Source organism: Streptomyces sp. NPDC002676 (assembly GCF_053592455.1).
This window is the reverse complement of sequence record NZ_JBSFVT010000013.1, coordinates 171662-228954: the sequence shown is the minus strand read 5'-3', so window position 1 is coordinate 228954 and position 57293 is coordinate 171662. Positions and strand designations below refer to the sequence as shown.

Annotated in this window: 43 protein-coding genes and 2 pseudogenes; 17 read left to right on the top strand and 28 right to left on the bottom strand. The window is 72.0% G+C overall.

Going from position 1 to position 57293, the window contains the following annotated elements:
* A pseudogene (locus ACWD3E_RS30150) lies at window positions 1-1817 on the bottom strand (RHS repeat-associated core domain-containing protein); the annotation flags it as partial.
* Window positions 1818-2194: 377 nt separating this feature from the next.
* Between ACWD3E_RS30150 and ACWD3E_RS30145 the strand changes: the two are divergent.
* On the top strand, window positions 2195-8359 hold the full coding sequence (locus ACWD3E_RS30145) for a LamG-like jellyroll fold domain-containing protein (RefSeq protein WP_451390726.1): 6165 nt from the start codon (window positions 2195-2197) through the stop codon (window positions 8357-8359).
* 77 nt (window positions 8360-8436) lie between these two features.
* Here the strand turns inward: ACWD3E_RS30145 and ACWD3E_RS30140 are convergent, their stop codons facing one another.
* Window positions 8437-9402 carry a D-2-hydroxyacid dehydrogenase family protein gene (locus ACWD3E_RS30140; RefSeq protein ID WP_451390725.1) on the bottom strand — a complete coding sequence of 322 codons (966 nt, stop codon included), beginning with the start codon at window positions 9400-9402 and terminating at the stop codon, window positions 8437-8439.
* Between the two features lie 398 nt (window positions 9403-9800).
* Between ACWD3E_RS30140 and ACWD3E_RS30135 the strand changes: the two genes are divergently transcribed.
* On the top strand, window positions 9801-10298 hold the full coding sequence (locus ACWD3E_RS30135) for a transglycosylase SLT domain-containing protein (protein WP_451390724.1): 498 nt from the start codon (window positions 9801-9803) through the stop codon (window positions 10296-10298).
* Between the two features lie 35 nt (window positions 10299-10333).
* On the opposite strand, the gene ACWD3E_RS30130 is transcribed toward ACWD3E_RS30135, so the two are convergent.
* The 5 genes from ACWD3E_RS30130 to ACWD3E_RS30110 are packed head-to-tail and all read right to left on the bottom strand — an operon-like array spanning window position 10334 to window position 15606.
* Entirely contained in the window at window positions 10334-11140 is an 807-nt protein-coding gene (locus ACWD3E_RS30130; protein ID WP_451390723.1) for an ABC transporter ATP-binding protein, read from the bottom strand.
* On the bottom strand, window positions 11137-12123 hold the full coding sequence (locus ACWD3E_RS30125; RefSeq protein WP_451390722.1) for an ABC transporter ATP-binding protein: 987 nt from the start codon (window positions 12121-12123) through the stop codon (window positions 11137-11139). Before ACWD3E_RS30125 ends, ACWD3E_RS30130 begins: the two co-directional genes overlap by 4 nt.
* A 5-nt stretch (window positions 12124-12128) precedes the next feature.
* Window positions 12129-13028, bottom strand: coding sequence for an ABC transporter permease (locus ACWD3E_RS30120; protein ID WP_451390721.1), 900 nt, complete (start codon window positions 13026-13028; stop codon window positions 12129-12131).
* Window positions 13025-13978 carry an ABC transporter permease gene (locus tag ACWD3E_RS30115; RefSeq protein ID WP_451390720.1) on the bottom strand — a complete coding sequence of 318 codons (954 nt, stop codon included), beginning with the start codon at window positions 13976-13978 and terminating at the stop codon, window positions 13025-13027. The genes ACWD3E_RS30120 and ACWD3E_RS30115 overlap by 4 nt, the downstream gene beginning before the upstream one ends.
* The gene (locus ACWD3E_RS30110) at window positions 13975-15606 is read right to left on the bottom strand and encodes an ABC transporter substrate-binding protein (RefSeq protein ID WP_451390719.1); all 1632 of its coding nucleotides are present in this window, start codon (window positions 15604-15606) and stop codon (window positions 13975-13977) included. The genes ACWD3E_RS30115 and ACWD3E_RS30110 overlap by 4 nt, the downstream gene beginning before the upstream one ends.
* 130 nt (window positions 15607-15736) lie before the next feature.
* Between ACWD3E_RS30110 and ACWD3E_RS30105 the strand changes: the two genes are divergently transcribed.
* A complete protein-coding gene (locus ACWD3E_RS30105; protein WP_451390718.1) occupies window positions 15737-16861 on the top strand; it encodes a LacI family DNA-binding transcriptional regulator in 1125 nt (374 codons plus the stop codon).
* Here the strand turns inward: ACWD3E_RS30105 and ACWD3E_RS30100 are convergent.
* On the bottom strand, window positions 16828-18462 hold the full coding sequence (locus ACWD3E_RS30100; protein ID WP_451390717.1) for an amidohydrolase: 1635 nt from the start codon (window positions 18460-18462) through the stop codon (window positions 16828-16830). The genes ACWD3E_RS30105 and ACWD3E_RS30100 overlap by 34 nt on opposite strands.
* A gap of 94 nt (window positions 18463-18556) precedes the next feature.
* On the opposite strand from ACWD3E_RS30100, the gene ACWD3E_RS30095 reads away from it, so the two are divergent.
* Window positions 18557-19267, top strand: a complete 711-nt coding sequence (locus ACWD3E_RS30095) for a TetR/AcrR family transcriptional regulator (RefSeq protein ID WP_451390716.1) — start codon at window positions 18557-18559, stop codon at window positions 19265-19267.
* A 30-nt stretch (window positions 19268-19297) separates the two neighbouring features.
* Here ACWD3E_RS30095 and ACWD3E_RS30090 read toward each other — a convergent pair whose 3' ends face one another.
* Window positions 19298-20986 (bottom strand): IclR family transcriptional regulator domain-containing protein, encoded by a 1689-nt coding sequence (locus ACWD3E_RS30090; RefSeq protein ID WP_451390731.1) that lies wholly within the window; start codon window positions 20984-20986, stop codon window positions 19298-19300.
* A 160-nt stretch (window positions 20987-21146) separates the two neighbouring features.
* Here ACWD3E_RS30090 and ACWD3E_RS30085 point away from each other — a divergent pair, with 160 nt between their 5' ends.
* The 7 genes from ACWD3E_RS30085 to ACWD3E_RS30055 all read left to right on the top strand — a co-directional run bounded on the left by ACWD3E_RS30085 (window position 21147) and on the right by ACWD3E_RS30055 (window position 27752).
* The gene (locus ACWD3E_RS30085) at window positions 21147-21905 is read left to right on the top strand and encodes a CoA transferase subunit A (protein WP_451390715.1); all 759 of its coding nucleotides are present in this window, start codon (window positions 21147-21149) and stop codon (window positions 21903-21905) included.
* Window positions 21902-22543: a CoA transferase subunit B gene (locus ACWD3E_RS30080; RefSeq protein ID WP_451390714.1), complete on the top strand. Its 642-nt coding sequence runs from the start codon at window positions 21902-21904 to the stop codon at window positions 22541-22543. The genes ACWD3E_RS30085 and ACWD3E_RS30080 overlap by 4 nt, the downstream gene beginning before the upstream one ends.
* Window positions 22540-23292, top strand: coding sequence for a protocatechuate 3,4-dioxygenase subunit beta (gene pcaH / locus ACWD3E_RS30075; protein WP_451390713.1), 753 nt, complete (start codon window positions 22540-22542; stop codon window positions 23290-23292). The genes ACWD3E_RS30080 and pcaH overlap by 4 nt, the downstream gene beginning before the upstream one ends.
* On the top strand, window positions 23289-23906 hold the full coding sequence (gene pcaG / locus ACWD3E_RS30070; RefSeq protein WP_451390712.1) for a protocatechuate 3,4-dioxygenase subunit alpha: 618 nt from the start codon (window positions 23289-23291) through the stop codon (window positions 23904-23906). The genes pcaH and pcaG overlap by 4 nt, the downstream gene beginning before the upstream one ends.
* Window positions 23893-25287, top strand: a complete 1395-nt coding sequence (pcaB, locus tag ACWD3E_RS30065) for a 3-carboxy-cis,cis-muconate cycloisomerase (protein WP_451390711.1) — start codon at window positions 23893-23895, stop codon at window positions 25285-25287. The genes pcaG and pcaB overlap by 14 nt, the downstream gene beginning before the upstream one ends.
* 75 nt (window positions 25288-25362) lie before the next feature.
* Window positions 25363-26538, top strand: coding sequence for a bifunctional 3-oxoadipate enol-lactonase/4-carboxymuconolactone decarboxylase PcaDC (gene pcaDC / locus ACWD3E_RS30060; RefSeq protein ID WP_451390710.1), 1176 nt, complete (start codon window positions 25363-25365; stop codon window positions 26536-26538).
* 35 nt (window positions 26539-26573) lie between these two features.
* On the top strand, window positions 26574-27752 hold the full coding sequence (locus tag ACWD3E_RS30055; protein ID WP_451390709.1) for a 4-hydroxybenzoate 3-monooxygenase: 1179 nt from the start codon (window positions 26574-26576) through the stop codon (window positions 27750-27752).
* 75 nt (window positions 27753-27827) lie between these two features.
* On the opposite strand, the gene ACWD3E_RS30050 is transcribed toward ACWD3E_RS30055, so the two are convergent.
* The 4 genes from ACWD3E_RS30050 to ACWD3E_RS30035 are packed head-to-tail and all read right to left on the bottom strand — an operon-like array spanning window position 27828 to window position 31671.
* The gene (locus tag ACWD3E_RS30050) at window positions 27828-28283 is read right to left on the bottom strand and encodes a MaoC family dehydratase (protein ID WP_451390708.1); all 456 of its coding nucleotides are present in this window, start codon (window positions 28281-28283) and stop codon (window positions 27828-27830) included.
* Window positions 28284-28320: 37 nt separating this feature from the next.
* Window positions 28321-29865, bottom strand: coding sequence for an acyl-CoA synthetase (locus ACWD3E_RS30045; RefSeq protein ID WP_451390707.1), 1545 nt, complete (start codon window positions 29863-29865; stop codon window positions 28321-28323).
* Between the two features lie 10 nt (window positions 29866-29875).
* On the bottom strand, window positions 29876-30763 hold the full coding sequence (locus ACWD3E_RS30040; RefSeq protein ID WP_451390706.1) for an amidohydrolase family protein: 888 nt from the start codon (window positions 30761-30763) through the stop codon (window positions 29876-29878).
* Entirely contained in the window at window positions 30760-31671 is a 912-nt protein-coding gene (locus ACWD3E_RS30035) for an SDR family NAD(P)-dependent oxidoreductase (RefSeq protein ID WP_451390705.1), read from the bottom strand. The genes ACWD3E_RS30040 and ACWD3E_RS30035 overlap by 4 nt, the downstream gene beginning before the upstream one ends.
* Window positions 31672-31826: 155 nt before the next feature.
* Between ACWD3E_RS30035 and ACWD3E_RS30030 the strand changes: the two genes are divergently transcribed.
* Window positions 31827-32684: a PaaX family transcriptional regulator gene (locus ACWD3E_RS30030; RefSeq protein ID WP_451390704.1), complete on the top strand. Its 858-nt coding sequence runs from the start codon at window positions 31827-31829 to the stop codon at window positions 32682-32684.
* 196 nt (window positions 32685-32880) lie between these two features.
* Here the strand turns inward: ACWD3E_RS30030 and ACWD3E_RS30025 are convergent, their stop codons facing one another.
* Window positions 32881-33567: a formylglycine-generating enzyme family protein gene (locus ACWD3E_RS30025; RefSeq protein WP_451390703.1), complete on the bottom strand. Its 687-nt coding sequence runs from the start codon at window positions 33565-33567 to the stop codon at window positions 32881-32883.
* Window positions 33568-34301: 734 nt separating this feature from the next.
* Between ACWD3E_RS30025 and ACWD3E_RS30020 the strand changes: the two genes are divergently transcribed.
* Together ACWD3E_RS30020 and ACWD3E_RS30015 are read left to right on the top strand one after the other, a co-directional pair.
* Entirely contained in the window at window positions 34302-35696 is a 1395-nt protein-coding gene (locus ACWD3E_RS30020; RefSeq protein ID WP_451390702.1) for an NAD(P)/FAD-dependent oxidoreductase, read from the top strand.
* A 107-nt stretch (window positions 35697-35803) separates the two neighbouring features.
* Window positions 35804-36391, top strand: coding sequence for a fibronectin type III-like domain-contianing protein (locus tag ACWD3E_RS30015; protein ID WP_451390701.1), 588 nt, complete (start codon window positions 35804-35806; stop codon window positions 36389-36391).
* 47 nt (window positions 36392-36438) lie between these two features.
* Here the strand turns inward: ACWD3E_RS30015 and ACWD3E_RS30010 are convergent, their stop codons facing one another.
* The 4 genes from ACWD3E_RS30010 to ACWD3E_RS29995 form a co-directional block, all read right to left on the bottom strand.
* Window positions 36439-37644 carry a COG4705 family protein gene (locus ACWD3E_RS30010; protein ID WP_451390700.1) on the bottom strand — a complete coding sequence of 402 codons (1206 nt, stop codon included), beginning with the start codon at window positions 37642-37644 and terminating at the stop codon, window positions 36439-36441.
* A gap of 1160 nt (window positions 37645-38804) precedes the next feature.
* A complete protein-coding gene (locus ACWD3E_RS30005; protein WP_451390699.1) occupies window positions 38805-39377 on the bottom strand; it encodes a hypothetical protein in 573 nt (190 codons plus the stop codon).
* Window positions 39378-39429: 52 nt separating this feature from the next.
* Window positions 39430-40134 (bottom strand): hypothetical protein, encoded by a 705-nt coding sequence (locus ACWD3E_RS30000; protein WP_451390698.1) that lies wholly within the window; start codon window positions 40132-40134, stop codon window positions 39430-39432.
* The gene (locus ACWD3E_RS29995) at window positions 40131-40652 is read right to left on the bottom strand and encodes a sigma-70 family RNA polymerase sigma factor (protein ID WP_451390697.1); all 522 of its coding nucleotides are present in this window, start codon (window positions 40650-40652) and stop codon (window positions 40131-40133) included. Before ACWD3E_RS29995 ends, ACWD3E_RS30000 begins: the two co-directional genes overlap by 4 nt.
* 451 nt (window positions 40653-41103) lie before the next feature.
* On the opposite strand from ACWD3E_RS29995, the pseudogene ACWD3E_RS29990 reads away from it, so the two are divergent.
* Together ACWD3E_RS29990 and ACWD3E_RS29985 are read left to right on the top strand one after the other, a co-directional pair.
* Window positions 41104-41356, top strand: a pseudogene (locus ACWD3E_RS29990) (nucleotidyl transferase AbiEii/AbiGii toxin family protein); the annotation flags it as partial.
* A gap of 116 nt (window positions 41357-41472) precedes the next feature.
* A complete protein-coding gene (locus ACWD3E_RS29985; RefSeq protein ID WP_451390696.1) occupies window positions 41473-41889 on the top strand; it encodes a hypothetical protein in 417 nt (138 codons plus the stop codon).
* 275 nt (window positions 41890-42164) lie between these two features.
* Here the strand turns inward: ACWD3E_RS29985 and ACWD3E_RS29980 are convergent, their stop codons facing one another.
* The 10 genes from ACWD3E_RS29980 to ACWD3E_RS29935 all read right to left on the bottom strand — a co-directional run bounded on the left by ACWD3E_RS29980 (window position 42165) and on the right by ACWD3E_RS29935 (window position 56840).
* Complete coding sequence (locus ACWD3E_RS29980; RefSeq protein WP_451390695.1) at window positions 42165-47246, bottom strand: hypothetical protein; 5082 nt, start codon at window positions 47244-47246, stop codon at window positions 42165-42167.
* Between the two features lie 134 nt (window positions 47247-47380).
* The gene (locus tag ACWD3E_RS29975) at window positions 47381-47995 is read right to left on the bottom strand and encodes an NADase-type glycan-binding domain-containing protein (RefSeq protein WP_451390694.1); all 615 of its coding nucleotides are present in this window, start codon (window positions 47993-47995) and stop codon (window positions 47381-47383) included.
* 1164 nt (window positions 47996-49159) lie between these two features.
* On the bottom strand, window positions 49160-49732 hold the full coding sequence (locus tag ACWD3E_RS29970) for a phage tail protein (protein ID WP_225830397.1): 573 nt from the start codon (window positions 49730-49732) through the stop codon (window positions 49160-49162).
* On the bottom strand, window positions 49729-51690 hold the full coding sequence (locus ACWD3E_RS29965; protein WP_451390693.1) for a putative baseplate assembly protein: 1962 nt from the start codon (window positions 51688-51690) through the stop codon (window positions 49729-49731). The genes ACWD3E_RS29970 and ACWD3E_RS29965 overlap by 4 nt, the downstream gene beginning before the upstream one ends.
* Window positions 51690-52112, bottom strand: coding sequence for a GPW/gp25 family protein (locus ACWD3E_RS29960; protein ID WP_041127460.1), 423 nt, complete (start codon window positions 52110-52112; stop codon window positions 51690-51692). Before ACWD3E_RS29960 ends, ACWD3E_RS29965 begins: the two co-directional genes overlap by 1 nt.
* Entirely contained in the window at window positions 52112-52429 is a 318-nt protein-coding gene (locus ACWD3E_RS29955) for a PAAR domain-containing protein (RefSeq protein ID WP_451349161.1), read from the bottom strand. The genes ACWD3E_RS29960 and ACWD3E_RS29955 overlap by 1 nt, the downstream gene beginning before the upstream one ends.
* A gap of 23 nt (window positions 52430-52452) precedes the next feature.
* Entirely contained in the window at window positions 52453-54276 is a 1824-nt protein-coding gene (locus ACWD3E_RS29950) for a VgrG-related protein (RefSeq protein ID WP_451390692.1), read from the bottom strand.
* Window positions 54273-54995: a CIS tube protein gene (locus ACWD3E_RS29945; protein WP_451349163.1), complete on the bottom strand. Its 723-nt coding sequence runs from the start codon at window positions 54993-54995 to the stop codon at window positions 54273-54275. Before ACWD3E_RS29945 ends, ACWD3E_RS29950 begins: the two co-directional genes overlap by 4 nt.
* Before the next feature lie 52 nt (window positions 54996-55047).
* Entirely contained in the window at window positions 55048-55473 is a 426-nt protein-coding gene (locus ACWD3E_RS29940) for a phage tail protein (RefSeq protein WP_451390691.1), read from the bottom strand.
* Window positions 55474-55502: 29 nt separating this feature from the next.
* On the bottom strand, window positions 55503-56840 hold the full coding sequence (locus ACWD3E_RS29935; protein WP_451390690.1) for a hypothetical protein: 1338 nt from the start codon (window positions 56838-56840) through the stop codon (window positions 55503-55505).
* Between the two features lie 229 nt (window positions 56841-57069).
* Between ACWD3E_RS29935 and ACWD3E_RS29930 the strand changes: the two genes are divergently transcribed.
* Window positions 57070-57293: hypothetical protein (locus tag ACWD3E_RS29930; RefSeq protein WP_451390689.1), on the top strand; the 224-nt coding region annotated here is incomplete at its 3' end.

The following is a 57293-nucleotide window of genomic DNA, read 5'->3' as shown; positions in this document are numbered from 1 at the left end:
AAGGACTGGGTGAAGCTGTACTTGTCGACCTGCTTCGTCGCCCCACCGCTCTGGATCTGCGTGGTGATCGACGTCAGGCGCTTACGCGACCAGAAGCTCGGCCCGTGGGTGGTGCAGTTCGTTGAGCCGGACGTGCAGTTCAGGTCGATCGGCACGTCCGGCCAGTACGCCGCGTTGGCGACCGTGAACTGGCTGTCCGCGCAGGTGTTGCCCGCGGGAGTGCCCGCGATGCAGCGCTCGGCCGTGCCGAAGAGGATCTGCGCCGGCGCGGTACCCGAGTAGATCGTCGAGGACGTCATGCCGTAGTCGATACGCGCCAAAGTGCCGCCGCGGGTGTAGGAGACCGCGGTGTCCTTCATGTCCGCGCCGTAGTAGCCGGTCTCCGGCGTGTAGTACCAGGCGGTGGCGTTGCCATGCAGGTCGACGGCGTAGTCCAGGTTGAACCGGTAGCCCAGCGTGCAGGAGGTGGCGGCGAAGTCCGTGCTGTCCGGACACGCCGAGAACCCGTCGTGCGCGTGGTAGACCGGCATGGTCCAGACGGACTGCGTCTCGTCCTTGCCGCTGGACCAGCCCGGCAGCCGGTTGTAACCGAAGAAGTACTGCACGCCACCCTGGGTGACCTTGAAGTACTCCTTGTTGTCGGTGCCGTTCGTGGCCGACCCGGTCAGGTCCTCGATCTTCGTGGTGCCGTCGTCCTGGGCCGGGTGGAAGGTCTTGGTGGTGTCGTCGTAGACGATCTGCGTGGACTTGCCGTTCAGCGACAGGGTCAGGATCTGCCCCGCCCAGCACTGGTCCCCGTCGTTCTTGGGCGCACCCGAGGACGAATCGTCGCTGCACGCCTTGTAGGTGCGCTCGACGAAGCTCTCCGTCGTGGACCAGCCGTCACCCAGCCACGAGGACTGGTTGTTCGTGCCCTCCGTGCGCGCGTCCTGGCCCGAGGAGTCGTACGACAGGTCCACCTTCGGGGGCGAGCCGCCGATCGCCGCCGGAACCGTGATCGGGTAACTGTAGGTGAATGCACCGGTGTTGCCGGAGGTCGACCACGTACCCGACGGCGACAGGCTCGTCGCGGAGTAGTCACCGGACGAACCCGAGGTCCCGGCTGTTGCAGCCATGACAAGCATCGAGGAGGCGGCGGTCTTCGCCGGCACGGAGACCTGGGCGGACAGCGCCGCACCGGCGGCGGTGCGCACCGGCGTCTGCTTCTGACACTTCGCCGACTTCGGGGTGTGCAGGGCGCATTGGGGCAGCTGGACCAGGTGCAGACGCGCGCCGAAGTCACCACCGAAGGCGTAGCGGAACGACGAGTCGTCCACCCGCACGGCAACCTTGCCGCCTCCCGGGCTGGTGCGTTGCAGCGTGAAGAGCACACCGTGGACACCGAGGGCCCGCGCGGTCTTCTGGTCCAGCACCGTCACCCGCACGCGCTGTGACCCGGTGACGGCACTCGCCTGGGGCCGTGCGGCAGCGGCGGCGCCGAGCAGGACAGGGGTGCTGCCGGCCCGCACCTGCGTCGCCTTGGCGGACAGACGCGTGGAGGCGGCGGCGACGGGCAGGGTGACCTCGACACTGCCCGGCGCGGGCAGCTTCACGCGCACGGTGGGGTCGTAATGCTTGAACCCCTTGTGCGCGGCGCCCTTGTGAGGCGTGGCGCGGGTGAACGGGATGTGCTTGTCATGCGGAACGGCCGGAGCCGACACATGGCGCTTCGGCGCAGAGGCCGCAGCTGATGCCAGCTGGGCGGGAAGCAGTCCCGTGAGCACCAGGGCACCGGCCGCCGCGAGCGCCGTACGGCGACGTAGATATCGGGAGCGCAAAACCCCCGGTCTGCGTCTCCACCCCGTTCTTCGCACCATGCGTGCGACCCCCTTCGCTATCAAAGAAGCACCCAAAGCCCCCTGGACTGGGCAGCTTTGAGTGCACGTCAAAAGGAGCGAGGCACAAGTCGATCTAGCCCCCCGCTTGGTCAAGGTAGGACCTCGGTTCGACAGCCTCGGCAAAGTCTTTCCAGAGGAATCACAAAGAACTCACCTTCTTCACAGGGCAAGTTGGCGCGCAACGATCAAAAACGGTCTTGTGTCGGCCAGTTGGTGATCACGAGGCGATGGACCTGATCCTTACGGCCCCTCAGAATGCACAGCGCTGCGGGCCCACGGGGGGACCGCCATAGACCCGCGAAGGAATCCCACTCTCGATGTCCGCATTTCGCACACCCCTGCGTGCGTCCAGACGTCCCTCGTCCAGACCCATCGCCGTCGCCGTGGTCGCGGCCCTGGCCGCCGGGTCACTGACCGCGACGGTGTCGGCCCACGCGGCGCCGGCTACTCCCGCCGACTCGCCCAAGTCGAAGTCGCACCACTCGCGCTCCCAGTCCGCCGCCAGGCGTCTCAATCCGACGGAGTCGGCCTCCGCCCGCGCAAAGGCGACCGGCAAGCCGGTGACCATCGATCAGCTCACCGACACGGGAACGGTGGTGGTGGCCAACCCGGACGGTACCTTCACCCGCACCGACTCCTCGATGCCGCAGCGCACCCGGCAGCACGGCAAGTGGGTGCCGATCGACACCACGCTGTCGCAGCGGGCGGACGGGACCTGGGCACCCAAGGCCGCCGTCACGGACGTGGCCTTCTCCGACGGTGGCTCCGGCGCGCTGGTCACGATGCGCAACGGCAAGCACCGACTGGGCTTCTCCTGGCCGGGCAAACTACCGAAGCCCATCGTATCCGGTGACACCGCCACGTACCCGGAGGTACTGCCCCAGGTCGACCTCCAGCTGACCGCGGACGCCTCCGGCTACTCCTCGATCCTGGTGGTCAAGTCGCCCAAGGCGGCGGCCGATCCCCGCCTGCAGCGCCTCGCGTTCAACACCACGTCGGCCGACCTCAGGCTGAGCCCCACCCGCAACGGCGGCGCGCAGGCCACGGACAAGGGCACGGGCCAGACGGTGTTCCACAGCGACACCGCGCTGATGTGGGACAGCGCCGGCCACCAGGCCGCCGACACGGCCCCGGGCCGCACGGCGACCGTCTCGGCCGCACGCGCCGAGCACAAGTCCGCGGTCAAGACCGGCAAGCACCGCGCCCAGGTCCGGGTGACCCTCAAGGGCGGCAAGCAACTGCTCGGCCTGGACAAGAAGCTGCTCACTTCCAAGAGCACTTCCTACCCGGTCTACGTGGACCCGGAGTGGAGCGGCAGGCCGTCCCAGCTGGACTGGGCGCGGATCTCCGACAACGGCTGGAACGTCTACAACTCGACGTCCACCACGGGTGAGACCAACGCCCGCGAGGGCTGGGACAACAACACCCCCGGCAACGGCGAGCGCGCCCGCACCTACTACCAGATCAACACCGGCGGCATCAAGGGTGCCGTGGTCAGCCATGCCTCGCTCTTCGTGAAGGAGCTCTCCGCCGCCTCCTGCGACGACACCCCCGCCGCCGTCTACGGCACCGAGCGGCCCGCGGGATGGGGCTCCTCCTCGCTGTACTGGGGCCACGAGCCCGGGGGCCGTACCGGCTCGCTCGGCACCAACCCCAAGAGCCATGAGGCCGGCACCTGCCCCGTCACCGACGGCGCCCACTCCTGGGTCAGCCCGCCCTCCCTGGAGTTCGACGTGACCTCCCGGGCGCAGAGCGCGGCGGCCGGCGGCTGGAAGAGCATGACGCTCATGGTCCAGTCGCCCGACATGAACGACCCGCACCAGTGGAAGCAGCTCGCGTTCGGCGGCGGCGCCACCATGTCGGTCACCTACAGCTACCGGCCCAAGCTCAAGAACGGCACCGGCACCCCCGCCATCAAGCCGTCCTCGGTGAGCATGGGCAAGACGATGACCACCACCCACACCCCGACGCTGTCCGCGCGCGCGGTCGACCCCGACCTGGCCGGCGGCAGCGAACTGGTGCGTATCCAGTACAACGTCTACAACTCCTTGGGCACCCTGGTCGGTCAGGGCTTCGGCCCGGGCCTCGACTCCAAGAAGCGTGCCCGGTACAACACCAACGGCAGTGACTGGACCACCCCGTACCTGGCGGACGGCGCCTACACCTGGAAGGCCACGGCGCAGAACGCGGCCGGCTACTGGGTGGGCCCCGGCTCCGGCATCTGGACCAAGACCCAGTCCTTCACGGTGGACACCACTGCGCCACCCGCGCCCACGGTGACGTCCAGCCAGTTCCCGGCGAAGCAGATCGGTGCCGCGTACGGCGACAAGGGCACCTTCACGATCAGCAACAACCACACCAACAACATCACCGGGTACCTGTTCTCGCTGGACGGCACGCTAGGCAACACGGTGTACAGCAGCACCGTCACCAAATGGACGACGACCACGACGATCGTCCCGGGCAAGCCGTACTACGTCAGCTCGGACAACGGCCCCGGCACCGGCACCGCGGTCATCAACGGCAGCGCCTCCCCCGCCTTCGCACCGGCCAAGGCAGGACCGCACACCCTGTACGCCAAGGCCGTGGACCAGGCCGGCTCGACATCCATCGCGCAGACGTCCTACGCCTTCTACGCCGGCACCAGCACGCCGACGTACGCCTACGGCGACAAGATGATCAGCGGCTGGACGGCGACCAACGCGGACAACACGACCACCGTGGTGCCCAAGGCGACCACGACCAGCACCGGTGGTCAGCTGATCAGCCAGGCCGCCGGCAGCGGTTACGAGTTCGCCGACGGCTACCAGGCCATGCTCGCCAACAAGAGCACCACCTCGAAGGTCGGCGGCAGTGACAGCGCGACGTTCAGCTTCGACATCCCCAAGGACGGCCCCTGGAGCTTCGGGGCCAACCTGACCCAGGCCAAGGACTACGGCATCTACCGGCTGGTCCTGGACGCGGGCAAGCCCACCCAGTCCACGCTGCTCAGCAGCTTCGACGCCTACAACTCCTACGTCACCACCCGGTTCGTGAACCTGGGCATGCCCAAGGACGCGAACGGCTCGCTGCTCACCCTCAAGCAGGGCGTGCACACCCTGACCCTCACCCTGACCGGCAAGAACCCCGGTTCCACCGGCTACCAGGCGGGCATCGACGTGCTGCGGCTCGCGCCGGCGCTGAGCTGCGCGATCAACAACACCGGCAGCTGCCTGAACAACACCGCCACCAGCACCTTCACCACCACGACCGGCCCGGCCGACGCCGACGGCTACGGCAACAGCATCAACTCCGCCGACCTGACGACCGCGTCGGGCTGGCAGAGCGGCAAGACGGTGACCGTCGACGGCGCCGCCATCACGCTGCCGAAGTTCGGCACCGGCACCTACGACAACATGCTGGCCTCCGGGCAGACCGTCACCGTGCCGGGCAGCGGCGTGGTGAACACCGGTGACGCCGTGGTCTTCGTCGGCTTCGCCACCAACGGCACGGCCAAGGGCGCCACCGGCACGATCACCTACGCCAAGAACAACTGCCTGGACCCGAACGGCGCCCCCGCCGACCAGTCCTACCAGCTGGACACCGTGCCTGACTGGATCAGCGGCTCGGCCTCCACGGCCTCGGTGACCCTGGTGCACGAGAACCACAGCAACAACACCCAGACCAGCCCCAGCAGCGGCCCGAAGCTCTTCGCCTTCAGCGTCCCGCTGGTCTGTCCCGGCTCGGCCGTCAGCAGCATCTCTCTGCCGCTGTTCACCAACGGCGTCCAAGCCGGTCAGCCCGCCCTGCACATCGTCGGGATGGGCGTGCGCCCGCTGACCCTCACCGGCAGCGGATCGAGCGCCCAGCACTGGGTCGGCACCTGGTCCTCCGTCCAGGACACCGCCAAGGTGACGCTGACCAGCGGCAGCACGGCCACCGTCAACGGGCAGACGCTGCGCATCCCGGCGCACGTCAGCATCGGCACCGACGACGGCAACGGGGTCCGCATCCACCTGTCCAACGCGATGGGCACCGCGCCCGTGACCTTCGACGCGGCCTCGGCCGCCGTCCAGGACGCCACCGCGGGCGGCGCGACAGCAGCCGCGGCGCCGAAGGCGCTCACCTTCGGCGGCGCCACCTCCGTCACCATCCCGGCCGGTGGCGACGTCACCAGCGACCCGGTGACGCTGGCCGTCGCGCAGCAGGCGACCGTGCTGGTCAGCCTGCAGGTGCACGGTTCGGTGTCCGCGATGCCCGGCCATGCCTCGGCACAGAACCCCGTGTGGGTGAGCGACGCGGCCAACCGCACCGGTGACACCTCGGCCACCGCGTTCACACAGACGACGTACACCGGTCTGCCGTACCTCTCCGGCATCGACGTCACCACGCCCACCTCGGCCCCCACCGGCTCGCTGGTCCTCTACGGCGACCAGAACGTCAACGCGGACAACGCGAGCGGCGACGGCAAGCACCACCTCAGCGACGCCATCACCGGTGCCATCGTCGACGACCCCAACGGGGACGGGACCGTGGACTACGGCGTGCTCAACGCCGGCACCAACGGCTGGAGCCTGAGCAACAACCGCCTGCCGCAGATCACCAACAGCGACAACCCGAACAACGCGCTCAACCCGCTGGACCGTAATGTGCTGGCCCAGGGCAACGTGCGCACCGTGCTCATCTCCAACGGCGGCACCGACCTGCTCAACTGCACCAGCGACGCCAACACCTGTGCCACCAACGTGGAGAAGGGGCTGGCCTCGCTCAACAGCCAGCTGACCTCGTACTACACCGATGACGGTCTGGCGTACGACGCCTCCGGCCGCCCGCTCACCGAGAACGCCAACATCACCGTCTACCTCACCACCATCCCGCCGTTCACCGCCGCCCACCCGGGCACGGCGACGCAGGAGGCCGCACGCGAGCAGGTGAACAACGACCTGCTCCTCAACTACCCGACCCAGATCATCGACTTCGCCTCGGCGGTCTCCACCGACGGCACGGCCACCGGTTCGACCGTGAAGACGGCCGACCTCTACAACGGCAACCCGTCCGACGCGTACTACGCCGACCTGGCCGGCCGGTACCTGAACGACACCAACACCCAGGTCGTCAGCATGGCGCCGAACCTGATCGTGCCGCTCGCCACCGGCGGCGACACTCCCGACAACGAGTGGGACCTGGCCACCGACGGCACCGACGCGCGCGGGGACAACCCGTTCACCGCGGTCGGCGGGGCAACCTTCAACGCGGCCGGACCGGACGCGCTCAACGCCCCCGCCGGCGCCACGTCCTTCGACGGCAGCACCGGATTCCTGGAGAGCGACCACACCGCGGTCAACACCCTCGGCGACTACACCGTCTCCGCCTGGGTGAAGCTCGACTCGGCGGTCGCCGGCGCCACCGCCATCTGCCAGGGGACCAGCGAGCACCAGGCCTTCTACATCGGCTACGACAGCAGTAACAAGGGCTGGATGTTCCAGACCACCACGACCAACGACGACAACGCCCAGTGGCCCACCGCCGAGGGCGACTACGGCACCGGCGTGCTCGGCACCTGGACGCACCTGCTGGTCACCTACACCGCACCGGTCGACGGCGACCCCGGCACCGGCAAGATGTCGATCTACCAGAACGGCACCCTGATGGGCACGGCGAGCAACGTCACCCCGCAGTACGACTCCTCGCTGCCCCTGACCGTCGGCGGCTGCGTCCACACCCCCGACGCGACCACGCCGTACAACCAGTTCCCCGGCTCCGTCTCGGACGTGCAGGTCTTCCCGTACGCGATGGAGGCCAGCGAGGCGGACGCGAACAGCGTGATCGTCCCGGCCGGCTGGACCAACGGCATGCCCGAGGACGAGTGGAAGCTCGGCTCGGACGGCACCGACTCCGCCTCCCTCAACCCGCTCACCCCGGCCGGCGGCGCCACCTTCGGTCCGGACGCACCGAGCGGACTGTCCGGGAGCGTCGCCTTCGACGGAAGCACCGGTTTCCTGAAGAGCAAGCAGAGCGCGGTCAACACTCTCGGCGACTACTCGGTCTCCGCCTGGGTGAAGATCAACTCGGCGCTGGGCACCACGGCCATCTGTCAGGGAACGACAACGCACCAGGCGTTCTACATCTCCTACGACAGTGGCAACAAGGGCTGGATGTTCCAGACCACGACCGCCAACGGCGACAATTCCGACTTCCCCACCGCGGAAGGGGGCTATGGCACCGGCGTAGTCGGCACCTGGACCCACCTGGTCGCCACCTACCGGGCCCCGGTCGCCGGTGACTCCAGCACGGGCACGATGTCCCTCTACCAGGACGGCGTCCAGATGGGCGTGGCCACCAACCTCAGCCCGCAGTACGACTCCTCCCTGCCCCTGACCATCGGCGGCTGCGTGAACAGCGCGTCGGCCACGACCCCGTACATGGCGTTCCCCGGTTCCGTGGCCGACGTCCACGTCTACCCGCGCACGCTCTCGGCAACGGAGGTGAGCGCCCTCCACTGACCCACACCGACGCGGTCGGGCCCCCGCCACTCCTTCCGGGAGCGGCGGGGGCCCGCCCGTTTCCTCCAGGCCGGAGATCAGCCGCCCGTCAGCAGTCGTACGGGGGTACCGGCGAGGAAGGAGGCAATGTCCTCGACCGCTTCCGTGTAGTAGGTGCGGTAGTTGTGCTCGGTGACGTACCCGAGGTGCGGGGTGGCCAGCACGTTCGGCAGGGAGCGCAGGGGGTCGTCGGCGGGGAGTGGCTCGGTCGCGAAGACGTCGAGACCGGCGCCGGCGATCCATCCCTCCCGCAGGGCGCGCAGGAGTGCGCTCTCGTCGACGATGGCGGCGCGGGAGGTGTTCACCAGGTACGCGTGCGGGCGCATCGCGCGCAGTTCCGGCTCGCCGAGCAGGCCGCGGGTGCGGTCGGACAGGACGAGGTGGATGGACACGAAGTCGCTTCGGCTGAGCAAGTCCGTCTTGCTGACGGCAAGTCGGGCGCCGGCGTCGGCCGCTCGCTCGGCGGTGAGGTTCTCGCTCCAGGCAAGGACCTCCATGCCGAAGGCACCGGCGACGCGGGCGACCCGGGTGCCGATCTTGCCGAGCCCGAGCAGGCCCAGGGTCCGGCCGTGCAGGTCCTGGCCGACGGTGGACTGCCAGGGCCCGCCCTCGCGCAGGGCCCGGTTCTCGGCGGTGACATGCCGGGCCAGGCCGAGAAGGAGGGCCCAGGTCAGTTCGACGGGCGGGGTGGAGCTGCTCGCCGTACCGCACACGGTCACGCCCTGAGCCGCCGCCGCGGCGAGGTCGATGGAGGCGTTGCGCATCCCACTGGTCACCAGCAGCCGCAGCCGGGGCAGGCGGCGCAGCAGATCCGCGTCGAAGGGGGTGCGCTCCCTCATGGCCACGACGATCTCGCAGTCCGCGAGTACGGCGGCGAGCTTCTCCCGGTCGCCGATGTGTTCACGGAGCGTGCGCACCTCGACGTCGTCGGCGAGAGGGCTCCAGTCCGCAAGGGCGAGAGCGGCGCCCTGGTAGTCGTCCAGCACAGCGCATCGGAGGGTCATGCGGGCATTCTGCCGTTCATCCGTCGCCACGCCGGGTGTGGGTGCCCCCCTCCCGACCGCCGGATATCGGGCCCGAGAGGCCCCGGAGGCGTGAGGCGGCGCACAGGACGCAGATCACATCCGGCCCAGGATCGTAGAACCGCACCCCCCGCGAACAGCGAAGAAACCTTCCAAAACACCCAATAGCGGACATTTATCCGAAGTCGGATAGTACGTCACACCATTGCATCAAACGCCATGAGCCGCTCAGGATGGCTATCGCCGCCAGGAGCCACCAGACGGACAGGGCCAAAACCACCAGCCCCATCCGCTCCGGCCTCCAGCGCGGGCCACCGCCCCCACGCCGCGCCCCTCGCGGGCCGGCGCCGACGACGACCCCACTGGAGAGTTCCTTCCTCATGGCCACCATCACCCGCACCCGCATCGCCCGCCTCCGCAACATCACCCTCACCGGCATCGCCACCACCGGCGCCGCAGCCGCCGCCCTCACCCTGATGCCCACCGCCGCCCAGGCTGCCGAGGCCCCCCAGGTCAAGACCTCCGCCACGGCCACCATCGCCACCAACGACGGCCACGGCAACAACCTCGACGGCTGGATCAAGCAGTCCCTGCGGATCATGAAGGCCAAGGGCATTCCGGGCAGCTACGAAGGCCTCAAGCGCAACATCATGCGCGAGTCCAGCGGCAACCCCACCGCCCAGAACAACTGGGACGTCAACGCCCAGAAGGGCATCCCCTCCAAGGGTCTCCTTCAGGTCATCGACCCCACCTTCAACGCCTACCACGTCGCCGGCACGGCCAACAAGATCACCGACCCCGTGGCCAACATCACCGCCGCCGCCAACTACGCGGCCCACCGCTACGGCTCGATCGACAACGTCAACTCCGCGTACTGAGCCTTCGTCAGAACCTCCCGGCCTCGGCTCGCCGTCTACGTGGCCTCCGTCAAAGCCCTGCGCCCCGGGTCCCAGCCGCGGCGCGGCACGGAGGCGAGGAGCAGCCGGGTGTACGGGTGCTCCGGGGCGTCCAGGACGCGGGCGGTGGGGCCGGTCTCGACCACCCGCCCCGTCTTGAGCACCAGCACCGCATCGGCGATGTGCCGGACCACCGCCAGGTCATGGGTGACGAACAGGTAGCCGATACCCGCCTCGCGGCGGATCGTCGCAAGCAGGTCGAGGATCTGCGCCTGGATGGACACATCGAGTGCCGCGACCGCCTCGTCCAGGACGAGGACCCTCGGCTCCACCGCCAACGCCCGTGCGATGGCAACGCGTTGGCGCTGGCCGCCGGAGAGCCGACGTGGCAGGGCCGTGGCCTCACGGGCGCCGAGGCCGACTTGGTCGAGTAGTTCGGCGACCCGGGCCCGGCGGGCGGCGGCGTCGAGTGCCGTGTGCAGCCGGAGTACCTCGTCGAGGCAGCCGGACACCGTCACCCGCGGATCGAGCGAGAGGTACGGGTCCTGGAAGACCATCTGGATCTCCCGGGCACGGGCCAGCCGTTCGGCCCGGTTCCGGGGCCTCGCCGACCGGTCCCGGCCGTCCAGGCGGACCGTGCCGCCGTCCGGCCGCTCCAGTCCGACCAGCATGCGCACCGTCGTGGTCTTGCCGCTGCCGGACTCCCCGACGATCGCGAGTGAGGCGCCGGGCGCCAGTGTGAACGACACGTCGTCGACGGCCGTGTGGTCCCCGTACCGCTTGCGCAGTCCCTCGACGACCAGTCCCTTCGATGGCTCGGTCACAGCGTGATCCCTTCGTCGGCGCGGTGGCAGGCGGCGAGACCCTCGCCGTACGGAGCCAGTGCGGGCGTCTGTTCGCGGCAGCGCGGCAGCGCGTGGGCGCAGCGCGCGGCGAAGGCGCACCCGGGCGGCGCCTCGGCCAGCGAGACCGGGCGGCCCGGGATCGGCCGGGGGGCCGGTGCGCCCGCCTCGATGCGAGGCGTGCAGGCGAACAGGCCCGCCGTGTACGGATGGCGCGGCCGGTCGAACAGCGCGTCCGTGCCCTGTGTCTCGACGATCCGGCCCGCGTACATCACGTACACCCGGTCGCAGACGGCCGCGGCCAGTTCCAGGTCGTGGGTGACGAAGAGCAGGCCGGTGCCGCGCTCCACCCGCAGCCTGGTCAGGATCGCGATGATCTCCGCCTGGGTGGTGACGTCGAGGGCCGTGGTCGGTTCGTCGGCGACGAGCAGCGCCGGTTCGGCGGCGAGCGCCGCGGCGATGACGACCCGCTGGAGCATGCCGCCGGAGAACTCGTGCGGATGCCGGCGCAGCGCGCCGCGCGGGTCGCGGATGCCGACCGCGGCGAGGAGTTCCTCGGCCCGGGCGGTCGCCGCGGCGGCAGGGGTCCCGGCCGCGCGCAGACCCTCGGTGAGGAAGTCGCCGATCCGGCGCAGCGGGTTCACGGAGGCCCGCGGGTCCTGGAAGACCATCGCGACCTGCCGGGCCCGCAGGGCGGTCAGCTGTGTGCGGTCCATGCTCAGCACGTCGTGTCCGCCGACCCTGACCTGCCCGCTGACGCGCGCGCCGTCGGGCAGCAGCCCGAGGACGCTGCGGCAGGCCACCGACTTGCCGGAGCCGGACTCGCCGACCAGGCCGACGGTCTCCCCGGGCCGTACGTGCAGGCTGACGCCGTCCAGGATGGGCCGGGCCGCGTGGCCGGCCGCGAGGCGGACCCCGAGCCCGTCGATCTCCAGGACGGGTGCCGGTTCCGTGCGCTGCGTCATACCGTTCACCGCTCCCGCCGGGAGATCCGGTCGGCGAGCCCCTCGCCGACGATGCCGAACGCCACCACGGCGAGCACGATGCACGCGGACGGCGCGAGGGCGGGCAGCATCGCCCCCTGCTGGATGGCCGACTGGCCTTCGTTGATCATGGCGCCCCAGTCGGCGGTCGGCGGCTGCACGCCGAAGCCCAGGAAGGAGAGCGCCGCCAGGTCCATCAACGCGTAGCCGAAGTTCATCGCGGACTGCGCAAAGATCGTCGGGGCGATGTTGGGCAGCAGATGGCGCACGCAGACCGTCCAGCCGGACCAGCCCTGCACCCGGTACGCCTCGATGTACGGGCGCGCCTTCTCCTGCCGGGCGATTGTGCGCACCAGCCGCCCCGCGTACGGGGTGTAGGCCACGGCCATGGCGATCACCGGCGCGGTCATGCCCGAGCCGACGACCGCCACCAGCAGGATCGCGAGGAGCAGACCGGGGATCGCAAAGGCCATGTCCATGGCGCGGGACAGCAGCGCGTCCGCCCAGCCGCCGCGCCAGGCCGCGACCAGGCCGAGCAGCGTGCCGAGGAGCGTGGACACCCCGACGACCAGCAGCGGCCCGAGCAGTCCGGTGCGGGCCCCGTGGATCAGCCGGGAGAGGATGTCCCGGCCGGACTGGTCGGTGCCGAGCAGGTGCCCGCCGCTGGTTCCGGTCAGGCTCGCCGAGAGATCGACGGTATCGGGGTCGTACGGGGCGAGGACGGGGGCGAGCAGTGCGACCAGGACGAGCACGGCGAGCACCACGACCGAGGCGGTGAACAGCGGGCCCTGGCCGAGCATGCGAAGTCTGCCGAGGCCCGGTCGGCGGCGCAGCGCGTCGGCCGCGTCGTCGGCCGTCGGGGCGGCGGAGGGTGTGGTGGTGGTCATGAGGAGCCCTCCCCGTGGAGCGAGAGGCGGGGGTCGACGAGTGGAGCGAGCAGGTCGACGGCGAAGTTGACGAGGACGAAGGCCGCCACACTGAGCAGGGTGATCGCCTGCACCACGGCGAAGTCCTTCGCGGTCACCGACTGCACGAGCAGGGAGCCGAGGCCTGGCACGTCGAAGGCGGTCTCCACGATCGAGGTGCTGATCAAGAGGCCGGCGAGCATCGTGCCGCCGACGGTGACGACCGGGCCGAGCGCATTGCGCAGCACGTGCCGGCGCACCACGGACCGCTCCGCGACACCGCGGGCGCGCGCCACCTCCACGTGCTCGCGGCCCAGTTCGTCGAGCATCGCCGAGCGGGTCACGCGGGCGAGCAGGCCCGCGAAGGTCAGCGCCAGCGCGAAGGCGGGCAGCGTCAGGTGGTAGAGACGGTCCCCGAGGCCGGACGTGGTGCCGCCCGGTCCCGGGAACCAGCCCAGCTGGACGGAGAAGAGCGACACCAGCGCGATGGCGGTGACGAACGACGGGGTCGCCGTGGCCACGCCGGTGCCGATGAGCACCGCCCGGTCCAGCGGGCCCGGCCGCAGCGCGGCCAGGATCCCGCCCGCCACGCCGAGTACGACGACCAGCACGGCCGCGTAGCCGACAAGCAGGGCGGTGCCCGGCAGCCGGGAGCCGATGAGGCCTGCGACGTCCTGGTGGAACTGGGCGGAGCGGCCGAAGTCGCCGTGCAGGACGCCGCCGAGCCACTTGACGTACTGCACGGGCAGCGGGTCGTCGAGGTGGTACTGGGCGCGCAGGGAGGCCACGGCCTCAGGGGTGGCAGGGCGGCCGTGGAGCAGGAACGACACCGGGTCGCCGGGGGCCAGGTACAGGGCGCCGAAGACCACGACGGAGGTCACGAGCAGCACGGTCACCAGGCCGAGGAGGCGTCCGACGAGGTAGCGGGTCATCGCTTCGCGGCCCCGATCGTCGCGGCCCACGGGTAGTACAGCTGGGCGATGCCGGTGGGCGCGCCGGTGATCCGCTCGCCGAGGAAGACCGAGTAGGGCGCCTCGTACACCGGGATGATCGGCAGCTCGCGCAGCGCGATCTTCTGCAGTTGAGCGGTGAGGTCGGTGCGGGCCGCGGCGTCCGGCTCGGCGTTCGCGCGGTCGAAGGCGGCGTCGAACTCGGCGTTCGACCAGTTGCCGTAGTTCCCGAAGTCGCCGGTGCGCAGGTACTGGTAGAACTCCAGCGGGTCCGGGGTGTTGTCATAGCCGTTGGTGACGACCAGGTCGAGGCCGGCTCGGGCCTTCGGGTCGACGAAGATGCTGCTGTACGCCTCGGGGGCGACCGGCTTCAGCTCGACCTTCAGGCCGATCTCCTTCGCGGCGGCCTGCACCGCGATGGCGACGACGCTGATCTCGGGGGCCAGCGAGCTGGTGACCATGACGATCTTGCGGCCCTTCGCGCCGGCCTCCTCGACGAGCCCCCGGGCCGCCTTCACGTCGTACTTCGGCTCGGGCACCGAGTCGAAGACCGCGGCGGTCTTCTTCGGGTCCAGTGCCCAGGCCCCGCGGGCCGCGGGGGCCTTGGCGGGGACGCCGACGCCGCCGGCCGCGGCCTTGATGATGTTCTTCCGGTCGAGCGCCATGGACAGCGCCCGGCGGACCCGGAGGTCCCCCAGGGCGCCCTTGAAGTTCAGCACCGCGAGGTTCGCGGCGGCGGTGTTGGGGCCGAAGAGCAACCTGCCCTTGGCGCCGGCGCGCAGCTGCGCGATGGAGGAGGAGGGCACCAGGTACCCGCCGTCGGCCGAACCGGACCGGAAGGCGTTGGTGCGGGCGGCCGGGTCCTCGATGAAGGTGAACGTGACCCGGCCGGTCTTCGGGGCGAGCCCCCGGTCCCAGTACCCGTCGTACTTCTTCAGCGTGATGCTCTCGCCCTGCGTCCAGCGGTCCAGCGCGTACGGGCCGGTGCAGTTCACCTCGCCCTTCGGGGTTCCGTAGGTCTTGCCGGCCTTGGCGAGCGTCGCGGCGCTCTCCACGGTGCCGGGGGAGGCGGCCATCAGCTCGGGCAGCAGGACGTCGGGCTTGGACAGGCGGATCGTCACCTGCAGCGGGCCGCTCTTCTCGATGCTGGAGACGTTCTTGAACGCCGAGGCCCAGGGAGAGCCGGTGGCCGGGTCGGTGTGCCGCTTGAGGGAGGCGACCACATCGTTTGCGGTCATGACTGTCCCGTCGTGGAACTTCACCCCGGGGCGCAGCGTGTAGACGAGGGTGCGCGGGTCGGGCCGGTCGAACTTCTCGGCGAGGCCGGGCTCGACCTTCATGTCCGGGGTGACGCGCATGAGTTGCTCGCAGACATTGGCGAGCACGGTGTTCGGCGGGTAGTCGTACGCGAGGGCGTAGTCGAGCGTGTAGGGCTCGGCGTACAGGGACCAGGTGATCGAGGGCAGCGGGCCGCTCGCGGCCGGCGAGGTCGGCTCGACCTGGTATCCGGTGGAGCCGTCCGCGTTCCGCGTGGCGCCGGAGCAGGCGGTGGCGGTGGCCGCGAGTGCGGCCGTACACGCGACGAACGCGATGGTTCTGGGCATGCGCATGCAGACCCACCCCTTTACGGGTGTAGTGACGGGCGCTGGGGGATGGAGCGAGTATTGATGCGGGAACGTTCCCGCACAAGGCCCTGCGGGAACGGTTTTCCAGAGGTCACGAGGGTGGCAGCATCGACCCATGACCGATGTTTCACGGCAGGCCGGACAGTCGGCGCAGCCCTCACGGCCCACCCCGCGCGTCCGGCTCGTCGACGTGGCCCGCGAGGCGGGCCTGTCCAAGACGACCGTCTCGGCGGCGCTCAACGGCACCGGACGGCTCTCCGCGGAGGTGCGGGAGAAGGCCCGCGAGACCGCGCGCAGAATGGGCTATCGGCCCCATCCCACCGCGCGTCAACTGCGCTCGGGGCGGGCCAGGTTGATCGGTTACGTGGTGGGGGAGCTCGCCGACGCGCCGTGGACGTTCCTGGAGTCGCCCTACTTCGCCCGGCTGACCGGCGCCACCGCCGCGACCGCGCTGGAGCGCGGCTACGCCGTGGTGCTGCTGCCCGCCGGCTCCCTGCAGAGCGAGTGGGCCGAACTGCCGCTCGAAGCGGTGGTCGTCGCCGACCCCGTCGCCGAGGACCGGATCGTCGAGGACCTGCTCGCCGCCCGGATCCCGGTGTTCAGCGACCGCTCCGTGGAGGGGCGGCCCGGCGCGCACTGGGTCGACGTGGACGCCGGCGCGGCCGTCCGCGCGAGCATGGACCACCTGCGCGAGCAGGGCGCCCGGCGGCCCGCACTCGTCGCGCCCGACAGCACGACCCAGTTCCACACCGCCGTGTTCGCCGCCTACCACGTGTGGTGCGCCGAGCACCGCGTGCCCGAACGGGTCGTGCGCGCCGAGGCGCCCGGCAACGGCCCGGTCGTCCGCGCCGTCGAGACCGCCCTGGCGGGGGACCCGGCCCGCGGGGACGAGCGGCCGGACGCGCTGTTCGTCGTGGCCGAGGCGAGCCCGCCGCTCATCCTGGACGCGGCCCGCCGGCACGGCTACCGGGTCCCCGACGACCTGCTCCTCGTCTGCGTGAGCGAGGACGCGACCGCCCTGTACACCGAACCGCCGGTGACGACGGTGAGCCTGCGGCCCCACGAGGTCGCGCAGGCCGGGCTCGAACTCCTCGTCGCCGTCCTGGAGCACGGCCGCCAGGAGCCGTGCGGGACGCTCGTGCCGACCACCCTCGACGTTCGGGCCTCTTCGGTCCGGCACAGTCGGACGCACGGTCGGACGCACGGTCAGACCGCGTGGACGAGCCGGCCGCCGACGTAGGTCCGCTCGACCTTGGCCTCGGCGATCTCCTCCGGCGGCGCGGTGAGGATGTCACGGTCGAGGACGACGAGGTCGGCGAGGTGGCCGGGGGCCAGGCTGCCGGTGTCGTCGAGACCGTGCACATGAGCGGAGCCGGCCGTGTACGCGGCCAGCGCGCTGGGCAGGTCGATGCGCTGTTCGGGGAGAAAGACCCGGTCGTCCCCGGCCTCCGGGGCGCGGCGGTTCACCGCGACATGGATGCCCTCCAGCGGCGCGGGGCTGCTGACCGGCCAGTCGCTGCCCGCCGCCAGGGTCGCCCCGGCGCGCAGCAGCTCGCCGAACGGGTACTGCCAGGCGGCCCGTTCGGGCCCGAGGAAGGGGATGGTGAGCTCGTCCATCTGCGGTTCGTGGGCGGCCCACAACGGCTGGATGTTGGCGATCGCCCCGAGCCGGGCGAACCGCGTGATGTCGTCCGGGTGGACGACCTGGAGATGGGCCAGGTGGTGGCGGTTGCCGCGCCGGCCGTTCGCGGCCACCGCGGCCTCGACGGCATCCAGGGCCTCGCGCACGGCGCGGTCGCCCAGCGCATGGAAGTGCACCTGGAAGTCGAGGGCGTCCAGCTCGGTCACGTACCCGCACAGCGCCTCGGGGTCGACGAAGCTGATGCCGGTATTGGTGGTGGCGCAGCCGCAGCCGTCCAGATACGGGGAGGACAGTGCGGCGGTGAAGTTCTCCGCGATGCCGTCCTGCATGATCTTCACCGAGCCGGCGCGGAACCGGCCGTGCCGCAACTCCGCGCGCTTCGCCACCAGTTCGTCGATCTGCTCGGAGCCCCGCTCCCGGTCCCACCACAGCGCACCGGTGACCCGGGCGGTGAGCGAACCGTCGCGGGCGGCGGTCAGGTAGGCGTCCGACGGGTCGGGCATGCCGCCGAAGGAGCCCAGCAGCGCGTCCTGCCAGGCTGTGATGCCGAGCGAGTGGAGCAGCTTCTGGGCCCGCAGCAGACCGGCCAGCCGGTCCTGAGGCGTGGCGGCCGGCACCAGCCGGGCGACCAGCCCGATCGCGCCCTCCTGGAGCATGCCGCTGGGGGAGCCGTCCGCCTCCCGCTCGATCCGGCCGTCGGCCGGATCAGGGGTGTCGGCGGTGATCCCGGCCAGTTCGAGCGCCCGGGTGTTGGCCCACGCGCCGTGGTGGTCCCGGTTCGAGAGCAGCACCGGGCGGTCCGGCACGACGGAGTCGAGCAGCTGCCGGGTGGGCAGCCCGCCCTCGAAGCTCTCCATCGACCAGCCGCCGCCGGTGATCCAGGCGTGGTCCGGGTGCGTGTCCGCGTAGCCGCGGATCCGGTCCAGGTAGTCCGTGACGCCGACCGTGCCGGTCAGGTCGCACTCGGCCAGCTCCCGGCCGCCGGCGACGGCGTGGACGTGGGCGTCCTGGAACCCTGGGAGCAGCAGCTTCCCCGTCAGGTCGACGACCTCGGTGCCGGGCCCGACGAGGTCCAGCACCTCGTCGTGGCCGACGGCCGCGATCCGGTCGCCGACGACGGCGAGCGAGGTCGCCCGGGTGCGGGCCGGACCGAGCGTGAAGACGGGACCGCGGGTGAAGACCAGATCGGCTGTGGCCATAGGTGGCTCCCATGCATGAGACGGCGGACTTGGTGGGCGTCATGGAAGCGGGACGGCCGTTTACACGTCAATGGTGTTGACGTAAGGTCCCGGCATGGCCGAGCGCGTGGTTCCCGAAGGCAGGCGGCAGCGCCGCCGCCCCACCAAGCAGGGCGCCGTCCTGTCGGAGGCGCTGATCGTCGAGACCGCGTTGCGCCTCGTCGCGCAGCACGGAGCGGAGGCCATGTCGGTACGGCGGCTGGGCGCCGCACTGGGCGCCGATCCCAGTGCGCTCTACCGCTACTTCCGCAACACGGACGACCTGCTGCTCGCCCTCGCGGACGAGCTGATCGGCCGCGCCCAGGACGGCTGGACGAGCACCGGCGACTGGCGTGCCGACCTGCGCTCGATCGGGCTGCGGATCCACGCCTTGTACCAGTCGAACCCGCAGGCCGCGCTGCTCGCGGCGCATCGCACGACCGGGCGGCCGAACGAGACGCGGGCGGTCGAGAGAATCCTCGGCATCCTGCGCTCCGGCGGCTTCCCGGACCCGCTCGCGGTGCGGATCTACCACGCGTTCGTCGACCAGGCGCTCGCCTTCGCCGCTCAGGACGCCGCCGCGCTCGCGCTGCCGAAGGCGGCGCGGCACGCGGACGCGGAGGTCTGGCAGGAGGTGTATGGCCGGCTGCCGGCCGACACCCACCCGAACATCGCCGCGACCTTGCCGCTGCTCGCCGCCGACATGCGCAACAGCGGGTACCCGTACGCCCTGGAGCTGATGCTCGACGCGGTCGCGGCGCTCCGCCCGGCGGCGGACGGCGGCTGACCGGCCGTCACCCGCGGGCGGACGACGGACTCAGCCGGTGGCCACGGGCGAGAAGCGGCTCACCGCCGCCAGGTCGGCGCCGATCCGCGCGGCCGTCTCCCGCAGGTGCGGCAGCAGCACGGCCAGGCTCTCCTCCGGGGTGGCCCGGCCGGCGTGCAGGGCCACGTTCACCGCGGCGATCACCCGGCCCGTGCCGTCAACGACCGGCGCCGCCAGTGAGCGCAGCCCCTCCTCCAGCTCCTGCTCCACCCACCCGTAGCCGCGCTCCGCGGTCGCCACGACGACCTCGCGCAGCCCCTCCCTGCTGGTCACCGTGTGCGGGGTCAGCGCCTCGGGGGTGATCCGGGCGAGGTGTGCGGCCAGGTCCGGCTCGGGCAGGGCCGCCAGCAGGACACGGCCCATCGAGGTCGCATACGCGGGGAGGCGGGTGCCGACGTCGATGTCGATGTGCATGATGCGGGCGCTCGCGACCCTGGCGACGTAGCGGATGTCGTCGCCGTCGAGGACGGCCACGGATGCGGACTCGTGGACCCGTCGCACCAGCGCGGCGAGGTGCGGGGTCGCGATCGCGGCCAGGTCCAGGCCGCAGAGACGGGCGTGGCCGAGCTCCAGGACCCGGGGCAGGACCTGGAACCCGGACGCGTTCTCGTGCACGTACCCCAGGTGCCGCAGGGTGATCAGCGAGCGGCGGACGGTCGCGCGAGGGAGCTCTGTCAGCCGGGCCAGTTCGGCGAGCCGCACCGGTCCGCGTACGGCGCCGAAGGCGCGCAGCACATCCAGGCCCCGGGCGAGCGACTGCAGGAAGCCCGAGCCCAGCTCCTCCTTGAACTCGCCGCTGCCCGACTGCGCCGGCCCCTGGAGCGGCGGCGCGGCGGCGGCCGAGGTCGCCGCCGTGGCCAGGGCCGCCTCCATGGCGGCGACCGCCCGGCGCAGCGGTGGCAACGCCTGCTCGGCGAGCGACTTTGCGCAGTGCCGGCTGCTGTGACTGACCACGCTGACAGCGCACACCAGCGCGCCCGCCGGGTCCCGTACGGGCACGGCGACGGCGACGAGGCCCGGTTCGATGAGCTGGTCGTCCACGGCGAAGCCGTCCGCGCGGGCCTGACGCATCCGTACGCGGAAGGCCGCCTCGACCTCCTCGGTGACCGGTGACCGGGTGCCCGTCGGCCGCGGCGGGACCTGAGGGAAGCCGGCGTCCGCCGGGTCCCGTTCGCGCCGTGCCCGCCACGCAGCCCACCGTTTCTCGTCCCAGTCGGCGGCGAACAGCGCGCCGGGCGCGCAGCGTTCGGCCGGCAGCAGGTCGCCGACCCGGAAGGAGATCGCCATGGCGCGGCGGCGGGCGGCCTGGGCGACGAAGCGCACCCCGTCGCCGTCCGGGACCGCGACCGACACCGACTCGTCCAGTGCGTCGGCGAGGGCGAGCGCGTGCGGTCCGAGGGCGTCGGGGAGGCCGGAGGCGGCCAGGTAGGCGTTGCCGAGTTCGGCGGACCGCGGGGCGAGCAGCAGGTCCCGGCCCTCGGCACGCAGGACGCCGAGGGCGACGAGCGTGGTGGCGACCCGGTCGACCGTCGAGCGGGCCAGACCGGTCGTACGGGCCAGGTCCCCCGGGCGGTGCCGGACTTCGGGTCCGGCGGCCACGGCGCGGAGCACGGCGAGCCCCCGCTCCAGCGGCCCGACCAGTTCGTCGGGCGCCCCCGGGACCTCGGCGGACTGCGACATGGTCTGGCCTCTCAACTCTCGTTCGGTACGCGGGAAACCGTACCCGCGGCGTTGACACGACCCGAAGCGTGGATGGACACTGCGCCCCGCGTCAAGAATGAACGATAGTTCACCAGGCGAACACCCCGCAGGACAGTACCTCGACGAAATGGGTTGCTCCATGGACAAAGTGGTCGCGTCCGCTGCCGAAGCGGTGGCGGACATCGGCGACGGCGCGTCGCTCGCCGTCGGAGGCTTCGGGCTGTGCGGCGTGCCGGACGTACTGATCGGCGCCCTGCACGCCCGCGGCTCCGAGCGTCTCTCGGTGGTCTCCAACAACTGCGGTGTCGACGGCGCAGGTCTCGGCATGCTGCTCGCCGCCGGCCGCATCAGCCGTGTCACCGGCTCCTACATCGGCGACAACCTGGAGTTCGCCCGCCGCTACCTCGGCGGCGAACTGGAGCTGGAGCTCACCCCCCAGGGCACCCTGGCCGAGCGGCTGCGCGCCGGCGGCTGCGGCATCCCCGCCTTCTTCACCCCCGCCGGGGTCGGCACCCAGGCCGCAGACGGCGGGCTGCCCTGGCGGCACGCGCCCGAGGGTGCCGTCGTCGTCGCCTCCCCGCCGAAGGAGGTCCGCGAGTACGACGGCCGCGCGTACGTTCTCGAACGCGGCATCACCACCGACTTCGCGCTGGTCCGCGCCGCCCGCGCAGACCGCCACGGCAACCTCGTCTTCGCCCGCGCCGCCCGCAACTTCAACCCGCTCGCCGCGATGGCCGGCCGCGTGACGATCGCCGAGGTGGAGGAGCTGGTCGAGCCCGGCGAGCTGGACCCCGACCAGGTCCATCTGCCGAGCGTGTTCGTCCAGCGGGTCCTCGCGCTCACCCCGGAACAGGCCGCCGCCAAGGGCGTCGAACGAAGGACGGTGCGCAGCCGATGAGCTGGACCAGGGACGAGATGGCGGCCCGCGCCGCCCGCGAGCTGACGGACGGCTCGTACGTGAACCTCGGGATCGGACTGCCCACCAGGGTGGCGAACTTCCTCCCCGACGGCGTCGACGTCGTCCTCCACTCGGAGAACGGGCTGCTCGGCGTCGGCCCGTACCCGTACGAGGACGAGGTCGACCCCGACCTCGTCAACGCGGGCAAGGAGACGGTCACCGTCCTGCCCGGCGCGGCCTTCTTCGACTCCGCGCTCTCCTTCGGCATGATCCGCGGCGGCCACATCGACACCGCGATCCTCGGCGCGATGCAGGTCTCCGCCCGCGGCGACCTGGCCAACTGGATGATCCCCGGCCGCATGGTCAAGGGGATGGGCGGCGCGATGGACCTCGTGCACGGGGTCCGCCGGGTCGTCGTCCTCATGGAGCACACCGCCAAGGACGGCACCCCCAAGATCGTCGAGGAGTGCAGCCTGCCGCTCACCGGCCGGGCCTGCGTCGCCCGGATCATCACCGACCTCGGCGTCCTGGACGTCACCGCCGACGGCCTCCGCCTCGTCGAGACGGCCCCCGGCGTCACAACCGATGAGGTGGCGCGCCTGACGGCGGCGCCCGTGAAGACGGAGGCGACGGCATGATCCCGACCCAGCAGGACCTCGCGCGGGAGATGGCCGCGCACCGCGAGGCGTACCTCCGCGCCGGCGACGTGCGCCATCACCCCGCACGCGACTACCCGCCCTACCGCAGCAGCGCGTTGCGTCATCCGCACCAGCCCCTGGTGGCCGTGCGCGACCCCGACGCCGTCGAACTCTGCGGCCCGGTCTTCGGTGTCACCGACGTCACCGCGCTGGACGCCGACCTCACCCGCGGACACGCCGGCGAACCCCTCGGCGAGCGGATCACCGTCAGCGGCCGGGTCCTCGACCGGGCCGGCCGCCCGGTGCGCGGCCAGCTCGTCGAGATCTGGCAGGCAGGCGCTTCGGGCCGGTACGCGCATCAGCTCGACCAGCACCCGGCCCCGCTGGACCCGCATTTCACCGGCGTGGGCCGCTGCCTGACGGACGATCAGGGCGGCTACCGCTTCACCACGATCCGGCCCGGTGCCTACCCGTGGCGCAACCACACCAACGCCTGGCGGCCCGCGCACATCCACTTCTCCCTCTACGGGAGCGCGTTCACCCAGCGGCTCGTCACCCAGATGTACTTCCCGGGCGACCCGCTCCTCCCCCACGACCCGATCCTGCAGTCCGTCACCGACGACGCCGCCCGCGCCCGGCTCGTCGCCGCCTACGACCACGACCTGTCCACACCCGAACGCTCTCTCGGCTACCGCTGGGACATCGTCCTCGACGGGCCCGCCGCGACCTGGATCGAGGAAGGCCGATGACCGAGACCCCGACTCCGGCACCGCGAACCTCACCGGCCTTGCGGAAACCGGCCGACGCCGTACTGCCCACCCCCGCGCAGACCGTCGGCCCCTTCTACGGGTACGCCCTGCCCTTCCCCGGCGGCGGCGACCTCGCCCCGGCCGGACACCCGGACGCCCTCACCGTGCACGGCCGCGTGCTCGACGGCGGCGGCGCCCCCGTTCCCGACGCGCTCCTGGAGCTCTGGCAGCCCGGCCCGGACGGCGACAGGCAGGGCGCGCCCGGGTCGATGCGCCGGGACCCGGTCACCGGCGGCCACGCCGGCCGGGACGGGGTGACCTTCACCGGCTTCGGCCGGGTCGCCACGGACGCCGACGGCCGGTGGGCGATGCGCACGCTGCCGCCCGGCGGGGTCCCGTACCTCTCCGTCTGCGTGTTCGCGCGCGGACTGCTGCACCACCTGTTCACCCGGATCTACCTGCCCGGCCCGGCCGCCGACGCGGACCCGCTGCTCGCCTCGCTGGCACCGGACCGGCGCGGCACCCTGCTCGCGGCCGAGCAGGGGCCGCGCACCCTGCGGTTCGACATCCGGCTCCAGGGCCCCGAGGAGACGGTGTTCCTTGACTTCCGCTGAGCACCCCGCCGAAGGCCCTTACGACGTGGGGCTGTTGTCCCCGGTCCGCGCGGGCACGGACGTCGAGGCGGCGACAGGCGACCGTGCCTTCCTCCAGGCCATGCTCGACGCCGAGGCCGCCCTCGTCCGGGCCCAGGCCCGGCTCGGACAGGCGCCCGCGGAGGCCGCCGCCGCCATCTGTGCGGCAGCGGTCCGCGCCGACCGGTACGACCTGCGCGCGCTCGCCCTGCGGGCTCGGGACGGCGGCAACCCCGTCATCCCCCTCGTGGCCGAACTGACCGCCGCCGTACCGGAGTCCGCTGCGCCCTACGTGCACCGGGGTGCGACCAGCCAGGACATCATGGACAGCGCCGCGATGCTCGTCGCGGCCCGCGCTCTGCCGCTGATCGCCGCCCCGCTGCGGCGCGCCGCGACGGCGTTCGGCCGGCTCGCCGCCGAGCACCGCGCCACCCCCATGGTGGGCCGCACCCTCGGCCGGCACGCCGTCCCCACCACTTTCGGGCTCAAGGCGGCCGGCTGGCGCGCCCTCGTCCTGGACGCCGCCGACCGCCTCGCCGCCGTCCGCCTCCCGGCCCAACTCGGAGGTGCGGCCGGGACATTGGCGGCCTTCGAACAGTTGGCCGGAGCACCGGGCAGCGGCCCGGACCTGGCCGAGGCGTACGCGGCCGAGCTGGGCCTGGCCGCTCCGGCGCTGCCCTGGCACGCCCTGCGCACGCCGGTCGCCGACCTCGGCACGGCGCTTGCCTTCACCGCGGCCGCGCTCGGCAAACCGGCCGCCGACGTTCTGCTGCTCGGCCGTACCGAGACCGGCGAGCTCGACGAGGGCGAGGGCGGTGGCTCGTCCGCGATGCCGCACAAGCAAAACCCCGTCCGCGCGACCCTGATCGCCGCGGCGGCCCGGCAGGCCCCCGCGCTCGCCGCGGTCCTCCTCGGCGCGCTCACCGCCGAGGACGAACGCCCGGCCGGGGCCTGGCACGCCGAATGGCAGACCCTGCGCGAACTGCTCCGGCTCGGCGGGGGCGCCGCCCACCACACGGCGGCGCTCGCCGAGGGCCTGCGCGTGCACCCCGACCGGATGCGCGACAACCTGCGCCGGGCCAGGGGGCTGCCCGCGAGCGAGCTGCTGGCGGCCGAGTTCGCCGCCCTCCTCGGCCGCGCACCCGCCCGAGCCCTGCTCGACCGCGCCGCCCGCCGGGCCGTCGCCGAGGGCCTGGACCTGGTCGACGTCCTGCTGGCGGACCCGGAGGCGAAAGGGCGCTGCGACGAGACACGACTGCGCGCCCTCACCGACCCGACCGCCACCACCGGCTGCGCACACCTCCTGGTCGACCGCGCCCTCGCGGCCCCACGAACCCCGGCGGTGACGGAAGGACCCCCATGACCCCCACAACCCGAACCTCCCGAACGACCGCGCCCTCGCCGCCCCACGAACCGCCGCCGTGACGGAAGGACCCCCATGACCCCCGCGTCTCCCCTGCTCCACCACCGCGTCGACGGACCTGCCGGCGCCCCCGTACTCATCCTCGGGCCCTCCCTGGGGACATCGCTCGCCGTCTGGGACGCGCAGACCCCCGCGCTCGCCCGTCGGCACCGGGTGATCCGCTGGGACCTGCCCGGGCACGGCGGCACCCCGACCGCCGTCCTGCGCACCCCCGCGCCGGGCGAGACCACCGTCGCCGGCCTCGCCGCGCTCGTGCTCGGCCTCGCCGACCGACTCGGCGTCGAGCGCTTCGGGTACGCAGGGATCTCGATCGGCGGGGCCGTCGGCGCGCACCTCGCCGTGCACCATCCCGAGCGTCTCACCGGGCTCGCCCTGGTCTGCTCCTCGGCCCGGTTCGGTGAGCCGGCCGGCTGGCGTGAACGCGCCGCGTCCGTCCGGGCGTACGGCACCGGGCCGCTCGCCGGCACCACGGCCGGCCGCTGGTTCACCCCGGGCTTCGCCGGCACCCAGACCGCGCGCCGGCTGCTCGCCGACCTGCGCGCCGCCGACCCGGCCGGATACGCGGCCTGCTGCGACGCCCTCGCCACGTACGACCTGCGTGCCGAGCTGTCGCGGATCACCGCCCCGACCCTCGTCCTGGCCGGGCGCGACGACCCGGCCACCCCGCCCGCGCACGCCCGTGAGCTGGCCGACGGCATCCGCGACGCCCACCTGCTCGAACTCGCAGGCGCCGCGCATCTCGCGCCCGCCGAACACCCCCGGGCCGTCGCCACGGCGCTGTTCGGCCACTTCGACGACCCCACCGACGACGGCAGCCGGCACGCCGAGGGGATGGCGGTCCGCCGCGCGGTCCTCGGCGACGCCCACGTGGAGCGGGTGGCCGCCCGCACGAACGCCTTCACCGCCGACTTCCAGGACTACATCACCCGCTGTGCCTGGGGCGAGATCTGGACCCGGCCCGGCCTCGACCGCCGCACCCGCAGCTGCATCACCCTGACCGCCCTGGTCGCCCACGGCCACCAGGAGGAGCTGGCGATGCACGTCCGCGCGGCGCTGCGGGGCGGGCTCACCCCCGAGGACATCAAGGAAGTCCTGCTGCACTCCGCCGTCTACTGCGGGGTCCCCGCGGCCAACGCCGCCTTCGCCACCGCCCAGCGGGTCCTGGAGGACGACGCACCGGCCGCCCCCTGACCATCAGACCGTCCCGCCACTTTCACGGAGGTCCCATGCCCCGCACCACCGTCGGCATCATCGGAGCCGGACCCGCCGGACTCCTTCTCTCCCACCTGCTCCACCGGCAGGGCATCGACAGCGTGGTTCTCGAACTGCGCGACCGCGGCTACGTCGAGCGCCGCCAGCGCGCCGGCATTCTCGAACAGGACACCGTCGATGTCCTGCGCTCCTGCGGTGCCGGCGCGCGCATGGACCGGCAGGGCCTGGAGCACCACGGCATCGAGCTCCGCTTCGACCGGCGCTCGCACCGCATCGACTTCCCCTCCCTCACCGGCGGCCGGTCGGTCATGGTCTACGCGCAGACCGAGGTGGTGAAAGACCTGATCGAACTGCGCCTGCGCGACGGCGGCACCGTGCTCTTCGAGGCCGAGGCCCTGTCCGTGGACGGGGTCGAGTCCGACCGGCCCACCATCCGCTACCGCCATGAGGGCGCCGAGCGCACCCTGGAGTGCACGTACGTCGTCGCCTGCGACGGCTTCCACGGCATCGGCCGCCGGTCACTGCCCGAAGGCCTGCTCACCGTGACCGAACGCAGTTACCCCTTCTCCTGGCTCGGCATCCTCGCCGACGTCCCGCCCTCGTGCGACGAACTCGTCTACGCCCACCACGAGCGCGGCTTCGCCCTGCACAGCATGCGCTCCCCGCACATCAGCAGGCTCTATCTCCAGGTCGCCCCGGACGACAGCACCGACGACTGGCCCGACGAGCGGATCTGGGACGAGCTGGAGACCCGCCTCGCCGTCGACGCCGACTGGACCCTGCGGCGCGGCCCGATCACCGAGAAGAGCATCACCCCGATGCGCAGCTTCGTCGCCGAACCCATGCGCCACGGACGGCTCTTCCTCGCCGGCGACGCCGCTCATATCGTCCCGCCGACCGGCGCGAAGGGCCTCAACCTCGCCGTCGCCGACGTCACCCTGCTCGCCCGCGCCCTCACCCGCCACCATGCGGACAAGGACGAGGCGCTGCTCGACGGCTACTCGGAGGCCGCGCTGCGCCGCGTCTGGCGGGCCGAGCACTTCTCGTACACGATGACCACGCTGCTCCACGCCGACCCGGACGACTCCGGTTTCGACCGCGCGCTGCGGCTCTCGCATCTGCGCTACCTGGCCGAATCCGAGGCGGCCTCGGCCTCGCTCGCCGAGAACTACGTGGGCTTCAGGACGAGTTGACGCTTCGTCCGCCACGCGCCGAGAAGGGGGCGGCTGCTTCGCGCAGCCGCCCCCTTCCACCGTTCCCGCGAGGTGTCAGGCGTAGAAGCGGTACACCGCCTGGGCGACGCAGGCCGGCTTGTCGACGCCGTCGATCTCCACGGTCAGGTCGACGACGACCTCCACACCACCTCTGACGTCCTCGACGGACACCACACGGCCGTGCGTGCGGACCTTCGCGCCGACCCGGACAGGAGAGGGGAAACGCACCTTGTTCAGGCCGTAGTTGACGGCCATCGACGCTCCCTCCACCTGGAGCAGCTCGGTCCACATCGGGATGAGCAGGGAGAGCGTGAGGTAGCCGTGCGCGATCGTGCCGCCGAACGGACCGGTGGCCGCCCGCTCCGGGTCGACGTGGATCCACTGGTGGTCGCCGGTGGCGTCGGCAAAGGTGTCGACGCGCGGCTGGGCGATCTCGACCCAGGAGCTGTGGCCGAGGTCGGCCCCGGCCTGGCCGCGGATCTCGTCGATGCCGTGGACGGTGAGAGGCATGGGGGTACTCCTTGAAAGGCTTCGCAGGGGAACGGGGTCACAAATGCGCGGGGGAACCGGGCCGGGAATCGGTGCCGTAGCGCGCCCGGATCAGTTGCTTGATCAGCTTTCCGGCGGCGTTACGGGGCAGTTCGGGAGCGAGGACGACGCTCCGCGGGATCTTGTAGCGGGCGAGCCGGTCCTCCAGGTGGGCGATCAACTCCTCGGCGGTCGGCGCGGCCCCGGGGCGCGGCACCACGACGGCCCGGCCGACCTCCCCCCACTTGGGGTCGGGCACACCGATCACGGCGGCCTCGGCCACATCCGGGTGCGCGAGCAGCGCGTCCTCGACCTCGGCCGGGTAGATGTTCTCCCCACCGGAGATGATCACGTCCTTCAGACGGTCGACAAGCCGTACGTAGCCGTCGGCGTCGACGGTGGCCACGTCGCCGGACCGGAAGCACCCCCCGTCGCGGAAGGCCGCGGCGGTCGCTTCCGGCAGGTTCCAGTAGCCCGGGGTGACGTTCGGCCCCGCCACCACGATCTCGCCCTCCTCGCCGGGCGCGGCCTCCTCGCCCGAGGGCAGCAGCACCCGCACGTCGGTGAAGAAGTGCGGCACGCCCGCCGAACCGGCGTGGCTCAGCGAGTCGTTCCGGTCGAGGACCAGTGCCCCGGGCGCGGTCTCCGTCATCCCGTACCCCTGGACGAAGGCCAGGCCCCGGTCCAGATAGGCGCGGGCGGTGCGGGCCGGCACCGGGGCGCCGCCGCACAGCAGGGTGCGCAGACTGGTCAGGTCGGCGTCCGCCCAGCCGGGCGCGGCGGCCATCGCGTCGTACATCGTCGGCACGCCGAACATGCCGGTGACGCGGTGCCTTTCGACCAGCTCCAACGTGCGGGACGGGTCGAAGGAGGACTCCAGGAGGACCGTGCCGCCCTTGAGCAGGGCGGGCAGGCAGCTCATGTTGAGCGCGGCCGTGTGGAACAGCGGCGCGGCGACCAGGGCGACCTCGTCGCTCGCGAGGTCGGCGTCCACCAGTACGTTGAGGCTGTTCCAGACGATGTTGCCGTGGGTGAGCACGGCACCCTTGGAACGGCCCGTGGTGCCCGAGGTGTACATGATGAGGCAGACGTCGTCGTGCCCCACCTCCTCGTCGAGCGGCACCGTCGCCGCGTCGGCAAGCAGCTCTTCGTACGACGTCCCCGGCCCGCCTTCCACGGCGAGGAGGGCGTCGAGGCCGGCGGCGTCGGCCAGGTCGGACAGCCGGTCGGCGCTCTGCCGGGCGTGCACCAGTACGCGGCTGCCCGAGTCGGTGAGCTGGTGCACCAACTCCGGTACGGCGAGGCGGGAGTTGAGCGGCACGAAGACCGCGCCGATCAGTCCGGCCGCGAACAGGGTCTCCAGGTACGCGGGATGGTTCGGCCCGAGGAAGGCGACCCGGTCCCCGCGGCCGACGCCCGCGGTGCGCAGGGCGTGGGCCAACCGGGTGCAGCGGTCGTGCAGTTCGGCGTAGCCGACGGCGCGTCCCTCGTACAGCAGGGCGGTGCGCCGGGGCGTCCTGCGGTTGCGGCGGGCGGGCCACGAGCCGATGCCCTGGTTGCGCATGGATCCTCCCTCAGCTCGTGGTGAGGCCGAGCAGCCTGGCCGCGTTCTCCTTGAGGATCTTCGGACGGACCTCGTCCTTGATCGGGAGCTCGGCGAAGTCGGCCAGCCAGCGGTCCGGCGAGAGCAGCGGATAGTCGGAGCCGAACAGCACCTTGTCCTTCAGCAGGCCGCCTGCGTACCGGACCAGCTGCGGCGGGAAGTACTTGGGCGACCAGCCGGACAGGTCGATGTACACCTGCGGCTTGTGGGTGGCCACCGCGAGCGCCTCGTCCTGCCAGGGAAAGGAGGGGTGGGCGAGGATGATCCGCATGCCGGGGAAGTCCGCGGCGACGTCGTCCACGTCCATGGGGTCGGAGTACTTCAGCCGGATGCCCCCGCCTCCGGGCACGCCCGCGCCGATGCCGGTCTGCCCGGTGTGGAAGACCGCGATCGCGCCGGCCTCCTCGATCGCCTCGTACAGCGGGTACGCCATACGGTCGTTGGGGTGGAAGGCCTGGATGTTCGGGTGGAACTTGAAGCCCTTGACCCCGAACTCCTCGACGAGCCGCCTGATCTGACGAACCGCCGCTCTTCCCTTGTACGGGTCGACCCCGGCGAACGGGATGATGACGTCGGGGTTCTCGGCGGCCGCCTCGGCGATCTCCTCGTTCGGCACCGGCGGTGTGCCGGTGGCCGACTCCGCGTCGACCGTGAACACCACGCAGGCCATCCGGCGTTCGCGGTAGTACGCGGCGATCTCCGGCAGGGTCGGGTGGCGGTGCTCCGCCTTGAAGTACGCGCCGGCGGCCCGGTCCAGCTCGGCGGAGAGCGAGGCACCGCCCTTCGCGGACACCTCCGCGTGGGTGTGCACGTCGATGGCGACGAGCTCGTCCGGGTGCGGGAGGGTACGGCCGCTCACAGCTGCGGCGCCGGGATGCCGAAGGTCTCCGGGGTCCGACCGACCGTCACCGGCCAGGCGGCGGCGATCGCCTCGGCGCTCCAGCCGCCGTCGGCGTACGCCACCGACACCTCCCGTGGGTGCGACCACAGGGAGAGCTTGTCGCCGCCGATGCCGATGCACTGGCCGGTGACCCCGGCGGAGGCGTCCGAGGCGAGGAACGTCACCAGGCCGGCGACGTCCTCGGGCGTGCCGAAGCCCTCGCCCTTGCGCAGGGTGTCGGGGAAGGCCTTTCCCTCCTTCTCCAGCGCCTCGACGTGCGGGGCGAAGACGGGGATCGTCCTCGTCATCGCGGTCGCGGCGACCGGGATGACGGCGTTCGCGGTGATGCCGGCCTTGGCCAGCTCCATGGCCCAGGTGCGCACCATGGCGGCGATTCCGGCCTTGGCGGCCGCGTAGTTGGTCTGGCCGAAGTTGCCGCGCTGTCCGGCGGGGGAGCCTGCCACCACGATCCGGCCGCCCTCGCCCTGGGCGCGCATCCGTTCGACGGCGGCGCGCACGCAGGTGAACGTGGCGCGCAGGTGCACCTCGACGACCGTGTCGAAGTCGTCGTCCGTCATCTTCCAGAGCACCCGGTCGCGCAGCACCCCGGCGTTGGTGACCATCGCGTCGATGCGGCCGTAGCTGTCCACGGCGCGGGCGACGAGCGCCTCGGCGGCCTCGGCGGAGCCGACCGGCACCACCTCGGCGACGGCCCGGCCGCCGTCCTCGACGATGCGCCGCACCGCCGCGCCGGCCGCCTCGTCGTCGACGTCGTTGACCACCACCGCCGCACCGGCGGCGGCGAGGGAGCGGGCGTAGGCGAGGCCGAGGCCGCGTCCGCTGCCGGTGACGACGGCGACCTTGCCGGAGAGATCCACATGAGCCATGAACGGGGGTCCTTTCCCGTGAACACGGTGCGGGGCGCGGGGAATCGCGACTGGACGCGCACCGTCGAGCGAACAAGCTAGGCATTCTCATGTCGGCCGTCAATGAATTGCCGAATATTGAGTCGCTTCCCCGGAGGCCGCCCTACCCTGTCCCCGTGACGCACCCCGCCCCGGCCTCCCGGACCGGTTCCGCCGCCGAGCCCGGCCCCCCGCCCCGCCCCCAGTCCCTGATGCTGAGCTTCTTCGGCATCCACGTCCTCGGCACCGGCACCGCCCTGTCCTCGGCGAGCGTGATCGACGCCTTCGCCCGGGTCGGCATCGGCGAGGACGCCGTCCGCTCGACCCTGACCCGCATGGTCGGCCGCGGGCTGCTGGAGCGGCACCGGCGCGGCCGCCGGATGTACTTCTCGCTCACGCCCCGCGCGGCCGAGGTGCTCGCCGACGGCAAGGAGCGGATCCACCGCACCGGCGCGGTGAACCGTGCGTGGGACGGCACCTGGACCCTGGTGGGCTTCTCCCTGCCCGAGTCCTGGCGCAGCGAACGCCACGCCCTGCGCTCCCGCCTCGTCTGGGCCGGCTTCGGGCCACTGCAGAGCGGCCTGTGGGTCGCGCCCGGGCGCGTCGACGTCGCGCCCATCACGGCCGAGCTCGGTCTCGACGACCGCATCAGAGCCTTCCACGGCGAGGCCGCCGCCCCCACCGAGGCCGGCCCTCTGCTGCGTGCCGCCTTCGATGTCGACGCCATCGCCGAGGGCTACCGGTCCTTCCTGGCCCGCTGGGACGGCGACGCCGGCCCCGCCGAGGCGCGCGACGACCTGGGACGCCAGCTCCTGCTGCACACCGACTGGCTCGACCTGGTGCGCCGCGACCCGCACCTCCCGGCCGAGCACCTGCCCGCGGAATGGCCCGCCGCACGCGCCGAGGCACTGTTCCGCGACCTGGCGGCCCGGTACGAGCCCGGGGCGCTGCAGACCGCCGCGGAGATCCTCGACCGCTGGGAGCCGACGGCGTAGCCCGAGCTGCCGGACGGAACGGCGGGGGCGGGAGCGGCGCCGGGTCCGACCCCGGGGCGAGCACCGGATCACGGCCCCAGGGTGGACGCCGGATCACGGCCCCAGGGCGAGCCCCGCATTTGGCGCCACTTCGATCGGGTGGTTCCGCTGGCCCGGAAGAGGGCACGTCGGCCGACCTCGGACGCAGCCGCCCCCCTTAACTGATCGATTCGGAATGAGGCTGCTGCGGCTGAGGCAGTGGTGTGGAGCGCACGATGCGAAATCCCACGTCGTCGATCCGGAAAGTCGGGTGGCTGCGCCGCCGCACCGACGCCCGGCAACTCCAGTGCTCGTCGGCCCATCCACCACCGCGGAGCACCCGGTAGGCCCCATACACCTCGGCGTCGTAGACGTCCCAGCACCAGTCCCACACGTTGCCCAGCATGTCGTACAGGCCCCATGCGTTGGGCTGCTTGCCGCCGACAGAGTGGATCCGCCCATCGGAATTGCCCTGGTACCAGGCGACATCGTCGAGCTGGCCGTACCGCGGGCCAGTAGTGCCCGCACGGCAGGCGTGCTCCCATTCGGCCTCGGTCGGCAACCGGTACCCGTCTGCGGAGGTGTCCCACTCGGCCGTCTCGGCGTCGACGCACAGGCGATACGCGGGCGTCAGCCCCTCATGCCGGGACAAGGCGTTACAGAACTGGACCGCGTCCCACCACGAAACGCCCTCAACCGGCAGCCGCTCACCCCGGGCGCTACTCGGCCGTCGGCCCGTGACTCGTGCGTACCAGGACTGCGTGACCGGGAGCGCCGACATCTGAAACGGCGCGACCTCGACCGGCCAACTGCTCTGCGTCCGCCGGTCCGACAGCGTCACCTGTCCCGACGGGACCGCAACCATCTCGTTTCCTGCCCCCGCGTCCACAACAAGCCACCCTACCGGCGTCTGCCCACGGCTCTACCGATCTTTCCGATCGGCGGTGGAGCCAGATCAACTTCGTACACCGTGGAGCCACTTCTGGTCCGTGCAGTGGTGCCCAAAGAAGTGCTTACAAACACCCCACGTCACGGCCCCAGGGCAAGCCCCGCGTCACAGCCCCAGGATGGACGCCGCGCCACAGCCCCGACCTGGGCACCGCGTCACAGCCCCAGGCTGAGCGCCGCGTCGCAGCCCCGGACTGGGCCCCGGATCACACCCCAGGGCTGGACGCCGGATCACAGCCCCCGGACAAGCCCCACGTCACAGCCCCAGGCTGAACACCGCGTCACAGCCCCAGACTGGGCCCCGGATCACAGCCCCAGGACTGGACGCCGGATCACAGCCCCCCACGTCGCAGCCCAGCATGGGCGCCGCGTCAGCGCCAGGATGGGCCCCGGATCACAGCCCCCGGGCGAGCCCCGCGTCACGGCCCCAGGATGGACGCTGCGTCACAGCCCCAGGATGGGCACCGGATCACAGCCCCAGGATGGGCGCCGGATCACGCCCCCGGCGGGTGTCCGGGTCGCACCCTGGGGAGGTGCAGAGCCGCGAGGGCTTATGTCAACACCATTGACCTTGTCCCGTACGACGGAGTCTCATGGGCGGCACCCCGGAGGGGCCCTGCGTTCGGGCCCTCGGCGACCGAAGGAACGCCCATGGATCCCCTCAGCTCACTCACGGACGCCCAGCCGACGCCGTTCTGGCTCGACGACCCCCGCCGGCCGCGGGCCACCCCGGCCCTGGTCGGCGGCACGGCCTGCGATCTGCTCGTGGTCGGCGGCGGCTACACCGGCCTGTGGACCGCCCTCGTCGCCAAGGAGCGCGATCCCTCCGTCGACGTGCTGCTCATCGAGGCCGACGAGGTCGGCGCCGCCGCCTCCGGCCGTAACGGCGGATTCTGCGAATCCAGCCTCACCCACGGCCTGCACAACGGACTCCAGCGCTGGCCCGGGGAGATCGGCACCCTGGAACGCCTCGGCCGGGAGAACCTCCGCAGCATCGAGGACACCCTCGCCCGCCACGGCATCGACTGCGACTGGGAACGCACCGGCTCCATCGTCGTGGCCACCGAGCCGTACCAGCTCGACGGCCTCGCCGAGGCGGCCGAAGTGACCGCCCGGTACGGCGGGAAGCCCGTCCTCCTCGACACGGATGAGGTCCGCGCCGAGATCGACTCCCCGACCTTCCTCGGCGGCCTGTGGAACAAGGACGACGTGGCCATGGTCAACCCGGCCCGGCTCGCCTGGGGCCTCAGACGCGCCTGCCTCGACCTCGGCGTCCGGATCCACGAGCGCACCCCCGCCACCGCGCTCGCCGAGCACGGCGCGGTCGTCACCGTCCGCACCCCCTACGGCCGGATCACCGCCGGGCGCGTCGCGCTCGCCACCAACGCGTTTCCGTCCCTTCTCCCGCGCCATCGCCCGTACACCGTCCCCGTGTACGACTACGCACTGATGACCGAGCCGCTGACCGAGGCGCAGCTCGCCTCCGTCGGCTGGGCGCGCCGCCAGGGTTTCGCGGACAGCTCCAACCAGTTCCACTACGTCCGGCTCTCCGCCGACAACCGCATCCTGTGGGGCGGTTACGACGCGATCTACCACTACGGCGGCCGCGTCCGCGCCGAGCACGAGCGGCGGCCCGCCACGCACGCGACACTGGCCCGGCATTTCTTCACGACGTTCCCGCAGCTGGAGGGCGTCCGCTTCAGCCATGCCTGGGGCGGGGTCATCGACACCAGCACCCGCTTCTGCGTGTTCTTTGACACGAGTCACCATGGCAAGGTCGCGTACGCCGCCGGATTCACCGGCCTCGGCGTCGGCGCCACCCGGTTCGGCGCCGAGGTGATGCTCGACCTCCTCGCGGGCGAGCGCACCGAGCGCACCGCCCTGGAACTCGTCCGCCGAAAGCCGCTGCCGTTCCCGCCCGAGCCCGTCCGCTCGATCGGCATCGGCGTCACCAAGTGGTCCCTGGCCCGCGCCGACCGGAACGAGGGCCGACGCAACCTCTGGCTGCGCACCCTGGACCGCGTCGGCCTCGGCTTCGACAGCTGACCGCCTCGGCCTGTACGAGCCGGGCCGCGCGAGGTGCACCGCCGGCGCCGGCGCCGAAGTCGTGGTCATGGCTCCTTGGCCCCGCCGTCCCCACGAAGGAGAAGTCAGTGACAGTGGAGCACCCGGAACACACCGACCACGCCACCGCGGTGAAGCCCGTCATCGACCGGGAAGAACCGAGCGGCCGCCTGCCCACCACCTGGCCCTACCGGCTCGCGGGCGCCCCCGTCACCCGTGTCACCCCCGAGGACGGCGTCCTCCCCTATGAAGAAGGCCTCTTCATCGGCTACCCGGCCTGGCGGAACCTCGCCGTCGCACCCGCGTACCCCTTCGGCCACGGCCTGGGCTACACCACCTGGGAATACCTGGCCCTGGAAGCCACGCCCGGCTCCGTACGCGTGCGCCTGCGCAACTCCGGAGCCCGCCCAGGCCGCGAAACCGTCCAGATCTACGCCGAGCCGCTCGACGCCGCCGGCGCACGCCCCGCCCGCAGGCTCGCCGGGTTCGCGACGGTCACCGCCCCTCCCGGCGGCACCGCCGAGGCCGTCATCCCGCTGGCGGCGCGAACCTTCCAGATCTGGGACGAGACCCACGGCACCTGGACCACCGCACCCGGCCACTACCGGCTGCACGCCTCCCGAAGCAGCACCCACGACGACCTGTCCGCGCTGCTCACCGTCCCGCCAGAATGTTGATTGCCCCGGCGCAGGGATGCGTCGGGGCAATCCGTCAGCGCGGTTGGTCAGCCGAGTGAGGTGAGGAGGGTGTTGAGCGCCTTGACCTCGGTGGCCTTGTCGGGGCTCGGGGCGCGTAGCGCCTTCAGGACCTGGTCGATTTCGCTGTCGAGGAAGTGCCAGGACTGCTCGCTCTTGGGCTCAAGGGCGGACTGGTCGTCGTCCCAAGCGGTCTCGAGGTCGGTCACTCGGGTGGTCGCGGCTGACTGATTACCCGAATTGAGCTTTGCCAGGGTGTCAGCTGCGATCGTGCGGAACTTCGCGATCTCAGCCGGAGGGAACGGCGACGTCGCCTGCTCCGGGGTGAGATGGGCGGTTACCGGCGCAGGGGCGTCATCCTCGCCGGCCGCGGCCGCGTGGGGCTGGTGGTGTGCCCAGACGAGAAGCGCCGCGGTTGCGACCGCTACGACCGCGTAGTAGCCGAGCATGATCCGCTCACGCGCCGGGTTCAGCGCTCGCGGGGTATGAGTGAGGTCGTCGGCCTCGATGACATCGCTGCGGCTGAGCGTGAGGTACACGACGGTAGCGAGGATCGCGGCCAGGAAGATCACGCTGGTCACCGCGGTGCCGAGGCCCAGGCCGCCGTCGCCGCTGGGCGAGCCGAGCCAGTCGCCGAGGTTGGCACCGAGCGGGCGGGTGAGGATGTAGGCCAGCCAGAAGGAGAGCACCGCGTTGGCACCGAGGCGCCATGCGAGGACGATCGCGACGATCAACCCGAGAGGCAGGAACACGGAGACACCTGGGCTCCAGCCGGTCAGGTCCAGGGTCCAGTCGCCGGTCGCGGTGCCGAGGGCAAAAGTGACCAGGACCGCGAGCCAGTAGAAGAGTTCACGGGGACGGGTGGTGATGGTGTGGACCGACAGGGTCCGCTCGCGGGCGTACCAGATCCCGAAGACGACGGCCAGGAGGCCGGCGAACACGCTACTGCTCAGCGCGAGGGGAACGCCCTGGTTGTCGGTGAGGATGTCGGTGTAGAGGGTGCCGGTCACACTCACCACCACGACGGTGAGCCAGTACACGAACGGGACGTACCGCTTGGTGGTGAGTTGCCAGGCCATGACGCCTGCCAGAACGGCAGTGAAGATCAATGCGGTGTTGATCAGGCCAACACCGAGGTTCATGTTGATCCAGTCGGCGAAGCTTTCGCCGACCGTGGTGCACAGGATCTTGATGATCCAGAACCAGATCGTGACCTCGGGAACCTTGTTCAGCATCTGCTTTGCAGGTGTCCGAAGATTCTCGGGTGTCGTCGCAGTTGTCATGTAACCCTCACATAGAACGGGCGGCAGCGCGGAGGGGCGCCCCTCACGTCTGCGGAACGGGAATTGTCTACAAATATGTAGACAAACGCAGCCTCGGCTCCTCAGGGCGCTGATGCCTCTAGCTGATGCCTCTAGTGGGAGCCGCGACTGGAGAGGCTCGGTGCCGCAGTCACCAGCAGCCGAGCATGAGCTGCCCCGGAAGCCCTCGGCTCCTCAGGTCAGACCGTGCCCCTGCCGGTCGGCGGGAGGGCCCCCAGCCCCCAGCCGGCCTGAGGATCTCGTGGAGCCAATTCAAGCCCTGGCCAGCGGAGTTTGCCGCTCTCCTGTCACTCCCCCACGTTGCGTGCGTCATACTGCCCCACTGTGTCAGGGGGAACCTGAACACATCCTGACTGCCATGCCGCAGTGACACCGGCACCGCATGGTGCGGCGGTCACGCCGCCACAGACGCCGGCGAACGCAAGCGTGTTTACCGCGGTAAACCAGGACGGAGATCCGAAGACTTCGCCCTCTCTGGTACGTGATCTCCGGTTCCCAGCCCGCGGCATGACGACGCCGACGAGGCCGCTGCTGCCCCCGCCGCCCAGGGGAGAGACGGACAGCCGCGTAGGCTGCCGTACGACGACGCCGTCTACGTCGTCCAGCACATGCACGTGAAGATGACCACCGAGAACTTCGTCCAAGGCGCGCAAGTCTGGATATGGCGGGGGCCGCTTCGCGTTCAGGTGACCAGGTCGATATCTGATGAGAGTTCGCGCCCTGCGAGGGCGCGGGTGAAGAGCCGATAGGAGTCGGTCCAGGCGCGGCGGTTATCTAGGGTTGCCAGGCCAAGTGGCTGGTAGATGGCAAGCAAGCCTGTTAGGCACGTGAGGCATGTTCCCCAGAGGTTCGGGGGCTGGACGGTCCGCAGGAAGTGCCCTCAGCCGAGTGGAAGAACCTGTTGCTGCCAGCCGCAGGCAGGCTGGAGAAGGTCCACACGAGCAGTTCGTCGGCTGTACCGCAGAGTCTCCGCGCGGTCTCGCGGGCTTCATCCACCTTGATCGTCTTCGACCGGGCCGCTTGCGCGCGTCGCCGACGAGGACGTCGCCGCCGATCTGCGGACGGCTGTCGTTTCATCGCCAAGAGGCCGCCGTCTTGATCTTGCCGGGTACGTAGGTGACGGGAATGCCGTCCAGCCGGTTGCCCTGCGCCCTGACCCGGCTGAGTGCGCTCGGCTTGACCTCGATGGTGATGCCGGAGCCGTCGGCGTTGGGCGAGGCGCCGTAGTACACCTCCTTCGAGGCGTCCTTGGCGGCGCCCACCGGGACGATCTTGTCGATCTCCCGGTCCAGGACCTTCCTGCTGTAATCGGCGTGCTGAACGTGTATCAGCGCGGTGTCGATCGTCGGGTGGGCGTGCTTGGCGGAGGCGACCAGCTTCGCGGCTCGGGTGCTGTCGGTGGCGTAGAGGGTGACGAAGCCATGGTCCTCGTCGACGTGCAGGTCGCTGTAGGTGTCGGCGAACGCTCCACGACCCTGCTCGCCGAGGGCGTTGGCGACGGCGTTCAGTGGTGCGACCTTCTTGGCGTGCGCAGGGAGCGCGGGGTCGGTGTGGGTCGGATCGCCGGTCGCTGCGTCGGAATCGGCCCCGCATCCGGCAAGGGCGAGCAACAGGACGAGGACGGCGGGCAGCAAGGGGCGACGCATGAGTTCCTCCATGAGGTGTCGAGAGCGGTGCGAGAGGAGAAGGAGAAGCCGGTCATGAGGGGGGCCGTTCATCCGGCCAGGGGGTACGGGCGACGATCAATGAATCGGGGGCTTGAGTGCCGGATGGCACGGTCTGCTGGGTGACGAGGACGACGGCCACTTCGTAGCCGTGCTTCCGCACCGAGCTCCAGGTGGTTCCCGCGCAGGGACGGCCCGGCACGGGCGCTAGCCGGGCGCGGTGCGGGTGGTCGGGGGTGATGGTCACCTGTTGCGCGGTGTTCTCAGAGGCTGGTCCGGATGGGTCCTGACCGGCCACGACCCGGCCGTCCTTCAGGACGAGAATCCGTGGCTCGCCGGACAGGACCGCTGGGGCGGTCGAGTTCACCTCGTAGGTGACCTGCGGGGCTCCGTTTGGGGCCGTGCGCACATCGGAGATGCGTACGGTCACGGCTCCGCGGCCGGTACTCGCCGGGATTCTCGCGCCGCAGGTGTGATGAGGGAGCCCCGGAACTGCGCCACTCGTCGCCGGGGGCTGCCTCTGCAGCGAGCCCATCGGTGTGGCCTCCGGTGTCGAGTCGGACGGCAGCGTGTTCAGCACCACCGCGGCGGCCACGGCCAGGCCTGCCCCGGCCACGGCGGTGTACCGGACGCCTCTGCGCCGGCGCACCCGGGTCCGGACGCGTTCGGTGTCGATCTCCGGCGGTGGTGTGCGTTGCGCGGCAGCCAGCAGCTGTTCGCGCAGGTCCTCGGGCTTCATGTCTCCAGCCTTTCCTCCGCGGCGTGATGTGCGGGTGGCCGCAACCGGGCGCCCAGCCGTGCCAGCGCGTCGCTCAGATGACGCTTGACCGTGCCCTCACCGCAGCCGAGCCGCGCCGCGATGTCCGCGGTGGACATGTCCTCGTAGTAACGGAGCACCACGCACGCCCGCTGCCTCGGCGACAGTCCGCGCATGGCGTCCATGAGGTCGATCCGGTGCAGGACGTCCGTGCTGTGGTCGGCGACCGGCGCCGAGGACACGAGCCGCGGAAGCGCGCGGATCCAACGGGTTCGGCGCCGGTGCAGGTCCAGGTAGCGGTTGAGCATCGTGCGGCGTACGTATGCCTCCGCCTCCCCCAGTTCCCACGCACGGCGGGGCCGGGAGAAGACCCGTACCAGTGCCTCCTGAACCAGGTCGGCGGCCTCCGCGCGGTCGCCGCACAGCAGGAAGCCGTACCGGTTCAGTTCCGCGCCGCGCTCCTGCGCGAGCTCGGACAGCAGCCTCGACCATTCGGCCACATTCCCTCCGATCCCCTTCACCCGGTATCACGAACAACTCACCCGTCCGGTTGGGGGCTTGCGGCCAGGAAGTTCGACGGGCCGCCGGTGACGGTGCGGCGCGGGATGCCGCCCACAGATGCGAGGGGCACCACAGGCTCCCGGTGGAAGCTCTGTAGTGCCCATCGCGGCGGTGCCGGGTTACTGGTGCGGGTTCGGCTTCAGGCCGAAGTTACGGAGGATGTCAGTGGCCTCCGATTCCGCGCGCCTGGCGGTGGGTCCTGTCGTTGACCGTGAAGACAAGGGCACCGGAGTCGCCCTGGGTGCCGGCCGTACGTGGTGGATCGGGCCGTCATCCCACCTGATGGTGTACCTGTAGTCGTCGCTGGTGGTCCTGACGCCGCAGGGGACGCCCTTGCCGTTGAAGAGGCCGCTGTCGATGAGTTGGGCGTCCTGCCGGGGGCGCGGCGCGCAGATCTTCTGGCGGCCGGTCGCCCAGGGCCCGTACGGGCCCGTCCTCGCGGAGGAGGACGTGATCGGAACCAAGGTCCGCGCCCTCGCCGACCGCGGAGCGCCCCGCGACCTGATCGACGTGTTCGCGGCCTCCCGCCGCTGGTCCAATGCCGAACTCGAGGAGTTCGGCCGCCGCCACGCCGGCCGTGGAGTGGGCCGACGACCTCGCGGCCCGTCTCCTCGAAGAGGCCGACCATCCGGACATCGACTGATCACGCCCGACCCCACCCAGACGGGCTACGAACCCCGGCAGCACCCTGGCCCCGCGGCCTATCGTGACGCTCCTCCCTGCACTGAGCCGAGTGGAGTCCTGGGCCGTGAAGTACGCGTGTCCGAGAAGCAAGCCGCGATGCTGCGAGAGATCGCGGCTGCTTCTGAGGCCGTGGTGCTCCCGCCAAAAGCCATCCATACGGCTGCGGCGCTCGAGAAGCGCGGATTGATCAAGAGAACGAGGCGCAGCAGCGGGCCACCCGTCGCGGTCGTCACGGCGGACGACCGCTATTACGTCAAGCACGGAAAGCACCCTCGCGAGGTAAAGGCAGCAAAGGAATGGCTGGACGAAGACGCCGACGAACCTGCCCGTGCCCCTGCCGACGGAGTCGAGCTGATCTCCCGGCTGCTCTCCGCCTCAGGGAAGATCACAGTCCCGCAGCACCCACTCGCGCAACGTCGCCCGAACGTTGCCTCACGCCCGCCGTCCTTGCCATCCCCGAAGGCGGAGACGCCCGACCCGAGGATCTCCTGAGCCAGGGCCTGCGACACGTGCTCGAACTCCCGGGTACTCAGCCCCCCGAGGAACCGGGTCGGCACGGCCGTGTGCCGAGTGGCGCCGGACAGATGCAGCTCGGCACGTCCGTCTTACTTGCGGCGCCGTTCGCCTGCACGGTCGTCGAGGGGTGCGGGTGATGGCCCGCATCTCCCAGCCGGCCCAGTAGGGCAGAACATGGTTTCTGATGGAAGAGGCGTCGCCTCGCAGCGTGTGGGGTTCGACGATGCGGGCGGGGGCAAGGGCACGGGGCGCTATGCGGGCGGCGGTGCCACCGTCGGGCGGAGGCCCAAGTGATTGCCGTCATCGCGGAGTTGGTTGCCCTGGGTGGTGAGCATCTGATGCGCTATGGGTTCCGGCATGCGGATCACGACCGGGCGGGAGAGGGTCGTCTCGCGGGTCGCCGTGGATGTGCGGCCGGTGCGGACCCGGTTGGTGACGTGGGCGACCGCCCTGATGTCAAGGGTGAACTGAACCAGGACCGACTTCATCTTCGGCTTGTGGACCGGCATCGAGCCGGACGCGTTGGCCGTGGCATCGGTCGTCCCGCCCGAGCCGCCCGTGTTGCCCATCAGCTGGTTGAGGCGGAACTGGTCGGCGTTGAGGACCCCCGCGCCGGCCATGCCACGGGCCGCCCTGCTGTGGTCGGCCGAGCTCTGGCCGTCCCGCTGGGTGGGGCGCAGACCCTCCAGATGGCTCTGGCCGATCGTCTCGAAGGCCATCTTGTCACCCACGCCCAGGACCCGGCCGTTGCGCAGGCGCGCGTGCAGGGAGGCCCGGAGGTTCTGGCCCTCCGCACCGGAGGCATGCACTGGCGGCAGGTCGACGCCGACGGAGGCGAGAAGCGGCAGGGCGGCGATCATCCACTCGGTGGAGACCGCCTCGTTCAGTGCGTAGGCGGCGGCCTGGCCCTTGTCGCGGAACCGCGCGCCGCCGCCCGCCTGCCCGACCACGGACGTCAGCAACTGCCGTACCTGTGTGACCCCTTGGAAGCCATTGACCTGGGCCTCCATCGGCAGCCGGGCACCGCCCGCGCGCCAGGCGCCCAGGTCGGCCGGGGCCGCCGGGTCGGGAGCGCGCGAGCCCTGGGCGACCAACGGCACGTCCTGCGCAGGGAGTTCGGCGCGGGAGAGCGCGTCCAGGTCGGTGCGCAGGACGCGATGGGTCAGCGCCAGGTTGTCCAGCAGGGCGAGCGCCACCTGGGTGTTGCCCCGGTACAGTTCGAGGCTCGCCCGGACCGGCACACGCAACTTCGCCACCGCCGCCGAACTGGCGTCCGCGACCGTCTTCATGCCGAGCTGGCCCCGGCTCACGGCACCGCCGCGTCGCGACGCGCCGGACGAGAGGCCGAGGCCCGCCGCACCGCCGGTGCTCTTCAACTGGCCCGAGCCACCGTCGGGTTTACCGGATCCCGCGAGGATGCCCTCGACGCCGGTGGTCGTGCCCTCGTCGTGGGCGGTCGCCTGCTGGGCTACGGCCGAGGTGATGTACTCCATGTCCCGCCGGTCCGTCGCGTCGCCCTCGTACTCGCCGTCGCCCGTCCGGTCGACCTTGAACACCGCCCAGTACGGGGTGTTGCGGCCGTCGAACAGCTCGACGGTGACCCCGCCGTCCATGGCACCGGACAGCAGTCCGGCGGAGCCGTCCCGGTCCAGGACGCGGAGCAGGCGCTGCACGTTGTCGTTGCGGTCGTCGAGCTGTCGCCGGGGCAGCAGCGTGTCGGCGAGGTCCTGCTGCTGGTTGAAGGCGAGACGCGAACGCAGTTGCCCGAGCAGCGGTACGAAGTTGGGGAGGTCCTCGATCATGCCGAATCCGAGGGGGAGTTCGCGGCGGAACCCCGGTCCCGTGGGGGCCGTCCAGAAACTCTCGTCGTCACTCTCGTCCTGGACGGCCTGTTCGGCGGCCGTATGGAAACTCTCCGCGTCGCTCTCGTCTCCTGCGGCCGTGTCCGGTTCGGCGGCGTCCAGCCCCGCCGCCCGCCGCAGTTCCTGCGGAAGCTGCGCCTCCGTCAGCCACACCCCCGCCGCGGCCGGCAGGGTCTGGGCGCCCTTCGCCACGTAGGGGCCGCCGCCGGTCACCTTGACCTCCGCGACCATGGTGACCAGCACATCGCACTGGACCAGATACAGCGGGGCCTTCTTCGGGGTGTGGGCGTTGCGCTCGACCGTGCCGGACAGGGCGTACGACTGCGCGTCGCCCTCGCTCGTGGTGCGGAACGTAGACAGGCCCTGCCCGGCACGCCACATGGTGCCGCTCTCCGCGCCGGTGGCGCCGAACTGCACGGTGCTGCTGGTTCCCTGGCCCGTCTGTCCGGCGGACTGGTGGCCGCCGAGTACGAAGGTCTCGGTGCCCGGGCCCTCGCCCGTGTGCACGAACCTCGGGTTGGCCAGCGCGAGCCGGGTGCCGACCGCGCCGTTGAGGCCGGCGAGGCGACGCGGGTAGCGGAGGTTCTTGACGACCCAGCCGGAGGACGAGGCCTGCCGCAGCGCCGCCTGAACGGCCCGTTCGCCGAAGCGCTCCTCGATCGCCAGCCGTGGCGCGAGGCCCTCCGTCGCCAGCGCGGGGTCCTCGCGCAGGCCCCTGTTGCGGGCGGCGGCCTTGGACAGCAGCGCGAAGGCGAGGTCGCGGACGGGCTGCCCGTCGACGGTCTCCACCAACTGCCAGTCCCGCAGCAGGGATCCGGTGGCCGGCCCGGGGGCGAGCGTGGCCAGGTCGCCGATGCCCTCGGCGGCCACGTCGGTGGCGGGCGCCGGTTCCGCACGGTCCCCGAGCGCCGCGTCGGCCCGGTCCTTGCCCTCCTGGTCCAGGGTGAACTCGGTCGGGGTGAGCAGCCGTACGTCCTGGCTGCCCAGGTTCATGTACGTCAGCGTCTCGGCCTCGGGCACGTCCCGGCCCGGGCTGCCGACGGTGAGGCCGCGGGCGAGCTTGCGGGGCCGGGAGGTCATGGTGGCCTCCACGTCGAGGTGCAGGGCCGCGCGGAAGGCGCTGGCGGTGTCGGAGCCGTTGGCGACGACGTCCGTACGACCGGTCGTGCCCGCCTGGTTGCGGTACGAGCCGGAGCTGTGCTTCTCGTAGCGGGCCCCGGCGGTCAGGATGCCGGGGACCAGCCGGGCCTGGCCGAGGACCAGACCGCCGATCGAGCGTGAACTGCTGCGCCCGCTCTGCGCACCCGCGGCGACGGTCGCGTGGCTGCGCACCGACCAGTCCTTGATGTCGCCCTCGTAGGCGGTGTCGCTCAGCGTGCCCCGGACGAGGATCTGCACGTCGTGGGCGTGCATGGTGGTCTTGCGGCGCAGCCGTACCCGGATGCCGGTGGACAGCAACTGGTCCTTGTTCACTTGGAGGTTGGTCTCCGAGAGGGCGGTCATCAGCTCGCGGTGGTTGCGCCGTTGGGTCTCGGCCTCCTCGTCGCTGGTGCCGAGGGCGGGCGCGGTGGTGCCGAACGCGGGCAGGTAGCCAGCCAGTCGGGGGTCGGTGGCGAACATCTGCTGGACGGCCCGCACCATCGGGCCGGTGTCCACCTGGCTGAGTGCGACACTGGATCCCTTGCCGTCGTAAGGGAGATGGCGCTCGACGTCCTGTTGGTCGCCGTTCTCATCGGTCTGCGTCGGCTTCTTGGTGAACTCCTCGGCTGTCATGCCCAGCGGCAGCGGCAGCCCGAAGGACTGGGCCTCGTCGGCGCGGAGGCTGATCCACACGTTCATCGTGTGGACGGCGACCCGGGTCTGCGGGTGCAGGATCGCCTGGACCGAGCGCGGGCCCGTGCCCTCCGCGGTGAACGTCACGGTTCCGAAGTAGAGCGCCTTCTCGCCCCGGACCTCCGCGCCCTGGCGGCCGGCGACGCTCTGTTCGGCCACGGTGAAGCGCGCCTTACGGGCCGCCGCGACAGGCATGGCGGTGGCTCGTACGACGGCCGCGTTGGAGGCCGCGCCGACGCCGATCGCCGGGCCCAGTCCCGCCTGGACGGCCCGCCCCTTGCCCGCGCTCTCGGTGACCGCCGTCTGGCCGTGCTGGTGCGTGCGCAGCTGGGTCTTGCCGGTGCCCCAGGCCGGGGAGAGACCGGTGACCGCGGCGCGCAGCCGGTAACTGCCCGCCGTCCTGCCGTCCTTGGAGTACAGGTCCTCGCCGACCACGCCGTCGCGCAGCAGCCGGGGCAGGTCCTCCAGGACGGTCGCCGTGGAGGTCACGTCGTACAGCCGCCCGCGCCCCGGTGCGCCGGGTGCGGTGAGCGAGGGGTGCAGCACGGAGGCGACGGCGTCGAACAGCCCGCGGCCGGTCTGGTGCGGGGCCGCGTCGTCGGCGACCGCGACCGGTGCCAGGGAGTCGGCGAGGGAGACGCGCCGGGCGGTGTCCGCGGACACCGGTGTGGGCGGGGCGGGCGCCTCGGTGCCGACCGGGACCAGGTGTTCGGTCGGCACGCGCTGGGTGAGCGTGCCGGAGTCCCGGAAGGTCTGTGCGTCGTCGGTGCCGTGCCGCTGGACGCGGACCTCGTAGCGGACCCTGCGGTGCACCTCGACCGAGCCCTTGTCGCTGCGCAGCACGCGCGGTTCGGCCACGTTCGTCTGCCGGCGGGACTCGCGGGAGGACTGCCAGGGCTGGGCGTTGCCGGTGGCGGCACCGCCGAGCCACAGCCCCGGGGCGACGGGCGCGAGCCCGAAGGCGAGGCCGCCGGCACCCTTACCGGCGGATCCGCCGCCCGAACTGCTCACGGTGGACGACGAGTTGTGGTGGACGTCGAGCTTGGTGTCCTTGCCCTGGGGGTCCTCGAGCAGGGCCTGCGGCACACCGTCGGTCCCCTGCGAGGCGGCGGCCAGCAGGTCCCCCGGCTGGAAGACGGGCGGCTTGTCGTCGGGGGCCCGGGAGATCGTGACGGTGACGTCGTACCACTCCCTGCCCGTCCGGCCCTCGACGGCGAAGGCGCGGCCCTGCCCGAAGAAGCTCTCCGGCCGTCCGGCCAGTTCGTCCGAGATGTCGGCGACTGTGCCGTCGGCGTGCCCGACGACCGCGGACACCGCGTGCCGGACGAACTCGTGGCCGGTCAGTCCGTATGTCGAGGAGAGGCCGCTCGCCTGGAGGTGCATCAGGTACGACGGCAGCACGAAGCCCGTCTCGGTGCGCTCCTCGATGCCTGGCAGCGCGGGGCGGGCGCTCTGGTTCCGGGTCCTTCGCACGGCCCGTGAGGTGGCCGCGTTGCCGGCGGTGCGCTGAAGGGACAGCAGAGGGTGCGCGACGCCGGAGGCGGAGGCGAGGTCGGGTGGCGGGGCGGCGCGGGACGTCTGGGTCGCCTGCTCGGACGCACCGGCCCTGCCGTCCCCTGACTGCTGCCGTTTCCACACGGGATCAACGTAACCCTTGGCGGGACGGGGCACCGCCTCGCCTCCAGCTCCCGGCGGATTCGCCGTCTCCACTCCACCGATACGTCAACTCCCGTATGTCACAGGGTCATTCGTGGAGCGGGACGACGCCGGGTTCAGCTCCGTTGGAAGAACTCCACCTCCGCCAGGGCCAGATGACGTCCCCGGGACAGGTCGACGGGTGAGCGCAGTGTCAGGCGTACCGTCTTCGCGTCGCTGATCCCGGTCTGGATCGTCTGCGGGCCCGGCTTGTCGCTGAGGGTGAGCTGCTTGTCGTGCCGTGTGCCGTCGGCCGTCGTCACCTCCAGGTCGACCTGGAGGGCGCGGGCCTGGCGGGCGTACGCCTCCGGGGACGTGGACGCGCCGTTGGTGATGATCAGGTCGACGAGGCGGAACGGCTTGCGGAAGGTGTACGTCACCGAGGCGCCCGGTCCGGGGACACCCCAGTACTTGTTGTTCAGCCCGTCCGTGGTGTTCGTCGCGGGGTGCCCGGGGAGCGCGCCGCTCGCCTTGATGTCCACCGGGGTCACGGGCGTGGCCTTGCTCAGTTTGTCCCGGGTGTCCTCGAACAGGGCGCGTCCGGCGGGGAGGAGAAAGAGTCCGGCGGCGCACAGCGCGACCACGACGGCGAGGATCACGATGAGCCGCACACCCCGCCCCGAACCCGCCCGCACCCGACGCCGGAACGGCCACACCGTCCGCCACCACGGCAACGGCGCGGCCTTCTCCACCGGCCTCAACTCCGCAGCACACTGCCGGCAGAACTTCCGCTCCGGCCGATTGAGCGTCCCGCACACGGGACAGGGCCGCCCGGTGCCCTCGTCCTGCGCGGCCGCGGGACGTACGACGGGACGGGGGGCGACGGCCTTTGCGGGGAGGACGGGCAGGATCGGGTCGGGGTCGGGGGCGGGGCTGGTCGGGGGGCGGGGAGTGGTGGGCGGGGGCGAGGCAGTGGAGGCGGACGGGGGCCCGGGGGTGGTCGGGGAAGACGGGGTGGCAGGGGCCGCCGGGGGCCGAGGGGTGGTCGGCGAGGGCGAGGCGGTGGGTGGTGAGGGCGGAGTGCTGGGGACGGGCGGGGCTTGCGGGGGCCGGGCGGCTGTTCCGGATGCGGGGGCGGTGGGTCGTACGGAGTCGGAAAGCCCTGGGGTCGGGGCGGGGGGAGCTTCCTCGGCGGGGGTCTCGCCTGCGGACCCGCCGGTCGGGGAGTCGGTGCGGGCGGCGTCCGATGCGGGCTGGGGCGGAGAGTTCGTGGGCTCCGGCCGAGCGGGGGCACTGCTGGGGCCCTCGCCGGTGGGGGGAGCCGCGTCGGGGCCGGTGCCGGTGCCCGGGCGTGAGTCCGCGGCATCCGTGCCCGGGGCGTCCGGGCCCGTGGCGGTCGGTGCCGAGGTAACCGCGGCCGGGGCGTCCGGAGCCGCAGAAGCCGACGCCGAGGTAACCGCAGCCGGGGCGTCCGTGGTGCTCGTCCCCCTCGCGTCACCACGCCCACGACCCGTCAGCCGGGACCGCAACGACGACCCGAGGCCGAGTGCAGCCGACGCGGCCCCCTCCCCCGAGGCGGCTGCCGCAGGCGTCGCGGACGGCGCCGCGGAAGCCCTCGGCGGAGTGTCGGCCGGGGACGCCGTCGGAGGATCCATGGGCGTCGGGACCGCCGCACGGTCCGCGTTCGGCTGCGGTTCCGGGGCAGCCGGAGAGTTCGGGGCCTCCGTGGATCCCGTCGCCGCCGAGGCGACCGTGGGCGGGTTCGCGGGCGCCTGCGTGCTCGCCGACGTGTCCGTGGAGGTCGGCGTACCTGTGCTCGCCGACGAGTCCGACCAGCCCAAATACGTGCCGCAGTTGCCGCAGAAGTCGTCCGCGGGGTCGTTGGAGGCCCCGCATGCGGGACATGCTCGCATGCGTCAGTTCCCTTCCTCGGTGGGCGGGCCGGGGAGGACCTCCACCCGAAACGCGACGTGCACCGGGCACATGGCCCGGACGATCTCGTGCACCCTGTCCACGTCCAGCCGTCCGGTCCCCGACTCGCGGTCCGGAAGGACGCGGATCAGGAGCTCGGCGGCGGGCTCCGGCGGCAGGTCGGAGCCCGCGGTGTTCGACCACGCCGCCCCGGCGTCGCCGCTCACCTCGGCATGCACGCCCAGCGCGAGACGCAGGGCCTCGGCCAGCCCCCGCTTCGTGCCCCGCCACCGGTGCAGCTCCACCGCGCGGACGACCGCCTGTCGGCGCAGTTCCACAGGCCACTGCGGATCGTCCAGGGCACCCACCCACGACGCCAGCCACTGAAGGAAGTCGACCGGCGTCACCCGGGGGTCGAGGTAGGCGGGCAGGTTGTCGAGCGTCGAGAACACCGGCGCGAGAACGGTGTCGAGCCCGGCGGTGAACCGCTGCGCGAAGTCGTCGTCGGCGTACAGTGCGGGCAGTTGCTCCCCGATCGGGTACCTGCTCGGCAGCCCGGGTATCGCGGCGCGGCTCATCCCCGCCCCTCCGCCCCGACCCCCGTCACGACCACCTGGTGCTGGTACGAGAAGACCAGGGCGCCCGGACCCACGTCGATGCGGTCCGTCGGGGCGCCGCGGCGGCCGGTGACGGGGTCGGCCGGGAACAGGCGGATCTCCTCGACCAGCGCGTTGCCGTTGGCGCGTTGCAGGACACCGAAGATCTCGCCGTACTGGACCGGTCGCCCGAACGGCCACCCGGTGCCGTCCGGGCCGCCGACCAGCGGGTTGAGGTGGCGGAACAGGGCGTCCAGCGCCGCCTCGCGGACCTTGTCGGTGTCGCTGGGGGCCGCCGAGAGGCGGGCCACCACGGTGATGCCCTGGTAGACCGGCGGCTCCACCACGAGACGCGTGCCGATCAGACGCCGTTCGTCGAGGCTCGCGGTGATCGCCGAGAGCACCTGGTCGGACGGGATCAGCTGCTCGAAGCGCAGCCGGTCGTCGCCCTCGTCGGCCACCGCGTCCGGCACCACCAGGACCCGTACCGCACCCGGCGCGTCCGCGGCCGGCAGACAGCGGACCCGGCGCACCGAGGGCGCGGCCTGGCGGCTGATGATCTCGTAGTCCTCGGCGGTCACCGCGCGGTCCTGCATCCGCAGCGCCTGAGGCGCGCGCCGCCGGGCGTTCTCGACGGTCTCCCCGGCGACCCCGCCGCTCGCCGCCTCCCGGTTGGTGACCTGGGCGATGTACGGAACGGAGCTGAGCAGTACGGAGATCGCACCGCGGGCGACGTTTCCCGCGGGGCCGCCGCCGGTGCGGTAGCGGGCGACCCGGATCTGGGCGCCCTTGGGCGGCACGGCACCGCACTGCCGCAGCGTGCCGTCCGGTTCGCGCAGCGCCGGGGGGAAACAGAACTCGCCGGTGGTGGCGTCGACGCGGACGTGCCGGTCGTCGGGTCCGGAGCGGCCGAAGTGCTCGACCACCTCCCAGCGCTGCCACCCCTCGTCGGAGGACACCTCCACCATGGGGGGCTCGGCGTCGAGCAGGATCGGCGGGCGGCCGAGCCGGAAGGTCTGCCCGGCGACCCCCTCCGAGGTGCCCAGCGGTACGTCGGTCACCGTCTCGGCGTGCTCGACGGACATGGTGCCGCCGACGGTGAACACCGCCGCCTCGCGCACCGTCGGGGACTCCGAGTAGAACGGCTGGCCCGGCTCCGCCTCGGTGACCCGGCAGCGCAACCAGCCGGCCCGGGTCCCGCCGATCACCGACGCCGTGTGCCCGGCCGGCACGTACACGGTGATCTCGCCGGGCCGGTTGAGGCCGCCGGTGGTGTCGTCGCCGGTCTCGCACCGCTGCCAGCCGCCGCCGTCCCATGCCTCCCACACCAGCGGAGGCTGGCGCGGGTCCACACCGATGCCCTCCACACGGCTGTCCAGGCGTACGGCGACGATGCAGCGCGGCACCGCCGTCGGCAGTCCGAACAGCAGCGCGTCGCCGGGCTCCGGCGTCGTCTGGAAGCAGGGGATGTCGAGGCCGTCGGCGAGCATGCCGGTCCGGTCGCTCTGCTCACCGGTCCGGGGAGCGGTGACCAGACGGGTCAACTCGCTGGGCATGATGCGCAGTTCGTCCGTGGTCGTGAACACCACCGCCTCGTCGCTCTCGGCGCCCGCGGTGGTCACCTCGGTGCCCGGCGGCAGCGCGACAGTGTCGGGCTGCGGCGCCGAGAGCCAGAAGTCGACGTCGGCGCCGGCCGCGGTCGGCGGGAACAGACGGATGCCCAACAGGTCCAGGAACGCGGTGTAGTTCTTGTCAGGGACCCTGTTCAGCCGGTACAGCAACTGCTCCACCAGGTAGGCGAACGTCTCGATCAGAGTGACGCCCGGGTCGGAGACGTTGTGGTCGGTCCACTCCGGGGCGCGCTGCTGCACATATCGCTTCGCCTCGTCGACGAGTTGCTGGAACCGCCGGTCGTCCAGGTTCGGGGAGGGCAGCGCCATCAGTCCGCGCCTGCTTCCTCGGCCCCCTCCTCGGAGGGGATCGTGTAGAAGGGAAAGACCAGGTTGCGCCGGTCGTTGGTGGAACGCAGGGTGTAGTGCACGTCGATGTAGAGGGTGCCGTCCTCGACCGCGTCGAAGGCGACGACCACGTCGTCGACCGAAATCCGCGGCTCCCACCGCTCCAGTGCCTCGCGCACCTGCTGCGCGATACGGCCGGCGGTGGCGCCGTCGCCGGGGGCGAAGACGTAGTCGTGGATGCCGCAGCCGAACTCGGGGCGCATGGGGCGTTCGCCGGGCGCGGTGCCGAGCACCAGGCGGATCGCCTCCTCGATCTCCCGCTCCCGTTCGACCAGGGCGATCCCGCCGGTCGGCCCGACGCGCAGCGGGAACGCCCAGCCACGGCCGATGAACCGCTCGCTCATCACACACCTCCGATCAGAACGTTGGGGGCGCCGGTGACGATCATCGCGCCGCACGCCGTCTGGTCGCGGGCCCGCGCCGCCGGCAGCCCGCCGATGAGGACCTGTCCCGAGGCGAGCCCGGCTGGGTTGGGCATGATCACGTTGGCCGGTCCCAGGGCAAGGTGCGGCGGCATCGCACATGTGTGCAGGCTGCCTACGACGGCGGCGGGCCGGCCACCGATCAGCACGGTCGCCACCGCCCTGGCGGCGGCGGGCGGCGGGGTGGCGATCACCCCGCCGTGGTTGGTGGGGTCGCCGGTACGGGCTGCGGCGGGCATGGGGAACTCCTCTCGAAAGGTGATCAGTTGATGCGGATGAGCTTGGCCTTGAGGACGCCGAGCAGACCGCCGTCGACGGTGACGCCCGTGGCGCCGGTGACATCCACCGTGCGGCCGCCGATCTTCACCCCGACCCTGCCGTTGATGTCCACGTTGGCGCCCGACACGTTCACGTTCCCCCGTCCCGCGTCCAGGGTGATGCCCTGCTTGTCGAGCACGACGGAGCTGAGCACCTGCCGGCCCTTGCCCGCGTACACCGTCATCTCGATCCGGTCCCGCCGGTTGTCGAGGAAGACTTCGAGGCGCTCGTCGGCGGACATCATCCGCACCCCGGAGCGCCCCGGTGCCCGCGCGTCCAGCAGCTCCACCCGATGCCCCGAACGCGACACGATGGAACGGCGGTTGACCTTTCCAGTCGTCTTGTCGATCAGCGGGACGTCGTGCGGCGAGGGCTTGTCCACGCCGTTGTAGAGCCCTCCGATGACGTACGGGCTGTCCAGCAGGCCCTGTTCGAAGCCGACCAGCACCTCGTCGTTGACCTCGGGGCTCACCACCCCGCCACCGCCCTTGCCGCCCCACTGCACGGTGCGCACCCAGTCGGTGACGTACGTGTCGTCCAGCCAGGGAAACTTGACCTTCACGGCGCCGCGCTCGGAGCCGGCCGGCTCGCGCACGTCCGTCACGACGCCGATCGCCAGTCCCGGCATGCGCGGACCCCGGGAGGGTGCGTTGGCGCCGGTGACCAGGCCGGTCAGGGAGCGGTCCGGGCTGGCGCTCACCCACACCGTCGTACGGTATCCGCCGTGCGGTTCGAGGACATGCTGCACCGCCGTCGTCGTGTACTTGCCGGAGAAGGCCTGCCCGACGTTGCCGAGCGCGATGGGCTTGCCCGCTCGCAGCATGGGGTTGCCCTCGGCCAGCACCTCCAACTCGCCAAAGCCCGCACCGACTTGGCTGGCCACCGCGTCCGCGACCGCCTTTGTCTCGGCCTGGGTGCGGTACGGGGTGTCGGTGACGGTGAGCTTCGACGACTTGCCGAACCGGGCGGCGAGCGCCGGGCTCAGCCCCGGCACGACCGTGTCGCTGTCGACCGACGGCTGCCGGGCCACCAGGGGCCGCTTGGTGGTGACGTCCCAGCCGCGCACCTCCACCTGCTGCGCGCCGTCCGCCGCCGACAAGGAGGCCCGCAGCGCCAGCAGATTGCGCCCGTACTCCAGCACCATCGGGTTCTGGGCAGCCGACGTGGACGGCGCGGGCGCCCCGGACGCCTTCTGGGGCTTGGTGAACTGGAGCAGCCCCTTGTCGTCGACACGCACCTGCGCGCCGCTCTCGGCGGCCAGGAACTGAAGGAAGTCCCAGTCGGAGACGTTCGCTTGGGACAGCTGCTTGTAGGTGACCGGCGCGGCCTGCACGGTGCCGCAGGCCAGGCCCGCCCCGGCGGCCACCTTGCGGACGATGGCCGCCGCCGTCATGTTCCGGTACGCCACCACCTTCCGGCCGCGCTGGAGGCGGTGCGCCTTGGAGAAGGCACGCACCACCGTGAACGAGCCGGTGCGGTCCCGGTCCACCTCCAGGGCCGTCACCTCACCGTTGAACAGCCGCTCGCGCGCCTGCCCGGTCACGGTGACCACGGAGACCCTGAGCGGGGTGCCGATGGTGATGCCGGTCTTCTTCAGGAACTCGTGATCGGGATCGCGGAACGTGAGAACCGCCGCGTCCGGCAGGCCCACGTTCTCGTCGACCACGCAACTCACCAGCTGGGCGGCCCAGACGGGCGGCAGCTCGCCGGGCGTCTCCACGATGGGGTCCGCCGCGAAGGACCGGCCGTCCCGTGCCCCGCCACTCACTGCTCCTCCTCAGCGCTCGCGTCGCTCATCGCCGGCAGCACCAGTTCGCTGCCGGGCACGAGCGCCATCGGGTCGTCGATGTCATTGGCCTCCGCGATGACCCGCCAGGCCGTCGCGTCGCCGTACTCCCGCCACGCCAGCAGCGCCAGGCTGTCGCCCGCCACGACGATGTGCGTACTGCGCCCGGTGCGCGAGCCGGACGTCGGGTTCTGCCCCGCCGGACCGACGCTCGCCTCCTCGATCGACAGCCGGCAGGTCGCCCGCAGTGGCTTGCCATCCACGTCGAACAGCGTGTACGTCACCGACAGGCTGGACAGCACCCCGTCGAACGACGTCGTCCGCGCACTGCCCCACTCGAACCGCACCCACGGGCTCGCCGGCTTCTTGCGCCCCAGGCTCGCCTTCGTCGGCACACACGCCTTCATCAGCTTCTCCACCGCCTGCTCCACGGAGTTGTCGTGGGTGGCGGTGGCGTCCAGGAACACCTCAAGACTCAGCTCGCGCGGGCCACTGCCGACGAACTCGGGCAGCGCCGACTCCTCTGCCATCCGCGACGGAGAACGCCGCCACTCGGTGGTCTTGCGCAACTCCAAGGTGGACGGGTTGAACTGGAGGTTCAGCCGCGCGAGCGTCCCGCCGGGCTTGGCGCCGACGGAGGCCGGGGGCTCCTTCAACGTCAGCTGGGCCCTGGCCCGACTGGAGCGGGACGCTGGGGACATGGCTGGGATTCCTTTCCAAGGCGCTGTACGGAGAATGGGACTTGAGGGATGGTCAGGAAGGGCGCAGTCCCTCGTGGGCGATCTCCAGGGTCTCCACCGCCGCCTGCGAGCTGCTGGGGTCGAAGGACGGGCCCTGCCAGCGCACCGGGACGATCCCGAACACCTGCCAGCTGATGATCCGCGACAGATCCGGCCGCAGCGCCACGATCTCGCCGTCCTTGGGCTCCACCCGCTTCAGCGTCTGGTCGAGCCAGCGGGCGATCTTCGCGGTGTCGGCGGTGACCGGCCGGGTGAGCGTGATGTTTGACCAGGTCACCCGGCCGGGCAGGTTATGGGTGAAGCCGTTGTTGCCACCCTCGGCATAGGTCTCGATCTCCACCTCGGCACCCATGCCGGAGCAGGTGTGGAAGGCGCCCAGATCACTGCCGCCGATCGCGAGCCGGAAGAACACGCTGCTCGCGAAGATGTTGTCCGTCATCCGTCCGTCATCCGTTCCGTGCCGCGCCCTCAGCGGCGTCCGTCGTAGGGGCGACCCGTACGCTCCCGGCCGCGCCGCAGTTCCGTGCGCAGCAGGCGGGCCATCGGGTCGAGCAGGCGACGCGCGAGGTCGTCCAGGTCGAGACCGGGGTCCTGCGCCGCGTCGGCGGACCGCTCCGTGCGCCGGCCGGACGCGGAGGCCGTCCCGGAGTACTGCTGCTTGCCACGCGCCGCGGGCACCGCCTTCGCCGGTACGCCCTTGGATACGCCGGGTACGTCGGGTACGGCCTTCCCCGCGCCGGAGATCGCACGCTGGACCTCGGGCACCGCAGGGCTGTTGCCGCCGCCGCTCGCCGATCGGGCGCCCGGCGTCACGACCCGCGGCCGGACCACGGGGATGGCCGCCGCCTGTGCCACGGCTGGCGACGGGCCATTCGCGAGGGGCGGCGTCAACGGGGGCGTGACCGGCAGGGGCCGCGCCGGGGGGACCGCCGCCGTACCGGGCACTCCCCCGCTAGGCGGCGCGGGCTTGACGAGCGGGACGACTCGCTGGACGACACCGGGGGTGCCGGTCGCTCGTACGGCCGAGCCGGTTGCCGGTACGCCCGGGTGGTGCGGCGCGTGCGCGGTTACGGCCCGTTGGGCCGGCGGGGTCGCAGCGGCGCCCGCGGACGGTGCCGACGCGGGGTGTGCAGGGTGCGCGGGCGACCGGGTGGACGGTGCGGGGGTGCCGCCGCCGGGGATGTCCGGCGCCCCGCTCCAACGCGCCGCCACCACGGGAGGGCCGCCGACGGGGCGCGACGCGGCGGACGGTGCCAGGCCTTCCGGCGCCAGGGTGTTGAGGGTGAGGGGCCGTGCGGGCAGCAGCGCGAGGGTGCGGCGGGCTACCGGGATGGAGGGGGTTGCGGGGCGGGGGCCGCCGGTGGATGCGGTCGCGGGGCGAGCGCCTGCCATGGGTTCGGCCGCGCGGCGGGCTACGACGACCGGGGCTGGGCTGCTGGGGCTTTGGGGACGTCCGTCGCCGGGACCGGGACCGGGGTGCATCGCCTCGGGCCGTACGACTGTGCCCGCCGGAGCCTGAGACGCCGCGCCCTGGGACGGCGTCACCAACGGCGTGGCAGGGCCGGTTCCGTGGTCCGTGGGGCTGCCGCCCTGGGGCGCCGGGTGGTCCGCGAGGTGGCGCTGGACGTCGACCGTCCCCAGCAACGGTGCGTGGCGTGCCGTATCCGAGGCCGGCTCCGTGGGCGGCGTACGGTCCCCGCCCGGCGCGGGCGATGCCGGTGTGCGCTGGATGTCGGGCCCGGATGCCGTACGGGAGGCTCGGGCCCCGGACGCGGCGGAGCCGGGCAGACCAGCGCTGGCCGGCATCGCGCGCAGAGGCGCCCCCAGGCCGCCGCGCGCACGCGCACCGGAACGCTGCGGACCCGAAGACGGGCCCGGGGCGGGGCCGCTGGGGGCACCCTGGGTGTCCTCGGCCTGCCGCTGGACCACGGGAAGCACCGGACCGGATACGGGCGTGGCAGGGGCGTCCTTCACCAACGGCGCGGCCGTGGAGGGCAGTTCAGCGAGCGGCGCACCCAACGGAGGTCGGCTTCCAGTGCGCTGCACGGGGGCGCTCGGCGCACGGCTGCCGGAGGAACTCTGGGCGTCCTCCACCGGCGGCGCACCCAACGTCGGGCGGCTTCCCGCACGTTGTACGGCGGCGCTCGGCGCACGGCTGTCGGAGGAACTCTGGGCGTCCTCCACCGGCGGCGCACCCAACGTCGGGCGGCTTCCCGCACGTTGCACGGCGGCGCTCGGCGAAGGGCTGTCGGAGGAACT

Coding starts and splice junctions, on each gene's coding strand:
- ACWD3E_RS30010 (WP_451390700.1), bottom strand. CDS start 37,644: ATGCTGAACAAGGTTCCCGAGGTCACGATCTGGTTCTGGATCATCAAG.
- ACWD3E_RS29945 (WP_451349163.1), bottom strand. CDS start 54,995: ATGTCCCCAGCGTCCCGCTCCAGTCGGGCCAGGGCCCAGCTGACGTTG.
- ACWD3E_RS30120 (WP_451390721.1), bottom strand. CDS start 13,028: ATGACCACCACCACACCCTCCGCCGCCCCGACGGCCGACGACGCGGCC.
- ACWD3E_RS30020 (WP_451390702.1), top strand. CDS start 34,302: ATGGATCCCCTCAGCTCACTCACGGACGCCCAGCCGACGCCGTTCTGG.
- ACWD3E_RS30000 (WP_451390698.1), bottom strand. CDS start 40,134: ATGAAGCCCGAGGACCTGCGCGAACAGCTGCTGGCTGCCGCGCAACGC.
- pcaH (WP_451390713.1), top strand. CDS start 22,540: ATGATCCCGACCCAGCAGGACCTCGCGCGGGAGATGGCCGCGCACCGC.
- ACWD3E_RS29955 (WP_451349161.1), bottom strand. CDS start 52,429: ATGCCCGCCGCAGCCCGTACCGGCGACCCCACCAACCACGGCGGGGTG.
- ACWD3E_RS29935 (WP_451390690.1), bottom strand. CDS start 56,840: ATGCCGGCCAGCGCTGGTCTGCCCGGCTCCGCCGCGTCCGGGGCCCGA.
- ACWD3E_RS30035 (WP_451390705.1), bottom strand. CDS start 31,671: ATGGCTCATGTGGATCTCTCCGGCAAGGTCGCCGTCGTCACCGGCAGC.
- ACWD3E_RS30085 (WP_451390715.1), top strand. CDS start 21,147: ATGGACAAAGTGGTCGCGTCCGCTGCCGAAGCGGTGGCGGACATCGGC.
- pcaDC (WP_451390710.1), top strand. CDS start 25,363: ATGACCCCCGCGTCTCCCCTGCTCCACCACCGCGTCGACGGACCTGCC.
- ACWD3E_RS30140 (WP_451390725.1), bottom strand. CDS start 9,402: ATGACCCTCCGATGCGCTGTGCTGGACGACTACCAGGGCGCCGCTCTC.
- pcaG (WP_451390712.1), top strand. CDS start 23,289: ATGACCGAGACCCCGACTCCGGCACCGCGAACCTCACCGGCCTTGCGG.
- ACWD3E_RS30100 (WP_451390717.1), bottom strand. CDS start 18,462: ATGGCCACAGCCGATCTGGTCTTCACCCGCGGTCCCGTCTTCACGCTC.
- ACWD3E_RS30005 (WP_451390699.1), bottom strand. CDS start 39,377: ATGCGTCGCCCCTTGCTGCCCGCCGTCCTCGTCCTGTTGCTCGCCCTT.
- ACWD3E_RS30095 (WP_451390716.1), top strand. CDS start 18,557: ATGGCCGAGCGCGTGGTTCCCGAAGGCAGGCGGCAGCGCCGCCGCCCC.
- ACWD3E_RS30090 (WP_451390731.1), bottom strand. CDS start 20,986: ATGTCGCAGTCCGCCGAGGTCCCGGGGGCGCCCGACGAACTGGTCGGG.
- ACWD3E_RS29965 (WP_451390693.1), bottom strand. CDS start 51,690: ATGGCGCTGCCCTCCCCGAACCTGGACGACCGGCGGTTCCAGCAACTC.
- ACWD3E_RS29970 (WP_225830397.1), bottom strand. CDS start 49,732: ATGAGCCGCGCCGCGATACCCGGGCTGCCGAGCAGGTACCCGATCGGG.
- ACWD3E_RS30135 (WP_451390724.1), top strand. CDS start 9,801: ATGGCCACCATCACCCGCACCCGCATCGCCCGCCTCCGCAACATCACC.
- ACWD3E_RS30125 (WP_451390722.1), bottom strand. CDS start 12,123: ATGACGCAGCGCACGGAACCGGCACCCGTCCTGGAGATCGACGGGCTC.
- ACWD3E_RS30115 (WP_451390720.1), bottom strand. CDS start 13,978: ATGACCCGCTACCTCGTCGGACGCCTCCTCGGCCTGGTGACCGTGCTG.
- ACWD3E_RS30050 (WP_451390708.1), bottom strand. CDS start 28,283: ATGCCTCTCACCGTCCACGGCATCGACGAGATCCGCGGCCAGGCCGGG.
- ACWD3E_RS30105 (WP_451390718.1), top strand. CDS start 15,737: ATGACCGATGTTTCACGGCAGGCCGGACAGTCGGCGCAGCCCTCACGG.
- ACWD3E_RS30080 (WP_451390714.1), top strand. CDS start 21,902: ATGAGCTGGACCAGGGACGAGATGGCGGCCCGCGCCGCCCGCGAGCTG.
- ACWD3E_RS29960 (WP_041127460.1), bottom strand. CDS start 52,112: ATGAGCGAGCGGTTCATCGGCCGTGGCTGGGCGTTCCCGCTGCGCGTC.
- ACWD3E_RS30110 (WP_451390719.1), bottom strand. CDS start 15,606: ATGCGCATGCCCAGAACCATCGCGTTCGTCGCGTGTACGGCCGCACTC.
- ACWD3E_RS30045 (WP_451390707.1), bottom strand. CDS start 29,865: ATGCGCAACCAGGGCATCGGCTCGTGGCCCGCCCGCCGCAACCGCAGG.
- ACWD3E_RS29940 (WP_451390691.1), bottom strand. CDS start 55,473: ATGACGGACAACATCTTCGCGAGCAGCGTGTTCTTCCGGCTCGCGATC.
- ACWD3E_RS30025 (WP_451390703.1), bottom strand. CDS start 33,567: ATGGTTGCGGTCCCGTCGGGACAGGTGACGCTGTCGGACCGGCGGACG.
- ACWD3E_RS30055 (WP_451390709.1), top strand. CDS start 26,574: ATGCCCCGCACCACCGTCGGCATCATCGGAGCCGGACCCGCCGGACTC.
- ACWD3E_RS30145 (WP_451390726.1), top strand. CDS start 2,195: ATGTCCGCATTTCGCACACCCCTGCGTGCGTCCAGACGTCCCTCGTCC.